Raw genomic sequence first — 56,674 nt, forward strand, 5'->3', positions numbered from 1 at the left:
TGATTTACCAGAACGGGATACATGCGACCGGCATGGATCTGCTGGTGAAGACCTCTGGTGTTGCGCGCAAGAGCATTTACCGGCACTTTGAAAACAAGGACCAGGTTGCCGCAGCCGCGTTGAACGCGCGGGACCTGCGCTGGCTCAACTGGTTCAGGCAGGAATGCGACAAGGCCGGCAGCCCGGAAGCGCGCATCCTGGGTATGTTCACGGTGCTCAAAGGTTGGTTCAACTCCGAGGGCTATCGCGGCTGTGCCTTCATCAACACGGCAGGCGAGGTCGGCGATTCCCGCGACCCGATCCGCAGGATCGCCAAGCACCACAAGCAGAAACTGCTTGATTACACGCTGGAACTCACCGGGCAACTGAACATCGCGCAGCCGGCAGTGCTGGCGCAGCAGCTGCTGGTTCTGATGGAAGGTGCAATCACCGTATCGCGCGTGATGGGTGACTACGACGCCGCAGACACCGCAAGGGATGTTGCGCAGTTGTTGTTGAAGCACGCCACGCGCTAACGCCGCAGTAACCGAAATCCCGCCGCAGTACCCCGTTCATCCATCTCCATTGGAGGCCCCACCGTGTCCGCTGAAGCACCCCGTCCCCCCCTTCCCCCGTTCACTCTCGAATCTGCGATGCAGAAAGTTCGTTTGGCAGAAGATGGCTGGAATTCCCGCGATGCCGACAAGGTGGCGCTTGCCTATTCGCTCGACACCCAGTGGCGAAACCGCGCCGAGTTCACCAACGGCCGCGAGGAAGCCCGGCAGTACCTTGCCCGAAAGTGGAAGAAAGAGCTTGAGTATCGCCTGATCAAGGAGTTGTGGGCATTCACCGGAAACCGCATCGCCGTGCGCTACGCCTATGAATGGCGCGACGACTCTGGAAACTGGTTCCGCTCTTACGGAAACGAGAACTGGGAATTCGGTGCGGATGGTCTGATGGAGCGCCGCTTCTCGTGCATCAACGACATGCCCATCAAGGACAGCGAACGTAAGTTCCACTGGCCGCTGGGGCGCCGCCCGGATGATCACCCGGGGCTGTCCGACCTGGGCATGTAAGTTGCGGAGCCAACGTGAGGAATGCCTGCGGGCGCTGGGCGCCCAGCCGCCAGACAAACAGGTTCCCCGCGCGTTGCTGCGCGTGTTCATCGGATCGGACGACCTGTTCCCCAGGCTGAGCTTGCCCCTGCGTGCGCCGATGACTCGCCAGGAATTTGCGTCCTCTGCTGTGGAGGTGACACTGGACGCCAGCCGTGCCCGCAGCGAACTGGGCTATCGGCCGGTGGTTACGCTGGACGCCGGGATCGCGATGCTCAAGCGCCACGTGGCCGAGCAAGGCTGATGGTCACCGAGCGGTAGGCGGAAGAGCCTCGCGCGGTGCGTGGCCGAACAGCCGGCTGAACTCGCGGCTGAACTGGGAAGGACTCTCGTAGCCCACGGCGAACGCGGTGGCGGAGATGCTGGTGTCGCCCCGCTGCAGCAGGCGGCGTGCCTCGATCAGGCGCAGCTGCTTCTGGTACTGCAGCGGTGACAGACCCGTTGCCGCACGGAAATGCCGATAGAACAGTGCGCTGCCCATGCCTGCACGGCTGGCCAGCGCCGCTGCATCAAGTGGTTGCCTGAAGCTGCGTTGCAGGTGCCCAATGGCGCTGGCCATGCGGCGTGCCAAGGGGGAGGGCTGGGCCATCGCCAGCAGCGCCGGCCCTGCCTCACCCTGCAACAGGCGAAACATCAGCTCGTGCTGCAGGCCGGGCCACAGCAGCCGCTGGGCGTCTGGCGTATCGTGGGCCAGTGCCAGTAGGCGCTGCAGACAGTTCAGTACCGACCAATCCAGTGCAACCACACTGAACGGCGCAGGATGGGGAGCCTCGTCTGCATGTGGGCTGCCCAACTGGCCAAGCAACTGCCGCAGGACGCCCGTATCCAGCTCCACCACCAGCCCAAGGAACGGCATGTGGTGGTCGCCACGGGACACCATTCCGCGAGCGGGTACCGGCTGACGGGTAAGCAGTGCATTGCCGGCCCGGTACTCCAGTACCGCATCGTCCACCCATACCTGCTTGGCCCCCTGCAGTACCGCTGCCACCGCGGGGCGGTACAGCGCCGGGGCCGGCACGCGTGTCGACCCTGTACGCGCCAGCCAGGCACCAGGCAGAAGCTCCAGCAGCGGCAGTGCATCTGCACTGCGTGCGCGCAGCACCGCCTGTGCCTGCAGTGCCAATGCACTCAGCGTGGCCTGGTGATCTTCGATGGCAGGGAAATCGGGCAAGGATCGTACGCGATTGGGCAAGTGCAGGCGGAACCGTGGGCGCAGCATGTCATGCCCCGGTTCGCGAGACAAAGCCACGATGGACAACGTACACACGCCACGCACGATCGCCCTGGTTACCGGCGGCAGCCGTGGCATTGGCCGCAGCATTGCCCTCCACCTAGCCAGGCAGGGCAGCGATGTGATGATCACCTACCAGCATCAGCAGGTGCAGGCCACCGAGACCCTGCGCCAGATTGAAGCCTGTGGCGTGCGCGCCGCGATGTTGCCACTGGATCTGGATGCCATTGGATCGCTGGAAACCTTCGCGGCGGCTGTGCGGGCGCAACTGCAGCGCTGGGATGCCCCCCACTTCCACCAGTTGGTGAACAATGCAGGGCTGCACGCACCATCAGCGTTTGGTGAGATCCGGGGCGATGACATTGATCTGCTATACCGCGTGCACTTCAAGGCGCCGCTGCTGCTGACCCAGTTGCTGGCGCCGCAGCTGGCCGATGGCGGCGCCATCATTAACATCTCCACCAGCCTGACCCGGCATGTGGCTGCGGGCAGCCTGGCGTACGCGGCCATGAAGAGCGCGCTGGAAACCGCGACCCGCTATCTCGCGCTGGAGCTGGGGCCGAGGGGAATCGCGGTTAACTCCGTGGCCCCTGGCGCCACCGAGACCGACTTCTTCGGCGGTGCTGTGCGCGACGATGATGCTGTGAACCAGTACGTGGCACAGCACACGGCGATGGGACGCACCGGTCGCCCCGACGACATCGGCAAGGCCGTGACAATGCTGCTGGCGGGAAGTGGTCGTTGGATCACCGGCCAGCGCATTGAGGCCTCGGGGGGAATGCTTCTGTAGGCGATGAGGTGACCTGGCGATGTCCGCTTCTGGCCGGAAGCGGACACGCGGCAATCGCGGCTGATCAAGGCACATTCAACTGCGGAATCTTGCCGAATGCCTCGGCGATAAAATCCATGAACACGAGCGCACGCTTGGGTACCAGCCGGTTGGCGGCGTAGACGATCTGTACCGGAGCAGGCGGTGGCGCAAACGCATCGAGCACGGTCTGCAGTTCACCAGAGAGCAGGCCTTGTTCGTACAGCCACGCCGGACCCTGGCCGATACCCAGCCCGGCGCTGACCGCGGCACGCGCGGCCTCGGGCGAATTGACCCGGAACCGGCCAGACACCGGTACATCGGTGTCGCAGAAGCGCCAGCTGCTCCCCGTGCTGAGCAAGGTGTACAGGACGCAGTCGTGGTGGCGCAGGTCATCGGGAACGGTTGGCACGCCGCGCTGGTCCAGGTAGGCGCGACTGGCCACGGTCACCCGCCTGAATGCGCCGATGCGACGTGCGCACAGCGCGCTGCTCTCAAGGTGGCCGATGCGGATGGCCAGCTCCGCGCCTTCGTCGAGCAGGTTCACGTAGCGATCGGCGATCTGCAGGTCCAGCTCCAGCGCCGGAAATCGCTGCAGGAACACCGGCACCAGCGGCAGCAGGAACGTGTGCGACAACGCTGTGGGGCAGGCGACGCGCAGCAGCCCGGAGGGCTGCACATCATCACGCAGCGACATTTCAGACTCGGCCACCGCATCCAGGATGCGGCGCACCTCCGCGTAGTAGCGCTCGCCCTCCGCCGTCAACACCAGCTTGCGGGTGGAGCGATTGAGCAGACGGGTCTGCAGATGCTGCTCCAGCGCCGCCACATGACGGCTGACATTGGGCTGTCCCAGTCCCAGGTCGCGGCCGGCTGCGGAAAAGCTGCCCGTCTCCACGGTACGGGCGAAACAGGTCATCAGCAGGAATCGGTCCATGCATCCTCGATCCATGCGCCCAGCGCATGAACGTTATGGTTTCCCAGGATCTTATAGCACCACGCGCATGGGGTCATGATGCCGCATCGAAGGCCGTCAAGCGGCGGCCTGGCACGGAATCTTCAGGAGAAAACCATGTCACGTCTTGCAGGCAAACGAACCCTCATCACCGGCGGCACCACCGGCATCGGTCTGGAGACCGCCAAACAGTTCCTCGCCGAAGGCGCCCGCGTCATTGTCACCGGCGTCAACCCGGAATCCATCGCCAAGGCACAGGCCACGTTGGGGCCTGAGGTGCCCGTGCTTCGCGCTGACTCAGGCAGCGTTGGCGCTCAACAGCAGCTGGCGCAGGCGGTGCAGGCGCATTATGGCCAACTCGATGTCGTTTTCCTCAACGCCGGCGTTTCTGTCTGGGTACCCTTCGAGGAGTGGACCGAGCAGGCCTTCGACGCCTCGTTCGCCGTCAACGTCAAGGGCCCGTACTTCCTGCTGCAGGCGCTGCTACCGGTGTTGGCCAACCCCGCCTCGGTGGTCCTCAACACCTCCGTCAGTGCGCATGCGGGCATGGCCCGCTCGTCGGTTTATGCTGCCACCAAGGCCGCATTCCTGAGCATGACCAGAACACTCTCCAGCGAACTGCTCGGCCGGGGTATACGGCTCAATTCGGTCAGCCCCGGCCCGGTGGGAACCCCGCTGTATGACAAGCTGGGCATTCCCGACGCATACCGTGCCCAGATGAACCAAGAGATCGTCGCCAGCATCCCGATGGGCCGTTTCGGTACTGCGGAAGAGGTGGCCAAGGCGGTGGTGTACCTCGCCTCGGACGAATCGCGCTGGACGGTGGGCTCGGAAATCGTGGTCGACGGCGGACGTCTGCTCAACGGCTGAGCCCGCGGGCGTCGCCCATAGGGGCAGGGCGCACCGCTGCGCTCCGCCTCTAACCCGACTTCACCTCCACCCGGAGCTGCACACCAAGCGCGCGGGTCACCTGCAGCACCGACGCGAAGTGGAGCGGGCGCGTGCCGTTCAATTGCCTTCGCATGAAGTCGGTGCCCACGCCACAAGCCTTGGCGACAGCGTCCAGCCCATCCAGTTCCGCCACCAGCAGCAAGGCGCGCGAAAACGTGGGCTCATCGCAGCCGTCCTTGCGCAGGCGCGCATCCAGGAACTCCGCACGCTGTGCGGCGCGGGCTTCGGGGCTGTTGACCGCCGTTCCGGCGAACGTGTCTTCGGTCATGGCTCGCCCCACATTTCTGCCATCGACGATTTGACCATCTCACGCCCGCAGACGATCAGGCCTTCCACCATCCGCCCGGTAATCTGGGCTTCCGGGTGCACTTGGGGCTTGGCCACGTGTACCGCGTGCAGGATCTCCAGGACCGATCCCAGCGCCTGCAGGGTGCGGATCGGTACGCCGACCTTGCCGTGTCGCTTGACTTCGGCATGGCTGTCCGGGCCGAGCAGCGGGGCATCGCTGCCGACGTCGGGTACCAGCCGCAGGTTGACGGTGTGCTCACTGCGCGCGCGCAGCTGCTCAGTTTCTTCGAGCCGATGCTCAAGCCGTTCGATGAAGTAGGGTGGGAACTCGCTGATCCGGTCGCCGATCAGGGCGTACAGGCGCTTGGCACTGAGGGGGTAGTTGGTTTCCATCGGTCGTCCTTCGCATGGCTTGGGGCCACCTGCGCAGACGCGCAAGGTGGCGGGCGATGCGGGTTGGCATACCGGTGGTTACAAGACGAAAAATCCGGCGGATCAGGATCCCCACACATCGCCCGCCATGAAACCTGAGGGCAATGCTGTGCATTCTCCGCCGTGCCCAAGGGGGCAAAACAGAGTTAATCGTCTATGAACCAAACAGGATGCCAATCCCGGCTGTTGCTCTTCGGCTTCAGCACGTCCAGCTTGCGATGGGGTGGGGGAGGCGTCCATGAGGATAGTTGCGAAGTTGGCGGTTGCGACTTCCACGCTCGCACGCGATTCCACGTGTCCACAGCGCTATCACTCCTGCTCTCGCCTAAGGATGGTCTGAGCATATCCCCATGTTGGATTCATGAGCCGAGCGCTTCCCGCGCCCACCTGCTGCGGTTTAATTCGCTGGAAGTAGGGTTTTGAAGGCCCCGTTGGTCGCCTCCAGACGGATTTCTCCCTGAGCCGGCACGAACTTCCCGCGGGTCATCCACAGGTTGCGCAACGCAAACAGCGTCAGCGCCTGCGCGCTGTTCTTGCCCAGCCCGCGATAACGGACCTTGGTGTAACCAAACCGGCGCTTGATTACCCAGAAGGGATACTCCACCTTCGCGCGCATGCTGGCTTTGCAGCTCTCCCAGCGCTCGTGCTGCCGACGGTCGCGCGCGTACTTGATCGCCTTCACTTTGCCCCGCTTCCCGGCGATAAAGAACGCCGCTTTGGCGTCCTGTAGCTCTGGCCGCGCATCCGCCCCGGTATAGCCACCGTCGCCCAGCACGCAGTCCTCGTTGCCGTGCAGAAGTTCGTAGGTGACCGTGACGTCGCCTACGTTGGCAGCGGTGCATGTCGCATGGTGCACAAGGCCGGAAAACTCATCTACACCGATGTGCGCCTTCATGCCGGAGTACGACTGATTGCCCTTCCTGGTGCATTTGCGGATCACCCGCCTTGTCGGCGTTCTTGGTCGAGCTGGGCGCATGAATGATCGTGGCATCCACGATCGTGCCCGCACGCAGGCTCAAGCCCTGATGCTGCAGGTGTGCATTGACCGCGTCCAGCATATTGGCGGCCGGCCCATGGGTCTCCAACAGCCGACGGAAGTTTAGGATCGTGGTCTCGTCAGGAATGCGCTCCAGACTGTTGATGCCGGCAAATTGGCGCATCACCGCTGTGTCACGCAACGCTTCTTTCATCGACGGCTCGCCCAGGGCGCACCACTGCTGCAGGAAGTGGATGCGCAGCATGGTGGCCAGCGGATACGGCTGACGGCCGCGGTGGCCTGCAATCGGCTAGTGCGGCTCGAACAGCGCCAGCAGTCGCTTCCAAGGAATCACCTGATCCATCTCGTTGAGGAACAGCTCGCGGCGCGTTTTTTTTTTGCGCTGGCCAAGGCCTTCGGCATCACCGAATGTCAGCTGCATGGAGGGTTCAACGTGATGTGATGGACTTCAAGCTTGCCGGACTGCGGCCGGCACGACCATCGGATTTCGTGCAGATTTGTTCAGACCTTCCTTAGGCGCATTGCACCTAACCCTTGCTCTCGGCATTCATCACTGCGTCCTCCAGGAGTCCTCTAAAAGTATGTGCGGCCGTAGTTCACCGATCCGCTCGTGAACGTGAATCCCTTTTTTATGTCAACCTCCATCCGTTTGGGCGTATCGAACTGCATCAAGTGCACAACTCCTTCCATGGCACGGTCCAGTGAAGCGACAGTGCTCGCATGGGCCCGGTAGGCCTCGATGTCGCTGCCTTTGTTGCGCAGCATCCAAACGAATCTCGCTTCATCGGCTAGCGTGGTCGCAACGGCTGATAGATGCTTCTGGATCTTGTCGTAGTCTTCCAGTGCACGCTCTTGCAGGGAATGTTCTTCGCCCCACGGGCCCTCAACCGGGTGCTCGTTCTCTATGCGCGATACGACATCTTGCAGATTCTGGATGAGTCCTACCAGGGACTGCTTTAGCTCATGTCGGGAGCTAGCTGCGGAGACCTCGCCGCTGGCTTTCAGCAGGAGGTCGCTCATCCGTGCACTAAGATCACTCTCCATCTGATCTCTCCGTAAGAACATTTACTTCTGTGAACAAGATCGTGATCGCTCAGAGCCGGTGACGACCAAAGCCCTGGGGCTCCTCGGCATGGTGCGCCTTTGATGCGACGGGCGTCGTGACGCCGGTTCCCTTATCGGCGTGTCTCGGCGTCAGGATATAGCTCAATCCGCCGTCGGAATTTCCCTACCATGCTTTTGACCCAATGATTTATTGTCAGCGTGGTGCCAAGGACGTGGCGAGCAACGCTTAGCCTCGTCGGCCACTGAAGACGCAGCGCTTCGCCGCAGGATGCCGTGTTCGACACTATGGCGGTCCGGTTGAACACTTGAGCGCGTCTGTCTGATTGGCAAGTGAAGGAGTACTTGAATGGCGAAGGGTAGCAGCGGCAACAACGGTGGCGGAAAATCCGGCAGCAATAGCGATGCTAGGGGCCGGAGCGGATCTGGAGGTGCCGGGTCTTCGGACGCTGCAGGGCGTGGTCAAGGTAACGCTGGCGGATGGCCGAGCACTACCGGCAATTCGTCCGGCAGTGGTCGTAGCAATGCACCCGCCCGGGGCAAATAGTCTGCGTAGCCGGTTGCACGAGGGCTGATTTGCACGCCGGGATGCTGTGTGTCCCGGCGTCTCTTGCGCGCTGCGCACCGCAGGGAGCTCACGCGTCAACTTGCTAAACTCTTCTCGTTTTACCCTTTGCGGGCGAATTGCCATGTGCGCCCTGCTGCCATACACGTTATCTCGACGATGCAGGTCCGCCGCACCGGGGTGCAACACCGACACAGCGTTCCACGCCTGGTCATTCATCTCGAGACTCGCTGTAATACCCCCGGGCGTATAGTGGTCGCATCCTCACCGCAAGGATCGACGCTATGCAGAAGGGCTCGGATCTACTGGTCAAGGCGCTGGAAAACGAAGGCGTAGACCGCATTTTCGGCGTGCCGGGCGAAGAGAATCTGGACTTCCTGGAGTCACTCCGGAACTCGAAGATTGAACTGGTCCTCACCCGCCATGAGCAGGCAGCCGCTTTCATGGCCGCGACCCACGGCCGGCTCACCGGAAGGCCCGGCGTATGCCTGGCAACGTTGGGGCCGGGCGCCCTGAACTTCTCCACCGGCGCGGCGTATGCCCACCTGGGCGCGTGGCCGATGATCCTCATCACCGGCCAGAAGGCGGTGATGAGTGCCAAGCAGGCGCGCTTCCAGATCGTGGATATCGTGGCATCGATGAAACCGCTCACGAAAATGACGCGACAGATCGTCAGCCCGGCTTCGATCCCCGCCATGGTGCGTGATGCCTTCCGTGTGGCAATGGAAGAGCGGCCCGGGCCGGTCCATCTGGAGCTGCCGGAAGATATCGCCGGCGAGGAAGTCGAGGATGTCCCGGTCATCCCCATCCACGCACTGGAGCGCCCTATTGCAGCGCCCGCCGCGCTGGATCGGGCAGAGGCGGCCATCCTGGCGGCCAAGCGCCCGCTGGTGATGATCGGCGCGGCCGGAAGCCGGCCATGGCTGACAGAGGCGCTGTCCGCATTCGTGGCGCGCACGCGGCTGCCATTCTTCAATACCCAGATGGGCAAGGGCGCCGTGACCGGTGGCTCCAACCTCTATATGGGCACGGCGGCGCTGTCCGAAGGGGATTATGTCCACGAAGCGGTGGCGCGCGCCGACCTGATCATCGCCATCGGCCATGACACGATCGAAAAGCCGCCGTTCCTGATGAAGAGCAGCGGCGGGCCGAAGGTCATCCATATCAGCTTCCAGTCGGCCACGGTCGAGCAGGTCTACCACCCGGATATTGAAGTGCTGGGCGACATCGGTGCCTCGGTTGATGCACTGGCGGAGCGGCTGGAAGGCCGCTTGCCTACCGACGAGGGCATGACCGAACTGCGGCAGAAGATCCTCGCCCGGCTCAATGATCGTGCCGACGAAGACCGTTTCCCGATCACCCCGCAACGGATCGTGCACGACGTGCGCCAAGCCGTGCCGGACGATGGCATCGTCTGCCTCGACAACGGCATGTACAAGATCTGGTTTGCCCGCAACTACCGCACGCATGTGGCCAACACGCTGCTGCTCGACAATGCGCTGGCCACCATGGGCGCAGGGCTGCCGTCGGCGATGATGGCCGCGATGCTGTACCCGCAGCGCCGCGTCCTGGCGGTGTGCGGCGATGGCGGCTTCATGATGAACTCGCAGGAGCTGGAAACCGCCGTGCGGTTGGGACTGAACCTGGTCGTGGTGATCCTCAACGACAGTGCCTACGGCATGATCCGCTGGAAGCAGGCCGTGGACGGTTTCGAGGATTTCGGCATGCGCTTTGGCAATCCCGATTTCGTCAAGTACGCCGAGGCCTACGGCGCGAAAGGCAGCCGGGTGAGCGCCGTGGAGGAGCTGGTGCCGATGATCGAGGCCGCCTTCGCCGGCGGTGGCGTCCACGTGCTGGACGTACCCATCGACTATTCCGAAAACACCCGCGTGCTGGTCGATGAACTGCGCAACCGCACGCCAGATGTGGGCTGCGCCTGAGCCTGCCCTGACCCCATAAAAGGAGCCCACCATGCTGACCGTCGTACAGGCCTTCGACCGCGCGCCCATCACGGAAATAGGATTCGACACCGCCGCAGCGCTGGAACAGAAGCTCAGCGCCGCCGAGCGGGTGTTCAAGGACCGCGACGGCTGGCTGCCGCCGCACGAGCGCATCGCGATCCTGCGCAGGCTGGCCGCCTTGATGGACGCCAAGCGTGACCACCTTGCGCTGCAGATCGCACGCGAGGGCGGCAAGCCATTGCCGGATGCCATCATCGAGACCACCCGTGCCATCGACGGCGTCCACAACGCCGCCGACGAACTACGCAACTTTGGCGGCCGCGAGATCCCGATGGGCCTTTCAGCGGCGGCGGTGGGGCGCTGGGCGTTCACCACCCGCGAGCCCATCGGCATCGTGGCGGCGATCTCCGCGTTCAACCACCCGCTCAACCTGATCGTGCACCAGGTCGCCCCGGCGATCGCCGTCGGTTGCCCGGTCATCATCAAACCGGCTTCGGCAACGCCGCTGTCGTGCCTGGATTTCGTGGCGATGGTGCATGAAGCCGGGCTGCCCGAGCCGTGGTGCCAGAGCTTCATGCCCGAAGGCAACGACCTGGCCGAGGCGTTGGCCACCGACAAGCGCGTTGCCTTCCTGAGCTTCATCGGATCGGCGAGGGTAGGGTGGTCGCTGCATAGCAAACTGGCACACGGCGCCCGTTCGGCGCTGGAACACGGCGGGGTTGCGCCGGCCATTGTCGACCGCAACGCAGACCTTTCCAGGATGATCGAACCCATCGTCAAGGGCGGCTATTACCACGCCGGCCAGGTGTGCGTTTCCACCCAGCGCATCTTCGTCCATGACGATATTGCCGACGACTTCACCGAGGCGCTGGTCGCCCGTGTGGAACGGCTGCGCACCGGCGATCCGACCCTGAAAGATACCGACGTGGGCCCACTGATCCAGCCTCGCGAGGCGGACCGTGTAGCCGAATGGATCGACGAAGCGGTGAAGGGCGGTGCGAAGCTCGCCACGGGCGGCAAGCGGCTATCGGAGACGACGCTGCAGCCAACCGTGCTGCTGGATCCGGCCAGCGACGCACGGGTGACCACGCAGGAAGTCTTCGGGCCGGTGGTGGCGGTGTATCGCTACGCCGATCTGGACGAAGCCATCGGCCGGGCCAACTCGCTGCCCACCGCCTTCCAGGCCAGTATTTTTACCCAGGACATCGATATCGCCCTGCGTGCGGCGAACCGGCTGGATGCTTCGGCGGTGATGATCAACGATGCTACTGCGTTCCGCACGGACTGGATGCCGTTCGCTGGCAGGCGCGAGTCCGGGTATGGCACCGGCGGCATTCCATACACCATGCGCGACATGTCGCAGGAGAAAATGATTCTGATGCACAGAAGCTGAGCGGGCAGGGCACGCCTTCACGCTGCCTCGACCTCCCCCGGCATCAACTGAACGTCGGTCATGGCTCTGGCGAAAACGCCGCTATAGTCCGAACACCCCAGACGACGGAGACAGTGAAATGTTCCTTACCAAACAGCATCTGACGACCGCACGTACGCTCGGTGTCGCACTCATCGCCGGCGTCAGCCTCAGCGCCTGCGCCACCTACAAAGACGATTTCGCACGCATCGATTCGCGCCTCGACCAGCTCGACGTCAAGGTGCAGGGCGCAGCCCAGAGCGCCGAATCGGCCAACCAGTCCGCGACCCAGGCCAACCAGCGCCTTGACCAGATCGAAGGCCGCGTGCAGCAGCTCGAACAGGCGCCCCGTCGCAAGCCGCGCGGTTGATCGCTTTGCTCACCTCACGGTGAATGGTTGAACCAGGGACCGGTGGCTCTCGCAGGCCACCGGCTTCCTCAGGGCATTGGAAGATGACTCGAAAAAACAGTCCCATCCGCAACAACTCCTCTATCCGACTCCGCCCTCTGTGTGGCGCGCTGGTCATCGCCCTGGCCTTCGCCAGCGTTGGCACGGTGAGCGCGAAGAACTCCGCCGCCAAGTCGGTAACCGCGGTTGATGAGCTGCCGGAAGGGCAGACGGTGTCCGATACCGTGATCGAACTGGCGGGTTGGGTTGTTGCTTCCAAGGACAGTCAGGGCTACCCGTTCGCGGTCATGGACAAGGCTGCTGCACAGGTGTTGGTGTTCGACGGCGAAGGCAAGCTTCGCGGCGCAGCCCCGGCATTGTTCGGCTCTGCGAAAGGTGATCACACCGCCCCCGGCGTTGCAGGCCTGGCGCTTCGCGAGATTCCAGGCCGGGACCGCACTACGCCCGCCGGTCGCTTCATAGGCGGCTACGGTCCGTCGATCGATGCCGGACGCGTGCTGTGGGTGGATTATGATTCCGGCGTTGCGTTGCATCCCATCGCCACGGGCGTGCCAGCGGAAAAGCGCGCTGAGCGGCTTGCTTCGGCTTCGCCGGATGACAACCGGGTCACGCATGGCTGCATCAACATCTCGCCTACGTTCTATGAGCAAATTGTTCGTACTACGTTCGAACGTGGCGGGGTGTTCTACGTGCTCCCGGACAAGGCCTCGATAGCGGAGACGTTCCCTGAGTTCGCGGAAAGTCGTGGTGCCGCGAAAGACGAAGGCGGGAAGAGCGAGCGCTCTGCACGCAAGTAATGGGCAGGGTGGGCGGCAAGCCTTCAGCCTGCTGCTGCCCTCAAACGGTCGCAGGTTTCCTTTGCGCGCTGCATGCCCATGCCTTCGGGCGAGGCCGGATCCGGGTCACCCAGGGTGAACACTTCCATGCGGGCATCGTTTGCAGCACGCACCTTGGGCGCGGCCAGCACTGCGGCCATCAGCTGCGACAGTGCAACCTCGTCGCGCTGGGCAAGGAACGCCTTGAGCTCGGCGGCAGTGTAGGACTGGATGAGCACCTGATCGAATGCCGCTTGACCAGCGGGGTCCTGGATACCGTCGGCAAGGCGCTTTACACCCGCTGACAGAAAACCGGCCATGGCGGTCTGGATTGCCTGCCTGCAGGCGGGCGGATCCTCCGGCGATGAGATACCTTCACCGCTGCCAAAGGCGCGCAGGAAGTCCTGGCCTTCGTTGAGGACCTGCCGTGTCACGATCTGTGTGTTGACCTCATGGGCGAGTTCAAGCGGCGTGGCGGCAAACAAGGGCACGCTGGTCACGGCCAGCATCGCCGCGCCGGTCCAGCGCACCATACGGCCCAAACGCGCTGCGACGAAGGGCCTCGCAGCAGCCATCTGATCTACTTCTTTCATGTGCACCAAGCGTCTCGCGATGAGGCGCGCAAGGATAGCGCATCAACTGCAGGACCATTGAGGCCGAGTCTGGGCTCAGCCGCTGCGCGACAGCTCGCGTGCGAGGAACGGTGCCGTCCTGCTTGCCTTGGCGCGAGCCACCTGCTGCGGCGTTCCCTTCGCCACGATGGTGCCGCCCGCAGCACCTGCGCCAGGCCCCACGTCAATCACCCAATCGGCCTGAGCGACCGCCCGCATGTCATGCTCGATCATCACCACCGTGTTGCCCGCATCAACCAACCGCTGCAGCTGAAGCATCAGCCTGTCCGCATCGGATGCATGCAGGCCGGTAGTGGGCTCATCGAGCACATAGAGCGTGCGACCGCGCTGGCCGCGCTGCAGCTCGGTTGCCAGCTTGATGCGTTGCGCCTCACCGCCTGAAAGCTCCGTCGCCGGCTGGCCCAGCCGCAGATAGCCCAAGCCGATATCGCGAAGCACCTGCAGCGGGCGGGCAATCGCATCCTCCTCGCCGAAAAACGCGTGCGCCTGGTCGACCGTCAACTGCAGGACTTCGGCGATGTTGCGGCCATTCCACAGCACCTTCAGCGTGGCCTCGTTGTAGCGCGCGCCGTGGCATGCAGGGCAGGGCGCATAGACGCTGGGCATGAACAGCAGCTCGACGCTGACGAATCCTTCGCCCTCGCAGGTCGGGCATCTGCCCTTGGCCACGTTGAACGAGAAGCGGCCCGCATCGAAGCGGCGTCGGCGTGCGTCGGGCGTGCTGGCAAACAGCTTGCGCACATGGTCGAACAGCCCGGTGTAGGTGGCGAGGTTGGACCGCGGCGTGCGGCCGATGGGTTTCTGGTCCACCTGGACGACCCGCTGGATGGCATCCACATCGCCTGCCAGCCGGCCGCGCGTTGCTTCGATGACGGTTGGCCCATCGGTGGGCGCGACATCGGCGCCATCGTCCGGCGGCTCGTGGCCCAGATGCAGCAGTACCAGCTCCGGCAGTGCCTGCGCCATCAGGCTGGACTTGCCCGACCCTGAAATGCCGGTTACGGCCGTCAGCAATCCCAGCGGCAGCTGCGCATCCACGCCCTGCAGGTTGTGGCGGTGGATACCCTTCAGTTCCAACCAGCTTTCGGCGTTGCGCTTGCGGCTCGCAGGCGCAGGCACCTGGTCGAAAAGATACTGGGCGGTGCGCGAATCCTGCACCTGGCGCAGGCCATCGGGCTCGCCACTGTAGAGGACGCGCCCGCCATGCTCGCCCGCCTGCGGGCCGACATCCACCAGCCACTGCGCGCGGCGCATCAGCTCCAGATCGTGTTCGACGACGAAAACCGAGTTTCCGCCATCGCGCAGCTGGCCAAGCGCATCGTACAGCGCCTCGCTGTCGGCAGGGTGCAGGCCAGCCGATGGCTCATCCAGTACGTACAACACGCCGAAGAGCAGCGAGCTCAGCTGGGTACCCAGTCGCAGGCGCTGCAGTTCGCCGGCCGAAAGCGTGGGTGTCGCGCGATCCAGGGACAGGTACCCCACGCCGAGCGAACGCAGCTGCGACACACGCGCCATGATGCCGCCAGCGAGCCGCTGCGCCGCCATGCGCTTCTCCTCAGACAGGGCCGAAGTCAGGCGTACGTCAGGGGCGGCGGCGTGGGCGGCGCGCCCGCTTGCCACCCGCTTCGCGCGGTCGCGGCGGGTGGCGCTGCTGCTGCGTGAGCCCCGGCTGTGTGCGCTGAAATCACCTTGCGCCACAGGTTCCAGCAGCTCCGCCAGTTGATCCAATGGCAGCCGCATGAACTCGCCGATGTCCACGCCGGCGAAGGTGACCGACAGCGCCTCTGGCTTCAGGCGCTTGCCCTGGCAGGCAGGGCACAGCTTGCCTTCCATGTAGCGGGAAACCCGCTTGCGCATCAGCGCACTCTGGGTCGTGGCAAAGGTGTGCAGTACATAGCGGCGGGCGCCGGTGAAGGTCCCCATGTAGCTGGGTTCAAGCTTGCGCTTCAGCGCAGCGCGGGTTTCGGCCGGGGTGAAACCTGCATAGACCGGCACGCTCGGCGCCTCCTCGGTGAACAGGATCCACTCCCTGTCCTTCTTCGGCAGCTTCTTCCACGGCACGTCGATGTCGTAGCCCAGCGTGACCAGGATGTCGCGCAGGTTCTGGCCGTGCCATGCCGGCGGCCAGGAGGCGATGGCACGTTCGCGGATGGTCAGCGACGGGTCCGGAACCATCAGCGCTTCGGTTACCTCGTAGACGTGCCCAAGCCCATGGCAGGTGCTGCAGGCGCCCTGCGGGGTATTGGGTGAGAAGTCCTCGGCGTAGAGCATGGGCTGGCCGGGCGGGTAGGCCCCTGCACGCGAGTACATCATCCGCACCAGGCTGGACAGCGTTGTCACACTGCCCACCGATGAACGTGCATTGCTGGCCCCGCGCTGCTGCTGCAGCGCTACCGCCGGCGGCAGCCCGTCGATGGCATCCACATCGGGCACGCCGGCCTGGTCGATCAGGCGCCGTGCGTAGGGCGCTACGGACTCGAAATAGCGCCGCTGTGCCTCAGCGAAGACAGTGCCAAAGGCCAATGATGACTTTCCCGAACCCGATACCCCCGAGAACACGACCAGTGCATTGCGCGGAATGGAGACATCGACATTCTTGAGGTTATGCTCGCGCGCTCCGCGGACTTCGATGCAACCGCCGGCTATGGCAGCGGAGGATGACGGATCGATGGGCGGGTGGGGCATGGCGGCGGTCCTGCGGGCAGTGAGTGGCACGCCTGACGGCGCGCCCGATGGCTCATTCTCGCTCCTGGGGGGTGAACGTGGGTGAGGGCGCCAGAGGCGCGTCTTTTGTCAAGCAAGCCGGCCAATCACGGCTCAGACATCCCGGGCTGGAGCGCTGCACTCGAAAATGCCAGGCATTGGCGCTCAAGATTGCGCAGCACCCTCACTGCAATCTGACCCTCCACGTCGTCCATTCCAACAAGCAATTCGGTCCGTAGGGTGTCCAGTGTCTCAACGAGTTTGAGTGACAGGGCGCGCCCTCGCTTGGTCAGATGCAAGGTCTTGGCGCGGCCATCGGATGGATCCCGCTGGCGCTTCAAAAAACCATCGCGCTCAAGCTGCGTGACCGATCGCGCAATGGCTGCCGGATCCAGCGCCGATTCCTCGGCCACGTCTTTCTGGCGGATCCCATTGCCCAGTCGGGCAATCACCAGCAAGACCGCCGCTATGGACAGCGAAACACCGGACTGCGCAAGCGCGATGCCGGCTGCGCGCTGCCATGCGCGCCCGGCGGGCAACACCGTCCAGGTCAGCGTAGTTCGCCAGTCCTCGCCGTCCTGCATCGACATATCGCGTAAGCCCCAATGGTGACGGTCCGGAGCCAGGCGCTCCGGTTCTGCTTGCTTCCCGCAGCACCGCAGCCTGATAGGCCAAAAAAAGCCAAGGCAGTGTGCTGAGCAGGTCGGCACTACGGGTGACGCGTCATTTGGATCTTATCCTTCCCACCTGCCTGGATCAATTCACAGCGGCCGTACTTATTGGGCAAGCAAGCCGCCGTCAACGACGTGCTCGTGTCCGGTTATGTAGGACGATTCGTCGGATGCCAGGAAGAGCACGAGGTTGCTGACTTCATTGGCCTTGGCGATACGTCCAAGCGGAATCATGGACACTGCTTCGCCGCCGTTTTCGTCAGTGCCCTCTACCATCATCGGGGTCTGGATGAAGCCAGGGTGGACAGAGTTCACGCGAATATTATCGGCGCCATACTCGATTGCAGTAGCCTTGCTCATCCCTCGCACGGCGAACTTGCTGCCTACATACGCCAAACTCGGGAATCCGTAATTTGCGGCCATTCCGGCGATCGACGAGACATTTATGATCGATCCACCCTTGGCCTTGAGCATCGATGGAATCACAGCCTTCATGCCGAGGTAGACGGCATTCTGGTTGATCGCGCAGACCTTCAGGAAATCTTCTTCCGAGATATCCGCAGTCTTGGCGATTGGGCCAAGAATTCCCGCGTTATTGACCAGGATCGTAACGTTGCCGAAGGCCGTCTCCGCCTCGGCCACTACCTTCTGCCATGCGTCCCAGCTCGTAACGTCCTGCTGGACGAAACGTACGTCATCTCCAAGCTCCGACGCTAGAGCGCGACCTCCCTCGGCATTGACGTCGGTGAAAACAACCTTCGCCCCTTCTGCGACGAAATTCCGCACATGTGACGCACCCATGCCCTGTGCGGCACCAGTGACGATAGCTACTTTGCCCTGCAATCTGCTCATCGTTCATCTCCTGTGATTTACACGGCGTCGCTGCCGCCAGTGAAGCCAGTCTGGCTTCCGATAGATGACGCGTCAATGAATTGGATGTAGGCTGGAACGCCTGAAGAGTCCTGTCATTCCCGCAATGGTGCGCAACATCCGCTTGGCGAAGGTGATCAAAAGGCACGGGCGGGGGCGCGGGGCACACTGGTTTGGCGGGAGCCGAGTCTGGCCGGCCTCGGCGCTGCCTCGGTTTTTCAGCGCTGTACGCCCTGTAATGCCTGCACCAAGCGCAGCCGAGTTGACCTGCGCAGCTTTGCATTCTTCACCGTGCTGCTGCGCCTGCCAGGTGTAATGTCCTGAGCGACCACAAGCTTTGCGCCCCCTCCGCCTTTGTTCGAAGTACTACAGAAAAATGATCACTACTCCTGTCAAGAACCACGCGAAAAGCCCTATGAATCTCTTGCGGCGGCGCTCGCTTGCCTTGATGACGACCTTCGTCATGAGCAGCTCGGTGGCCATTGCCAGCCCTTGCGGCAGTCCTGCAAACGGTGCAGCAATGCTGATCGACGCGACATGTGTAGATCCGGAGTTTGCCAAGCCGATCATAGATGCTAAAGAGAACATCTCCACGCCCATCAAGGGGCTGCGAGTCTCAGGACATTTTGAGGGCTCGAATGCGAGGTTCCAGTTCGTGTTCCCTGAAAAGGAACAGTGGGACGGTCGCTTCTACCAGCAGGTTTATCCGAATACACCGACCGTGGCAGATGAGGTGGTGAAGTTCGGCGCCAACGATGGCGCGTACACCGTGCACACTGTTTCCAGCGGCGGATACCGCCTTGATGCGGCGGCGGCCAAATTTGCCAAGACGATCGCGGCAGACTACTACGGAACCTCGGGGAGAATCTTCGGATATGTTTACGGAGGCAGCGGCGGCTCGTACCAGGTGATAGGTGCCGTTGAGAACACCGTAGGTGTCTGGGACGGTGGCGTGCCGTATGTCATGGGCACGCAAACGTCCATTCCCAACAACTTCTTCATCCGCGCATTTGCACGGCTCGTGCTTAGCCGGCACGCCAGCAGGATTTCTGACGCAGTGGCGCCGGGTGGAAGCGGAGACGTCTACAGCGGCCTGAGCACCACCGAACAAGGCGTTCTTTCCGAGGTGTCTGAGCTGGGGGTGCCGCTTCGAGGCTGGGAAGACACGACCTATCTGTTGGGGCTGGAGGAAGGGGGCGGACTGCTGGGGTTCCTCGGTAGTGTCCAAGCCGCCGATCCTACCTACGTAGAAGACTTCTGGAGTAAATCGGGATATCTGGGGGCCGAGGCATCGGAGCTGGGGAACCTGGTTCGCGCTTCGCGAGTCCGCTACGACAGTGTGCTGAAGAGCGTGCAACCCGGCAATGGTGATGGCGTCTTCGAGGTGCAGGTCGAGCAGGCACCTCCTGAGTCGGCATTCTTTCCTGTCGAGCTCACGGTTCTGAAGAAGGACGGCACGCAAGCGGGACGTTTTCTGACGATGTACGACCGCGTCAATCGATCCTTCCGTATCGAAACCGCACAGCAGCCAGGCCTTGCAGAAGCGCTCCTGGTGGGTGCACGGGTCAGGCTGGACAACTCGTGGCCTTTGGCAGCCACCACGTATCATCGCCACCAAGTGCCGGAAAGCAGTGATTTTACGGCCTGGAACATCTTAAGGGACTCACGGGGCCAGCCTCGATATCCCCAGCGAACACCTGTCTTGGCAAGTGGTATTGCTCAGAGCGTGACGGGGGGCTCGACGTATTCCGGTGATTTGCGCTTCAAGGCCATCATTGTTTCCAACCTGCTGGATGTCGACGCATTCCCTTGGCACGGGGCTTGGTACCACGACAGGGTCAAATCCACGCTGGGCGCCCGTGCTGATCAGATGTCCCGGCTCTGGCTGAATGACAACGCCGATCACCTTGATGGGCACGTCATAGCCTCCGGTAGCGCAGATGCCCAGCGATTGCGGCTGATCAACTACACCGGCATCGTCCAGCAGGCGGTGAGGGATGTCAGCGCATGGGCTGAAAAGGGCACGCCGCCGGCGAAATCCACCGCGTACCGGTTCAGTAAGGGGCAAATGTCCGTTCCCGCGAACGCATCGGTCAAAGGCGGTATCCAGCCCGTTGTAACGCTTTCTCTCCGCGGTGCCGGGCAAGCACGCGTCCGTACAGGCGCCCCCGTTGAGTTGAGGATGCAGGCCCGCGTACCCGCTGGTGCGGGTAACGTGATTGCAGTGGAGTGGAGCGACACCGGTGATCATCAGCTGGTACCTGACAGAATTGCTCCTGGCCAGAAACGGATCACTGCTGTTCGAACCGTCACGCTCGCCAAGCCCGGCACCTATTATCCGGCCGTAATGGTTACAAGTACCCGCCTCGGCAACGACTCCAGGTTTGGGCGCGCGTCAAACCTTGCTCGTGTCCGCGTCGTAGTTGAGTAGGCAGGGTGGGTCGCCGACCGTCGCGGTCTGAGGGCGTTGCGGGCTGCAGCTGCCGTTGGTCGGTTTGGGCTCGGAGGGATAGTGTTGCGGCCAATCACTACGCCGCGCCGCGGCAACGCGGGAACTGGCTGCATCCGTGGAACTGCTCGCCGGTTCGGCGATTGGTCCTTTGGACCAGCGCGCTTCCGCACTTTCTGCAAGCAGCTGCCTTGGGGGTGGGGCAACGTGCAGGCTCAAGCTGCGGTTCGACACGATTCGCAGCTGGCTTCTGCACTGCCCGGATCATGCCGAGCAACGCCTCGCCACGAATCAGCTCGATGGGCTTTCCCGCGGCAAAGGCTTCGGCGTCACGGGTGAACGTGCCGATACAAACAATCTTGACCGCATCAGCGCGGTGGTGCGCGAGCAGCCCTGCCATCTCGCGAACCACGCTCACCCCAATCTGCCGTGACCGCCACTGCTTGCATTGGACGAGAACCTTCTGACCTTGCTTGCGCAGGATCAGATCGATACCCCCATCCGGGCCGCCCAATCCGGTTTCTTCCACCGTATAGCCGTGGCGTCGGAATGCTTCACCCACCAACTGCTCGAATTGCGCCCAACTGCCGGAGGCAAGGCTATCCAGCGAATCCCGGGTATCCAGCAGGCGTCGGCGGCGACGGGAGCCAAAGTAGGAGGCGAGGGCAGCCGCCCAGCACAGTCCCAGAAGCAGCCATGCCAACGGCGCCAAGATGTTCGCCAACTGTGCGCCGAGCCCGACTGCCAGCGGACCGTTCTGCCTGGTCAGCCACCAAGGGACGACCTGTTGGATCACAATGAAGCCGACGACGCCTGCGACGATGCCTACTGGCCAAGGCAGCTCGGCCAGTACCTCGAACCCGCTTTTCTTCCCTCTACGCGCCATGCAGGAGCCTCCGTGCCAGGCGTCACGATAGCGGCTGGAAAGACGGTTGTCAGGAGGAGGCGGGCGAGACTTTCGTGCTGGCCTTAGTTGTCTTTGCAGGAGCACGCGGCACTGCCGGCACGATGCCAAGCGCAGGCAGCAGCAGGCAATCAATGGCCTGAGTCAGGAACTTCAGCTCGAACGGCTTGCGCTGAATCAGGGCGCGATACGCCGCCATCGACGGCACCAACTGCGAGGCGACATCGATATTGGCATCGGCACGGACTTCACCGCGGGCAAGCGCACGTTGCATGAGCCGCAGGTTGGCATTCACCCACGGGTCCACGATAGCGGCGTTTCCCGCCGCTGCCAGTTCGGGGTGCTGGGAAAGCACAGAGGCCAATCCGGCCATCACCCGCATCTTCTGTTCACCCTCGCGCGCACTGGCAGGCTTGAACAGGCCCAGCAGATCACCACGCAATGTTCCGGTATCGGGCAGGGCATCCAGATCCACCTGGGTGCGCTTGAGGTGTGCGACCGCATCAATCACCAGGTGCGCTTTGGACTTCCAGCGGCGGTAGGCAGCCGCCTTCCCGGCCTTGGCCCGCAGCGCCACCATGTCCATGGTCATCCGCTCGTAGCCCACCTCGGCAATGACCGCGATCGCGGCTTCCAGGATCGCGGTATCCACTGCCGGGTCACGCCTGCGCCCGCGCAGGGGCGCTTCAACGACCGGCTCAATTTGAACCGGGGTGCCGGCTGATGGCGCGCCTTTCTTGTTCATCACCTTGCCTCCCGAACTCAGGTAAAGATACGCGCACATTACGGAACTTGCACGTTCCGTATGTCTGTGGCCTGATGAGGGCATTCGAGACATCGCCGAGCGTCGGCCTGCGCCCCCGCCAGGAAGGCCGGGCATCCGATCAGGCAAGGGCATAGGACTTCAGAATGTTCCACATCATTTTTTCGCTGCCAGCGCTGTATGTCATCGCCCGGTTACTGTGGCCTTTGCCGCTGGCGTTGCCAATAAAGCTTGCGCTTGCGTTGTTCATCCTCATCGGCTCGCAATACCACCTGGTCTGTCGGCTGTCCTCGGGCAGTGTCTTCTCGCCCGAGATGCCGCGCAGCCTTGTCATTGCGTTCAATTGGGTCTTCATCTCGATCCTGATGCTGTTCTTCCTGCAATTGCTGATCGATCTGGTGCGAATCGGTGTGAAGCTCGCAGCAGGAACCACCTTCGTGGTGCCGGTCGCGGTGTCCTGCAGCCTGGGGCTGGTGATTCTGGCAATCGCGGCGCTGGGCGTGCGGAACGCGATTGCCGTGCCCGCCATCCGGAACGTCGAGATCGTGGTCAAAGACCTGCCGGACGAGTTTTCCGGCTATCGCATCCTGCAGCTCACCGACCTGCATATCAGCCGCCTGTTTGGCCAACACTGGACGCAGGTGGTGGTCAGCGATGCCAATGCGATCGGCGCCGACCTGATCGTGGTAACCGGTGATCTCATCGATGGGTCGCTGACGGATCGCAAGCGCGACGTCAGTCCATTGCAGCAACTGCACGCCCCCGACGGGATCTATTTCATCACCGGCAACCATGAGTTCTTCTTCGAACACGCAAGCTGGCTCAACGAGGTCCAGGCGCTGGGCATGACCGCGCTGGAAAACCGGCATGTCGTGCTGCGGCGAGGGCAGGGCGCGCTTGTCCTGGCCGGCGTCACCGACCTTTCAGCGCAGGAAACCGGGTTCCCCGGGCCCGATGTGGGCAAGGCGTTGGAAGGCGCACCCGCCGGCGTGCCGGTCGTGTTGCTGGATCATCAGCCCAAGCTGGCGCGCGATGCGGCGGGCCTGGGGGTAGCGGTGCAGCTTTCCGGACATACGCATGGGGGCTTGGCGCCTGGCGTTGATCGTCTGTTCGCGCTCGCCAACGGGGGCTATGTTTCCGGGCACTACGACGTCGGCGGTATGCAGCTCTACGTCAACAATGGAACAGCGCTTTGGCCCGGGTTCGCCTTTCGGCTGGGACGGCCGCCGGAGCTCACATGCATCACGCTGAAGAAAGCCCCTCGGACGATCTAGATGGCCTGGGCATAAGCGTGACGCGTCACGCCTCGCGTCGATCCTTTATCATCCTCCTGAGATAACGGGGGCGGATATGGACATTCGGATTGGGGTACTGGCTGTTCTACTGGTCGCTGCGGCGCCATGCGTTGCGCAACAAATTCGCTCGGCAACGGGTCCGGCTCCCAGGCCCACCCCGGCGCCTCCCAAGCCAGCGCACAACTCAATGGCGAACGGCACGACGCCATTCAACTGCGAACGATACAGCTGGCCCAAGCATCCCCATCCACTTATGAAGCGGTACTGCGACCAGCTGGAATCACAGACGCTGGCAGATGAAGCACGGCGAGCAGGACGGCCGGGGCCATCTGCTGACGTGATCCAGCTGCCGTCTCTTGGATCGGAAGCTGCTCGCCGGTCGGGCCTATCCTGTGTCGGAGGCCAAGCGATGCGAAAGCTGCCTAACGGGTGGGAGCAGGTTTCGTCTCCTTCGGGCGGGTGGCAGCGCTGCCGGGAGCAATGAGTGGGGCGTGGGGACGGGCGACCGGCGGGGAATACTTCAGCCTGCAAGGCCGACAGAGCCGTCAGCTTCGCAAGCGCTTACGCAGACGCTACGAGCATGGCACGCAAGCGAGACCTCTGCCTGTCCAGCATCTCGATCTGCTTGTCTAGCATCGCCAGCCTCTTGCGCTGTGTTTCGCTGGTCTCTGGGCACGCCAGGGCCCCTTCGATCAGCAGCATGCATTCCGGGAAGCTACGGATCTCTTCCAAACTGAAGCCTGCCGCAATAAGGCGCTGTATCTGCTTCACCTGGTTGACCGCCACCGTTTGAAACGCGCGGTAGCCATTTCCTGATCGGGAAGATGCCAACATCCCATGCTGATCGTAGTGGCGGATCGAACGCACGCTGACGCCGCTAGCCTCGGCCAGCTCACCAATCTTCATCAGGTCATTGCTGGGTTGCGTGGACATCGCGAAATCCTGGAAACGTCCACTTGACTCTAACACTAGTGTCAGCGTTTAGCCTCTGCATTCCGCTCTATGAGGTTCGTTGACCATGGTCTTTTCCCCAGTCTCAGCCATTCGATACACCTGGCTCTATTGCATCGCTCTGTTGCTGGCACCACTGCTTGCGCACGGCACAAACCGGGCTTACACGGTTGAGTCACTTGATGGAGTCAACATCGCCGTTCAAGAAGCGGGGAATCCCCAGGGGCAGGCCATCATCTTCGTCCACGGGTTGCTGGGTAGTCACCTCAGCTGGGAAAAACAGCTCAATAGTCCTGAATTGCAGCGCTATCGGTTGATTACCTTTGATCTGCGCGGACACGGCCTGTCCGACAAGCCAGTGGAGCTGGACGCTTACCGCGAGGGCCGTCACTGGGCAGATGACCTCGCGGCTGTCATCAAGGAGTCCGGAGCACACGAGCCGGTGCTGGTGGGGTGGTCTCTCGGGGCTGCTGTCACCACCAACTATCTGGCAGCGTTTGGCGACGAACAGATTGCAGGCGCGGTGTATGTAGGCGGGGTCGTCGAGCTCAAGCCGGAACAACTCGTCGCTCAACCCGCCGCTTACAGCGGCATGGCGTCATCGGACCTGCGATTGCATCTTGAAGGCGAGAAGGAATTCGTCGCGCTGTGTTTCAACACGCCGCCTGACGACGCAACGTTCCAGCGCACGATCGCCACTGCGGCCATGGCATCAAGGGAGATGCAGAGCGCCGTCCACGGCATGTCGATCGATGCTGCCAAAGGACTTGGTTCGATGCATAAGCCACTCCTGCTCATCTACGGTGAGCAGGATGCGCTTGTTCAGCCAAGCGCCTCTGCAGCGCGGGCGAAGGCACTTTATCCCCGAACCAAAGTTGAACTGTATGAAACGTCAGGCCATTCGCCCTTCTTGGAGGAGTCCACACGCTTCAACCGGGATCTCTCTGCATTTGTGGATGCAGCGACCGGGCACTGAGCGAGGTCGCTACCGACCCGGATGCGTTCAGACCCAACACGGCAATGGGAACAGCAGGCTTACGCAGCATCAATGCTTGCCTTGGTCGTATCGTGCGCACGCGGCTTCAAGCTCACCGCCGTTCTTCAACGCCCAGCTGCACAGCGCTTCAAAGGGCTGCTTCAGGGAGTGACCAAGAGGGGTGATCGCATACTCGACGCCAATTGGGGCGGTCGGCAGTACGGTCCGCGTTACCAGGCCATTCCGCTCGAGGCGCTTGAGCGCGTCTGCGAGAGACTTGTGGGTGATTCCGTCCAATCGGCGCTTGATCTCGTTGAAGCGGGACGGTTTTGGGCAGATCACGGTGAGAATCATGATCGTCCATTTGTCCGCGATCTTCTCCAGCATCGGTCGAACCTGCGCCATGTCGGAGAGGACTTTCTCAGAGCTTTCAGCCGAACAGGTATCAGCACGTATATCTAGGCTAGTCATGGTGCGTTCTTGATACTTGATTTACAGCGTATATCTTAGCAGCACTCTTGGTTTTTACAGGTGCTCACGAATGAAGAAGATGGAAGGGAAAGTTGCCCTGGTCGTTGGCGGTGCAAGGGGCATTGGCTTGGCAGTAGCTGCTCGGATCGCCGCGGAGGGCGCAACGGTGTTCATCACCGGGCGAGACCGCAAACAGGTGGAGGAGGGCGTCGCAGCAATAGGCCCAGGTGGCCGTGGCATCGTCGCCGATGCAAGCGTCCGTGAAGACATCGATCGGGTAATGAGTGAGATTGGCAGCCAGTTCACGCGCCTCGACGCCCTCGTACTGAATGCAGGCCTGAGTGAGCCGGCATCGCTTGCCGAAGTGACCGAAGAACACTTTGACCGACACTTTTCGGTGAACGTGCGCGCCCAGATCTTTGGCCTGCAGAAAGCCCTCGGCCTGCTTCAAGAGGGCGCAGCGGTGGTGCTGATGGGGTCGGTAGCGAGCTCACTCGGCATCCCGAACTACGGTACTTACGCCGCAACGAAGGCGGCCCTTCGCTCGTATGCCCGCACATGGGCGGCAGAACTGGCCCCCCGCGGCATCCGCATCAACGTGGTGGCGCCAGGGCCTACAGATACGGAGATGATGGCGCGAGTCCCTGATGAGGTGCGCAGATCAATCGTCGCCCCCATTCTTCTCGGCCGAATGGCCAGGCCCGACGAAGTCGCCGCTGCGACGTTGTTCCTTCTCAGCGACGAGTCGAGCTTCATAACAGGTGTGGAGTTGTGCGTGGATGGAGGCATGGGCCAGATATAGGCGCCAAACGGTTAGCCAGCACCGTGCGAAGCCACCCTATGTGGCTTCGCAGATCCACGTCTCTGGCCGGTTACGCGCCTTGGGGCGGGGTGCCCGGTCCCAAGCCGCTCGGTTGACATGGTGAGCGCCATTTCGTCGACGATCCGGGTGATTCATCGCCGGCTCCTGTGGCTTGGTCGCAAACGCGTTGCCACGCCCCCGCGCGGATGGCAACTTGCAGCGGCGATCACCTAGACCTGGCCCCCCGCATGACCCCCGTTACCCTGTATTCGCCCGATCCGGCCCGCGGCTGGCTGCCCTGGGCCTGGCTGACGCCGATCCTGATGATCCTGTTCAACGCGGTACCGGTGATCGCGCTGGACGGGTGGATGCAGTCGCAGCATTGGTCGACGCCGAGCGGCGATCCGATCGGACTCGCTGGCTTGCATGCGCTGCTGTGGATCGGCTTCGCGCCGACGCTGGTGGCCGTGCTCGCCTGGGTACGCTTCGTCGAACGGCGCTCGCTGGCGAGTATCGGCCTGACCGGTCCGGCGCCGCTGAAAACCTTCCTGCACGGACTGGCCGTTGGATTCGGCACGATCGCGCTGGTCGTAGTCGCGATCTGGATGGCTGGCGGGATGCAGGCGGCGGACGTGGGGCAGGCCTGGCGGTCGCCCGTCAGTCTGCTGCACATCGGTCTGCTGCTATTGAGTTTCATGTTCCAGGCGAGCGTGGAGGAAGTCATCTTCCGCGGCTGGATGCTGTCGGTGGTGGCGCGCAAGACCAATGTCGCGGTGGCAGTGCTGCTGGTGTCGCTCGTTTTCTGCTTCCTGCATTTCAGTCCGCACCAGCCACCCCGGGTCATGATCAGCACGTTCCTGTTCTCGCTGTTCGCCTGCGCCTGGGCGCTGCGGACCGGCAATATCTGGGGCGTGATGGGCTGGCACACGGGGTGGAACTGGTTGCTCGCGACCGGCTTCGAACTGCCCGTCACCGGCATGGATGCGCACTTGCCGGCGCTGCTGGTGGCGCTGCGCCCGCAAGGCCTCGACACCCTGACCGGTGGCGCGCAAGGGCCGGAAGGCAGTTATCTGTGCAGCGTTTTCCTCGTCATCGCGATCGCGTGGATCCAGTGGCGAAAGACGCGCGGAGCTGAGAGTCCAGCAGGCACTACAAAAGCCTCTTGAATTCAGTGAGGAACATGATCCTGCAAAAAAGGGCACGAACTAAAAAGCTGGCACGCCTCCTGGATGCGCCTGCGACATACCGGAAGGCGATGGACGCATGGCAAGAGATCACCCAGGAACTACGCGCTGGGCGCGGGGCAAGGCTGAGGGCCTGCAGGGGTAGGCTAGGGGGCTAGGGCAGGGCTGCGGCGGCGATTTCCAGGCCATGGCTCGCCGCTGGAGCGGGGCTGCCCGCCCAAGGCGTGAGGCCCAGCTGCAATCTATTTATAGCGCTGGCATCAAATCCGCTTGATCCTGGTATAGACGTGAGCCGAAACCAACTCATGGGCTTCTAGCAACGCGTCCATGCAGACTCCTTCCCGTCCCGATCCAGGCAATCGGGTACCGTCAGGGAGCTTTGCCTCAACAAGACACCATCGGCCCTCGCCACAGTTCCAGATTTTCGCCTTGTACGGCTGGCCGTTGACTGATAGGTCAACAAGCACCACAGGTTCGGGCTTCAGTCCTTGTGCCATGACACATCAACTACCTTGGCGACCGAGCGTGTACGCAGCCGACGCACGATCAATGCGTAAGTGTCGCGTCATGACTGGCTCACACGTACCAATAGCGATTGCAATCCGGGGATGCATGACGGTCCGTAGGGAAATCTACGTAATTCTAGCGACCCAGGAGCGATGCCTGCATCTGCTGCGGCTTAACTGTTTAACGTCTTATCGGCCGAGGCGGGCGTCACTTTGCGCTGGATTTGGGCCTGGCAGCTGAGGCGTGCGCCGGCGGATTGGGCCGCTCACGTTTTGAACGCCGTCGCCGCTTTTGGCAAGCTTGTTGGCCATCTTCGCCAGGGTCTTTGTGGATGCGACTCCGATGCAGTTGGGTATTCCCGACCAGCAGTGCACCTGGGTAGGAAATTGCCGTGCGAAGTCGACCACTTCAGGGATTCCAGACACATCAATGAAGCTGTCATTGATGCGGTGAACCTCCACCCGAGAAGATGCGCTTGATTGTGTTGGCTGAGCCCAAGCTGCTCCAAGTGCCGCTTAATCTGGTTCCCAAGGGCGATCAGTTCTTGGGTCAGTCGTGCGCCATTGGCTTCATTCCCTCGCTCACTTGGCTTAAAGCCAGTAGAGCTAAGCCAAGGCTGAAGGGCGCGAAGAGGCTTGCCTGGATTTCAGATCCGGGCGATCAGGTGGGTAACAGCGCCCTTTCGGCAGTGTTGGTGCGCACCAGTAACGCCTTCGAAGACCACGGCTTTGAAGTCAACACCGATGGCTCGGTGCCGGAGACGCTGACCGAAGCCAGCATTGCCGTGATAGCGGCACACGGCAGTGTGGGCGCAGATGGGCGCTTTTTGCACCGGGTCAGTGACGAAGGGACTTTGACGCTGACACCCCGTAACCTCAGCCGCGCTCTGGCGGGAACTGAACTGGTGATCTTGTTTGTGTGTAGTGGTGGGCGAGTGGACCGCCATCCGCACGCCAACACGGCAGCGGGGCTTCCAAAGCAACTTCTGGTCGCCGGTTCACGCGTGGTCATCGCCTCTCCTTGGCCGATCTCGCCCATTTTTACCGGACGATGGCTTGAAGCGTTCATGGCAGGGTGGGAAGACGGCTTGACGGCAATGGATGCAACGCATCTGGCCAACAAACGGTTGGAAGCACAGTTCGGGATCGTGCCGCAATATGCCTTGGCCATGACGGCCTACGAAGATGTCTTGATGACCAAGTGAAGCGAGTGCTTCCCACTGGGCGCTAGGGTGGGTAATAATCTCGGCGGGGCATATTGGAGCCAAGTATAAGCCTGATGGGGGCTGCTCGATCGATGGCACTGGACAATCGTGAATGGGCATTGGTGATATGGCTCGCCATTGTCCTCATTGGGGTGCTTCGAAGTGCCCATTTAAGGCAAGCATCTTGGGCCTTTCTGAAAGCCATGAGCCAGCGCAGCATTGTTTCAGTTCTGGCGCTCCTGCTTGCCTACATCGCACTGATCATCTTGGGGCTTTGGCATCTCGGTTGGTGGGAGATTGCCAACCTGAAAACGACGCTGATCTGGGCTTTCGGTTCTGCTTGCGTTGCGGTGTTCAATGTCCAGAAGGTGGAGGACGAGGCGAACTTTCTCCGACGCGCAATGGGGGAGGTGATCGGTATTGCCGTCGTTGCCGACTTCCTCACGGCAATCGACACATTTCCGCTTTGGGTGGAATTTCTCATCGCCGGTGGCGGGTTTGTGCTGGCCTCACTAAGCGCGGTGAGCGCCAGAGAGCCTTCCCAGCGCCTCGTGCATCGCGGGGCCAATGCCTTGCTGATTGCACTTGGACTTCTGATGCTGGGAAAGTCGATCTATCACATTTGTGTCGATTTCAACGATTTCGCCAAGATGCAGACCCTTCAGGAGTTCGTTCTGCCGATCGTCTTGGGTCTACTACTACTGCCGTTCTTGTTTCTTCTCAATGCTTACTTGGTTGCCGAGAGTGTGTTAGTCGCTTTCAAACATGAAAGCAAGGCCCCCAAGCTTGCGCGATACGCAAGCACCAAGCTTCTGCGCCACCTAGGGTTGGATATGCCAGCGTGGCGCCAATGGCAGCGTCACGCGGGGCGCTTTGCGCCTTTAAGCTTTTCCGAAGTTGAGGCGTCGGTGTTGGAGGTCAAGAAAACGCGTCACCGTCAGAAAAACCCTCACCGCGTCCGCCCTGTCATGGGCTGGCTGCCCGAAGACGCGATGGGCTTTCTGAGTGGTCAAGGATTGAAGACGCGGCCTTATTACCGCGCGGATGATCGGGAGTGGCTGGCTGCGTCTGGCATGATGGACTTGGGCACCGGGATCTTGCCCAACAATGTGGCCTACTACATCTCCGGGGACGCGTTCATCGTCAAAGAGCTTCGCTTGAAGCTCAATGTCAATCGACCGGAGGAGCAAGAGGATGCCACTGGGCACTTTGGCTTGCTTTGCCATGAGCTTCTCAAAAAGGCGCTTCCCTTTGCTTGCGCGCAGCATCAGCCTTTTGAGCTTGAAGTGGGGCAGGTCACCATCTTTGGACACCATTCGGTAAGGATGAACCTCTTTGAGTGGTTCGGTGGGATCAAGGGTGGTTATGACCTGACCTTTGTAATCTGTTTGCCCAGAGACGACTGCGCAACCGATTGATCGACCTGCAACCTTGATGTTGCACTTGTCAGTGGACAAGCTTAGCCATGGCTAAATTTGCTTCTCCTGCTTGAAGCGGAACTTTTCAGCGATATAGCGGGCAGAAGTCTCGATGTGCGGGAACACTGTGGGCGCTGTGATGTTGAGCTGATCCAATTCCTGCAAGATCCCTCGCTTGTTGCGTATCTCGATGCGCTCAATGCCAATCTTCTCGCTGCCTTCCTCATCCAAGATCGCATCTTGTCCGAACAGCAAGAAGGCACCTGATTGGAACGAGATCCGGTCATTGCTGCGTTTGCTTTTCACGCATACCACGCTGCGCAGATCCTCTGGATTGATCTGTGGCATGAAGTAAGGCTTTTCTTGTCGAATGAGGTGCAATAGCTTCCGGATCGGCTCTTGTGCATTGAACGCTTCTGTCTTCAAGCTGTAGTCAATCTCATCCTTTTCTGCTTGCGGCAACCTCGCCAGGTTGGCCAAGCAGCTCGCGGTATCAGAGTCAAAATACTTAATTGAGGACTGTTCCAGTGCGAGCAAGATCACTTCGCCAGCAACCTCTTGGACTTGCTCATTTTTTGACGCGCTCTCACACGCAAAGAACAAGGAGATGAGCGGGTTGGACGTGATGTCCAGAAGCCGGGTGGGGAGAGAGTAGTGCTGCATGCGCACAAGGCGATCTAAGGTGTATTGATCGCCCTGAAACTCTCCGGAGTGAGAAAGGATCAGCTCGTTGTAGAGCTGATGCTCTTGGCGCAGGTGAAGAGGATTGCCCGCACCGTCCTTGCGAAAGACGGAAGGTTCCAGTCGATAGCTGTCGCGATTGGAGTGCCCTCGATAGAAAATTTCTTTGTCGTGCTTGGGCATTGCAAGCACGATATCGACAAATTCAGCCACTGACGATGCGATGTGCTTTGGATGCACAGGGGGAGGAAGGTCGACGCGGCTAGGTTCGGGGTTGCGTAGAGCGTTGCACAAGCCGGCACCAGCAAGTTCTTCAAAGAGATCTGCATCCTTGATCGCCCAGTGCGTCCGGTTCATTTCCCAGTCGCGGATATCCAAGCGATGCTGGATTGGGTCGATATGTTCAAACGGGATTGGGGCGGTGTTTTGGTCGATTTGGAAGCCAATCACCACATCTCGGCCGCGCAACGTGATGCTGGTCAGTCGACCAGGCTGCATATCCTCTCGACCTTCGTAAGCAAACAAACAGGGCAGCGCCAGCAGATGCTCAATTTGCTCAGAATTGAGTTCCTTGAACCGTGCGGCGACCAATTCGTTGGTGTATTCCAAGAAGCGACTGCGTGGGTAGGTGTAGGTGGAGCTGCTGCCGTCCCAAGCCGTGTCATCGGCAGTGACCAGAAGGCTATACATCGGCTTGGTTCCTTTGGGCTTGGTGCATGCTCAGCCCCTTTCTGCCGAACTTGTTTGGTCGAGCATCCAGTTGCGCGCCAGCGACAAGGCGAGTGATTTCCCCTCAGCGAGTGTCATCGGCACGACAGGTGCCAAGGTTTTATTCGCACTGTGCCGAGCGGTTGGCCCCGACGAAGGATGATTGGCGGTGTGGTCGAACCTTTTGAGTTCTCTTTGGGAAGCCCAACCACGCGCTTCGAGCGCCTGAGCCCCCCCAACTGCATGCTTGATCAGCTCGATGATGCGCGCCAGATTGGTCCAATCATTCAGCGGTTGAGCGAGATAGCCTTGAAGCTGCTCGCCCAAGCGTCCGCTTTGGAATGCGATTTCGAACCGATCAAACGAGGGGCCAGACGACTGCTTGGCATACGCGATCGGCCCGTCGCCCAGCTGGATGCTGACCAGCGACATCGAGACAACCAAGCTTTCAACGATGGCCACATGGTGGGTGATGGGCTGCCCCTGCACGATCTCGCGGATTTGGCCCAGGCCGATTTGACCAGGCGCAAGCGCATACAAGATTTGGTAGATGCGCAGGCTCGCCAAGAGCTTTTCACTCAGGCGCCTGACTTCAGAAGGCCCTCGCAAGCCTTCAAAGCGTGCTGGATCCAGGTGATAGATGCCATCGACCTCTTGGAGAGGTGACCCCTCAATCCGGTTTGAGTCGAGCGCTTGAAGGGTAGGATGCTCACCGCTAACTTCAACAACCCACATCGTTCATGCCTGTCATTGAGACTCCGAGCATCATGCAGAAATTCTCGGGCGGATCCTAGTCTTTGGGGCAATTAAACTCTGCCTCTGATGAGTGGCTCTGTTTCTGGAACTTTCAAGGCGACCGTCGCGCAGACAAGTTTTCCTTAGAAGCGACAACGCAATGCGTCCAAAGGGACGAATTTCGGCCATGCTGGCATTGTCCGCCCGGCAGACTGCCGGGCTTAGAATGTGTCCCTGACAAAGCCTTCCGCTGAGGGATCTGGACGACGCCATGCATGCCCTGATCGAGTTGATCAATCAGTAAGGTCTGCTGCTTGTCTTCGCTTGGGTGTTGATTGAGCAGGCGGGCGCGCCGCTGCCGGCGTTCCCGCTCATTGTGGTATCCGGATCGCTGGCCGCTTCGGGGCAGCTTCCCCTGGTGCTCATCGCCTTGGTCGTGCTTGCCGCCTGTGTTCTGGCGGACCTGCTTTGGTATACGGCTGGCAAGCGCTACGGGGGCAGGGTGCTCCGGCTCATATGTTGGCTCTCGCTCACGCCAGGCGGCTGCGTGGCTCAAACCCAGTCGGCCTTTGATCGCTGGGGCGCGCGTTCGCTGATTGTCGCCAAGTTCGTGCCTGGACTCTCGACGGTTGCTACGGCCATGGCCGGTGCCACCCAGGTCCCGCTTCGGGTCTTTATGTTCTATGACGCCATGGGCTCGTTGCTTTGGGCCAGTGCAGGGCTTGCCATTGGCTGGGTCTTTGCTGTCGCAGTTGAGCAGGTTCTGACACCCTCATTGGACTGGGGCACTGGGGCGTGGTGCTGCTTGGTGCAGCTTTGTTGTTATACATCGGGCGCAGGGCTTGCGACCGCTATTCCCACCGCAATGACCGACTCATTCCGCGCCTGTCAGTTCAAGAGTTAAGCGGCTTGATGGGTGAAGGCACAGCACGTTTGATTGTCGACGCTTGGGGCAAGAAGCTTCGGGAGATGGAGCGCATCGCCGATGCCGTCTAGAATTTGCAGGAAATCTAACTGTAGAAGCCCCAGATCTAATGCAGGCTGAGGGCTGGATGGCTGCACTCTGCGGGCGAGATGGCTGCATCTGAACCCGGCGCATGAACCCGGCGCACCTAGGCGATCCAAGGGCGGAACTTTGTTCAACCAGACAACTAGCACCCAGAAATTTCTGCGACGGCTTGCGGCGGCCCAAGAATGTCTGCCTTGCGAACCAGAATCTCTGCCTCAACGGGGCAGAATTGTCTGCTGACGAACACTCGTCCTTGTCAGTAGACCCGGAAGGGAAGGAAGAGACGATCCAAAGCTTGATCCAGTGCCAGCCAGAGCCGACGAATGCTTGCTGCGACGCATTAATGATTGCGCATAATGTATATTATGTTCTGCATAGCATGCACCAAGCGAGCTGGCTCACAACTGTCGGCTTCCCTGATTGGTGTAGATTTTACCCTTGGACCTGCCGCCTGCCCCCTGTTTGAAATCAGACAACCGTGAGGCCGGGATCAACTCCTGCCATCGCCACCGAGACTTCCCACAACCGGCTCGACGCTCATCCCGCGAACGTGGAGCCATACGCCCGCGCGAAAAGCGCAATGGTTGCATCACTACGGGAAACAGGCACTGTGCCTTGCGGCAAGCCCTGCTCAGCCAGGATCAGCCGCAGGAACTTCTCCCCGTCATCGCCATTGCTTGAGCTGGGTGACGCATTTGCGAATGCTCGAACTGCTGCCTTGCGATACGGTTGCAGCATCTCAGTCCAACACCCCATGTAGACACCCCTGTCCAGCTCAGAGCGTGTCAACGCTTGGCAGAACGCCTGACAAGATGGATTCAATGCCAGCGTCCGGATGCCATGCCAGATACCCACGAGTGCATCACCCAGCTCAACGTCCCGACCTGTATGGACCGTCGGCTTGGGAATCGACGCCAGCTGCCTTTCCATGACCTCGTGGTAGAGGCGTGCTTTATCGCGGAAGTGTGCATACACCGTGACCTTCGTGATGCCGCACACCTCTGCAATGCGCTTCATCGTCGCAGTCTCAAAACCTTCCTTCGCGAACACCTCACCCGCACCCTCCAGAATCCCCTGCCGACTTCTTGACCTTGCGTTTTCCCAACGCCCTGCGGTCTTGCTGGCCAACGGCGGTTGGCTGCCTGTTCTCACAGGCGCCGGAATACTGCGCTTGCATTCACGCCACCAAAGCCGAACCCATTGGTCAGCGCAAACTCCATGCCGCCCTTCCGTGGTTCGCCGGCGACAATCGACAGCCCTTCGGCCAACGCATCTGGACGAATGAGATTGAGCGTCGCTGGTGCGATCTGATCACGCAGCGCAAGTACGGTGAAGATGGCTTCGATGCCGCCTGCTGCGCCCAGCAGGTGTCCGGTGCTGGACTTGGTGGCAGAGATCAGGAGATCGGGGCGGGACCCGAACAGCGCCCGCATCGCCGCGAGCTCTGCCCGATCACCCACCTCGGTGGACGTCGCATGCGCATTGATGTGATCAACCTGATCCGGGGTGATACCCGCCTGCGCCAGCGCGATCTCCATCGCCCGGCGCGCGCCACTGCCGTCGTCGGGACCGGCCGTCAGATGGTAGGCATCGGAGGTTGTGCCGTAGCCAACCAGTTCGGCAAGCGGCTTGGCGCCACGCGCCAAAGCGTGGTCCAAGCGCTCGATCACCATCACCCCTGCCCCTTCGGACATGACAAACCCATCCCGCTGCAGATCAAAGGGGCGAGATGCAGCATGGGGCCTGTCGTTGAACGACGTGCTCAGTGCCTTGGCAGCGGCGAAGCCGCCCAGGCTGACCCGATGCATCGCCGCCTCGGCGCCACCGCACAGTGCGATGTCCGCCTCACCGGACCGAATGAGGCGTGCTGCGTCGCCGATCGCCTGGACGCCCGCTGCGCATGCCGTGACGGGTGCGCCCTGCGGGCCCTTGAACCCGTAACGGATCGACGCCTGCCCCGCCGCCATGTTGGCCAGGAAGGTGGGCGCAGTGAACGGCGACAACCGACCGGGTCCACGACTTTCGGTGGTGTGGACCGCATTGACGATGGATCCGAAGCCGCCGATGCCCGTGGCAATCACGGTCGCCGTGCGTAGCAGCCCCTGCTCGTCGGCATCACGCCAACCCGCCTGCTCCAGCGCTTCGTGGGCCGCGACCAGCGCGAACTCAACGAACCGATCCATCTTCTTGAGATCTTTCGGCGCGATGATGCCGATGGAATCAAAGCCCGCCTCCGGGTCTTGAACGCGGTCAGGCACGCGGCCCCCTACTTCGCAACCGGTTCCCGCCGCGAGACCGGCATCCAGTGACCCGATGCCGGAGCGCCCGGCCAGGAGGCGCGACCAGACGGCCTCGACCCCGCCGCCGAGTGGGCTGACCACGCCCATTCCGGTCACCACGATGCGGTCTTTGTCAGCAATGCTCATGAGTCACTTCCCATATAAAAGTGGTCCGGGCCAATGTCAGGCAACGGAGGTCTTCTCCGTTCGGACCTTGAACCAGATGGCATACATCGCCGGAAGGAAGACCAGCGTCATCACCGTGCCGGCGATGGTGCCGCCGATCAACGTGTAGGCAAGCGTTCCCCAGAACACCGAATGGGTCAGCGGAATGAAGGCAAGCACCGCAGCCAATGAGGTCAGGATCACCGGGCGCGCTCGGTGCACCGTCGCCTCGATGATGGCGTGGAAGGTCTCCATTCCTGCCTCTTCGTTCTCGTGGATCTGTCCGATGAGGATGAGCGTGTTGCGCATCAGGATGCCTGACAACGCAATCAACCCCACCAGCGCGTTGATGCCGAACGGCTGCTGGAACAGCAGCAGCGTCGGGACCACGCCGATCAACCCCAACGGACTGGTCAAGAACACCATGATCATTGCGGAGATGGAGCGCACCTGCAGGATGATGATCAGCAGGGTCACCGCCAGCATGATCGGGAACAGCGGCAGCATGGCGCTCATTGCCTTGCCCGATTCCTCGATGGAACCGGCTTGGGCAATGGCGTAGCCCTCGGGAAGCGAGGCAATGAGTGGCTCAAGCTGCTTGCTGATCGCGGCGGATACATCCGGTGGCTGCAACGCATCGTCAATGTCACCGCGCACGGTGATCGTGGGCACCCGATCACGGCGGCGCAGCACCGGCTCTTCCATTCGAATCTCTACCCTGCCGATCTGGGACAAGGGAACGCGCTGGCCAGCCGCACCGACCAGGGTGAAGTCCGCAATCCGGGCAGGATCCAGGCGGGTGTCTCCGCCTGACCGAGCAACGACCTCGACGGTGCGGATGTCCTCACGCACGGCGGTGACCGGTACCCCGCTCAGGAAGAACTGCAACTGCTGCGATACCGTGGCCGAGGTCATACCCATCGCTTGCAGACGGTCCTGATCCAGCGTGAAGTGCAGCGTCGGCGTGCGCACGCCCCAGTCGCTGTTGACGGTCCGCATCATCGGGCTGGCGTGCATGGCCTGCTCGACCTTGGCCGCAATGCCCCGAATGACGTCCGGATCCGGACCGCTGACACGGTAGGCGACCGGGTATGGCGAGTAAGGCCCAAACACCAGCTGGGTCACGCGAACGCGTGCCTCAGGCGCCAAGCCATCAGCCACCGCCTGCCGGAGCTTTGCCTTCAGGGCATCGCGCTGTTCCTGACTGTCAGTGCGCACCACGATCTTGGCGAACGCAGGGTCCGGCAGTTCCGGGGAAATGGCGAGATAAAACCGGGGAGCGCCCTGGCCGATGTAAGCCGTGACGATCTTCGATTCGCCTTGCTTCGAAAGCCAGTCCTCGACCTTTCTGGTTGCCAGGCTTGTCTGTTCGATGGCCGTGCCGTAGGGCATCTGCACTTCGACCAACACTTCCGGGCGATCAGAGATGGGGAAGAACTGCTTTTTCACCAGCCCCATGCCCACCACCGAAAGCACGAACAATGCAATTACCCAGCCTGCGGCAAGCCACTTGCGCGCAATCACACGCGCCAGGATCGAACGGAAACGGTGGTAGCGCGGCGTGTCGTAAAGACCGCTGTGCCCGCCTTCCACGGACCTGAGTTCAGGCAGAAGCTTCACCCCCAGGTACGGCGTAAAGAACACCGCCACTACCCACGACACGATCAGCGCAATGCCCACGATCCAGAACATGTTGCTGGTGTATTCGCCAGCGGTGGACCGTGCAAAGCCATTGGGCATGAAGCCCACCGCAGTCACCAGGGTGCCAGCCAGCATCGGCGCTGCCGTATGGCTCCACGCGTAGGCCGATGCCTTGACCCGGCTGTAACCCTCTTCCATCTTCACGACCATCATTTCGATGGCAATGATCGCGTCGTCCACCAGCAAACCGAGCGCCAGGATCAGCGAGCCAAGCGTGATGCGGTCAAAGTTCTTGCCGGTTGCAGCCATGACCATGAACACCGCAGCGAGGGTAAGCGGCACGGCCGCAGCCACCACCACACCCACCCGCCAGCCCATGCTGACAAAGCACACCAGCATCACCACCAGCAGCGCTGCGAAGAACTTCATCATGAACTCGTCGACCGACGAGCTGATGTTCACGGCCTGATCGGTGACCTTGTCCAGTGCCATCCCGAAAGGAAGCCCGTCATTGATCTTCTTGACCTCCGCGTCCAGGGATTCGCCAAGATCCAGGCCATTCCAGCCGTCGCGCATGACGACACCCAGCAGCATGGCCGGGTCACCGCCGTTGCGGATCATGAAGGTCGATGGATCCTCATAGCCCCGCTTGACGGAGGCGATGTCCCGCAATTTGAGGATCTTTCCCTGTGCAACGATGGGCGTGTCGCGGATCTTGTCCAGCTGATCCAGCGCGCCATCGAGGCGAATGAAGATCTGTGGACCCTTGGCCTCGACAGAGCCTGCGGGCGTCAGCGCATTCTGTCCGTTAAGTGCCCCGAAGACCTCCTGTGGCGTGATACCGAGGTTGGACAGGCGTTCGTGGGACAGCTCCACATAGATGCGCTCGGATTGCTCCCCAATGATGTTGACCTTTTTCACGCCAGGGACGTGCAGCAGACGCTGACGAAGGGTCTCGGCGTCGCGCGCGAGCACACGGAATGGTTCGCCCTTCGCTTTCAGTGCGAACAGCGCGAAGGTGACGTCCGCATATTCGTCGTTGACCATCGGACCGATGACGCCTGCGGGCAGGTTCGCCGCTTCGTCATCCATCTTCTTGCGCGCCTGGTAGAACTCCTCCTGGACTTCCGAGGGCGGCGTGCCGTCCTGCAACGTCAGCGTGGTGAAGGAAAGTCCAGGCCGGGTGTAGGTCTCGCTGCGGTCATACCAGCGAAGCTCCTGCAAGCGCTTTTCCAGCTTCTCGGCGACCTGGTCCTGCATTTCCGTGGGCGTAGCGCCTGGCCAGGCCGTCACGATGGTCATGACCTTGACCGTAAACGCGGGGTCTTCCGCGCGGCCAAGCTGGAAGAAAGAAACAATGCCGGCAACGGAAATCAGGAAGATCAAGAAGACCGTGATGGCACGCTCGCGCACCGCAAGCGCCGACAGATTGAACCCACTCACTGACGGGCTCCGTTCGCAGCGGTGCTCGTGGCCGTATCAGCCAGACGAACCACCTGCCCTTCGCGGAGCAAGTGTGCCCCAAGCGCCGCCACGCGATCCGAAGTCTTCAACGCGCCTTTGACCAAGGCGTGGTCATCGCCCAGCCGCTTGACGGCGACTGGCGTCCAGCGGGCTTTGAGCGGCTCACCACCAATCACCCAGACGCCCGTTCCGGTGCCTGGATCGAACAACGCACCCAGCGGAACCTCAACTCCCGCCGCGACGCCGGCAGGTGCGGCGTCTGCAAGTTCTACCGCGACCGTTGAACCCAGCGGCAGCGGCGTATTGCCGTCTTCCAGGGTGTAGCGGGCTTCAAAAGTCCGGGTTGCGGGGTCTGCCGATTGAGAGAGTACGCGCAACCGCGCGGGGATCTTGCCGCTGCCCCCGAACGAGGACGCCGAGGCCACGGAGCCGATGGCGGGACGCACCGTCTCGGGCAATTGGACCACGGCCTCCCTGCTGCCTGCACGGGCAAGCCGGGCGACGATCTGCCCTGACGCCACAACCTGACCGGGCTCAGCGGAGATGGTCATGACCACCCCATCAGCATCGGCAACGAGCACGGTGTATTGACTGGCATTGCGCGCTACCCGGGCTTGCGCTTCGGCCGCTTTGAGCTGCGCTGATGCTGCGTCCGCCGCCGCCTTGATCTGATCATAGGCCGACCGCGACACGACACCCTTGGCGGCCAGATCGCGATACCGCGCTTCGTCGGCAATGGCCTGGGTGCTTTGCGCCCGAGCCGCAATTACCGCTTGCTGCTGAGATGCCGCTACCAGATTCAGATCGATGGGATCAATCCGGTAAAGCACATCACCACGCTTGACCGTCTGCCCGGTCTCGACGAGGCGCTCGGTGACCTTGCCTCCCACTCGAAACGCCAGATCGCTCTGCACGCGCGCGGCGACGGTGCCCGTAAACGTGCGTGCGTTCCCCTCGCCCGCTTGAACCTGTGCAACCCGGACGATGGGGGGCGCGGTGCGGGGGTCGATGTCGTCCGACGTGCCGCAGGCCACAAGGAACAACGCAGCAACGCAGGAGATGGCTAGGAATACAAAACGGCGACGCATACGGCCTTCCGGGAGGGGTATCCGCAAGCATTCTGTTCCTAGTGACTGTTTCAGTCAACCGTCACTATGGCTGCGGCGCCAGGCTCCGAAGCACTAGTTCCTGCAAGGCCAGCGGCGCTTCCGCGTACAGGCCCGATAAGTGTGGAAGCGTCACTGGGTTCAGATAAGGCGCCAACACCTGGAACACCGCGCGACTGGTTCCGTCGAGCGGCGTGCTGGTCTCAAATACCCCGGAGGCGCGCCCCTGCTTCAGGATCAGTTCGACCAGATCCCGGATGCGCCCTTGGTAGGCCTGGGTCGACGGCCATCGATCCGTCGCGGCGGCAACGGCGATTTCATAGAGCCGGCGATCCTGGACGAACAGGCGAAGACTGGCGTCCACGATCGCAGTGAAGAGCGCCCGAAGCCGGTCCGGCGCTGCTTCAACCCTTTCCAAGGCGGCATGTACGTCGCTTTCGATCTGGGCGAGGCAATTGGCACAGATCACCTCCCCGATCGCCTGCTTGGAGGCGAAAAACTTGTAGATGTAGGCCTTGGAGAAGCCGATGGCTTTAGCCAGATCGGACACCGTGGTCTTTTCATAGCCGAAGTGGCTGAAATGGGCTGTGGCAGCCTCGATGATCTGGGTGCGCACGTCATGCTCAGCGGGGCCGCGTCCGGCATCCAGTGCTGCGGTGATTGAAGTAGACATCAGGCAAGCGTAGCGCTCCCCTTAGAAGCGAGCAAATGGTGACCATTCGGGTATCGGTTCACAACGGATCATTCATGGTGACTCTTGACTTCCGTGGTCACTCGAAGAAGAATCCGGCAAACCCTGCTGGCTGATGCAAACCTGACATCAGGCAATGCCAGGCACCACGCCGGGCCAATCGCGCCGGCAGGAATAACGTCTGGGCTCCAGATATCTCCTCACGCGCGACCCGTCAGACCGACATGTGACTGTGGAGGGCAAGCAATGGTCACAAAAAAGACGCTGGCACTCGCGGCACCTTGGTGTCGGCGACGGGCAGCAGGCTGCAAGGCAAATACGACGTCGGCACGGAAGTCGTGGCCGTCTCCGCTGCCTGCTAAGTCTGAAGAACCGGGCCGATCCCCGCCCGCGTCCGTAGGTTGGCGGCGCAAGCCGCCGGCCGGGCTGCAGTACGCCCCGCGTGCACCATCGCCACTATGAGCCAGAGCACCTGCTGCCTGTCCACTGCCAACATGGAGCTACCCACATGAACGACGTCATTATTATCGGCGGCAGCTTTGCCGGCCTGGCGGCCGCACTTCAGCTCGGCCGCGCCCGCCGGCGAGTCACCGTCCTCGATACGGAGCTGCCACGCAATCGATTCGCCGGCCACTCGCATGGACTGCTGGGCCATGATCACAAGCCACCACTGGCCATTCTGTCAGAGTCAAGGGCGCAACTTGCCCGTTATCCGGCGATCAGCCTGGTCACGGCGCGTGCGGAAGGCATCTCCGGCTCGATCGATGACTTCTCCGTCCTGACGGCGGATGGCGAGCGTTTTCGCGCGCGCCGCTTGATCTTAAGTTACGGTGTGGTCGACCAGGTCCCCGATGTTCCTGGTTTTGCAGAATGCTGGGGAAAATCCATAGTTCCTTGCCCTTATTGTGACGGCTTTGAGGCTGCGGAACAGCATTGGGGGCTCGTCTGGTCCGGCCTGCAGTCGCACAATCAGGCCAGGCTGTTCCTCGACTGGACCGACAAATTGACGGTTTTCGCTGATGGTCACGACATTCCGACCGACATCAGGGCAGCCCTGGAGCATCGCAACGTACCTGTTGTCGATGGTCGGATCACCGAGATCGCGCATCACCGAGGTCATCTCACTACCGTCAATCTTGATTCGGGCAGCAACGTGGCCGTCGACATCCTGTTTGCGCATCCGCGTAACAGACCCTCGGCAAGCCTGCATGAGTCGTTAGGCCTCGCCACGGTAGAGACGCCCGCCGGTATCACCCTCAAGGTTGACGAGCGCCGCCAGACCAGCGTGTCCGGCATCTACGCCGCGGGCGATCTCACCACGCCCTTCCTGCCCTCGGTAACCCAGGCAACGTCGCAGGGCGCAATGGCGGGAATCTTCGCCCAGCAGTCGATGCTGGCCTGAGAGCATTGATTGGAGATAAGCATCGCCGTTGAGTCGGGCAGCGCCGGGGCGCGTATGCCGCCAGAATTCGACTGTCTGGTACAACCGTTCCACCCTCGATAAGAATTCTGATCCCGTACTCCGTCTGAAGTCTGCTTACGGCCAGAAGAGGTCATCCGGCCTACCCTTGATAAACATCGCTAATCCCATGGGTTCGCTCGGCCACCGATGACTGAAATTGCACTCCCGCCTTTCAGCAGTCCTTGCAGTGCTGATTCTTGACCCTCATCGCGTCCCCCACACCGGGTCACGAAGCGCCGCAACCAAGAAGTCCACCAACCGGCGGACCTTCAGCGGAAGCTGTTTGCGTGCGGGATAAACCGCAAAGATGCCGAGCTCCGCAGCGCGAAACTCAGGCATCAGCCAAACCAATGCGCCCGCCTTCAGGTCACGATAGATCACGAAGTCCGGCTGCAGGATGATGCCTTGATCGGGCAGCGCTGCAGCGCTGCAGGTGTCCCCTGTCATTGGCGTGGATGCGCGAGCGGGTTCGGCGCCTTCCTGGTCCTTGCCACCCATGGCGCCGGCGCGTACACCATTGAAAGTTGGCGCCAGCGTACTGCCCGGTAAACGCGCCTCGCTGATCCGTTCCACATCCTGAAAGCGGACGTGCAAGCGCCCGCTGCTCCTGGAGTATGCCCATGGCCCGCGCGCCGTCCCTCTTCGTCTCCCATGGTTCGCCGATGTTCGCGATCGAGCCGGGACGGCTCGGCCTCAACCTGCAGAAGCTCGGCGCATCGCTGCAGCGCCTCACCGATTGTCGTGGTGTCGTCGCATTGGAAGACGCTGACACTGCGGGTCACGGCCACCGCTCGCCCTGCCACCATCCATGACTTCGGTGGCTTCCCTGCCCCGCTTTATGAGATCCAGTTCCCGGCAGCCGGCGCACCGTGCTGTCAGGCGGCCACGGGATCCCGCCGGCGATGCGGGCCGACTTCGTCCAGTACTTCGAACAAACTGCCGGTCACCGCTGAGGCTCAGAAGCTGTACTTCACGTGCGTGTGCAGCCGGTTCAGATCGCCGGCCTCTCCATTCTCCAGGCGGCGCTGGGCGTGGCTCAGCTCTGCGCCGAGGTCCAGCTTCGGGAACGGCGAGTAGATCAGGTTGACGCGCCAGGACTGCGCGCGCTCGGTGACCAGCGCGCCGGTCCATTGCGCATCGTTGTCCAGCCAGGCGCCGGAGTAGACCAGGTTGCCGCGCAGCTTGGGTGAGAAGGCGTGACGCCACGCCACGAAGCCGCCGTAGCCATCCTGGGAATGCAGCTCTCCTTCGGCGTCCAGCACGCTGTCGGCACCAAGTGCGAAGCCCAAGTAGCGTCCAATGCCCTGCCCGCCGCTGACCATGTAGCGCAGGTCGTCATTGCTGCCGACGTTGACGCGCCCTGACAGACTTGCCGCAATCCCGGTGTCGGTGCGGCCGTCGTAACGCAGCTTGCGCGCCATGGCCGCCACTGTGAAGTGGCCCCAGGCGCCGCGCTGCGCCCAGCGGGCGGTGATGTCGGGCACGGTGTCATCGCCACTATTGAGGCGGGTGCCGTTGCCCCGGTAGGTCGCCACGGTCGTCTGCGGATTTTCCAACGAGAAGGACCACGGGCCACGCGTGTAGCGAAGCTGCGCCTGACGGTTGAAGATGGTGCCCTCGGACGGGCCGGTGAAGTCCACCGTGTCCGGCAGTGCCGCTACATCCTGGAAGTTGGACCAGGTCTGGCCAGCCAGCCAGTGGTTCCAACTGACATAGGCGTGGCGCAGGGTCAGCGCGTAGGTATTGGTGATTACTTCGTTGCCGGCGAAGGCGTTGTTGCCGCCGCCATACATGTCTGCCTCGATATAGGCCTTGAGCGTGTCGCCACGTTCGGTAAGGGTGTCGGCGCCCAGCCAGAACCTGGAGAACTGGGCATGCACGTCGGTGTAGCTGGCGCTCTTGCCGCTTCCATCCGTGGCGACCGGGGTAGCGGCCGGGAAGTAGAACAGACGGCCGGCCGAGCCATCGGCGATGGCCCCGTCGCTGGTCCGCGTGGTCATGGCATCGAATTTGATGAAGCCGCCTGCCGTGAAGCGGGTGCCGGGCATCGCCCCGGGCAGGATCGGCGTTGACGCCTGCGCGGGCGGCGTTGCAACCACCACCGTCGGGGTGTTTCCTGCCGCCTTGGCATCGCGCTGCTGATACTGCTGCAGCAGCCCTCGCATCTGCTGCATCTCCGCTTCCAGCTCGGCCATGCGCGCCTCCAGCGTGGCGGTATCCACGGCCTGCGACAGCGCCGTGTGCGGTAGTGCGGACAGGGCCAGCCACAACGGCACCGAGGCTGCTGCTCTCCTCTTCATTCCAACCATGATTCCCCTCCCAGGGCATAGCGATGCCAGCACGGCCCGATTGAACGGAACGTGTGGCGTTGACGAACGGATGGAGCGCTCTAGATGAAGCGCATGCCGACCGTGCCGATGCCGTCACCGCGTACCAGAACGTTGTCGCCCGGCTGCACGGCGATCGCCGCGGTGATGGCGCCGGACAGCACGACCGCGCCCGCTTCCAGCGGCTGGCCATGCTCGGACAACATGTTGACCAGCATGGCCACCGCGGCGGCAGGGTCGCCGAGCACGGCCGCACCGGCCCCCACCTCGGCGACCTGGCCGTTCTTCTCCATCACCACCCCCAGCGTCTGCAGATCGAGCGTGGCCGGGTCCGACGGGCGCGAACCCAGGACATAGCGCGACGCCGAGGTGTTATCGGCGATGACGCTGGGCAGGTCGAACCGGAAATTCTCGTAGCGCGAATCGATCAGCTCGATGGCCGGCACCACGTAGCCGGTGGCAGCGAGCACGTCACTGGCGGTGCAGCCTGGGCCACGCAGTGCATCGCGCATCACGAAAGCGATCTCGGCCTCTACCTTGGGATGGATCAGCACGCGGGTGTCCACCGCCGCGCCATCATCGACGGCGTTATCGCTACCGAGGAAGCCGTAAATGGGCGTATCCACGCCCATCTGCTGCATCTTCGCGTGGGATGTCAGGCCCATTTTCATGCCCACGATGCGCACCCCTTCGGCCTGCTTCAGCGCACACAGGCGTTGCTGGATCCGATAGGCGTCAGCCACATCGAGCTCGGGATAGGTGTCGGTCAGTTTGCTGACCTCACGCACGTCGCGTTCGGCGTCGCGCAGCAGGCGGGCGCAACGATCAAGGGTTTCGTTATCAAGGCTCATGCGGGTTCCTTCACTGCGGCCGCATCACGGCGGCGCAGCATGTCCAGGGCGACGTCGACAATCATGTCTTCCTGGCCGCCGACCATGCGGCGCTTGCCCAGTTCAACCAGGATGTCGACGGTATTGATGCCAAAACGCTGCGAAGCGGCCTCGGCGTGGCGCAGGAAGCTGGAATAGACGCCGGCGTAGCCAAGCGCCAAGGTCTCACGGTCCACGCGCACGGGGCGGTCCTGCAGCGGTCGTACGATGTCGTCGGCCGCGTCCATTAGGGCGTACAGGTCGCAGCCATGCGCCCAGCCCAGGCGCTCGGCCGCTGCAATGAACACTTCAAGCGGTGCATTGCCGGCACCGGCACCCATGCCGGCCAGGCTCGCATCGATGCGGATCGCGCCGGATTCTGCCGCGACGATGGAGTTCGCCACGCCCAGCGATAGGTTGTGGTGGGCGTGGATGCCGATCTCGGTGTCCGGCTTCAACGCCTGGCGTAGCGCCTGCACCCGGTCACGCACGTCATTCATGCCCAGCGCGCCACCGGAATCGACCACGTACACGCAGGACGCGCCGTAGCTTTCCATCAGCAGCGCCTGCTCGGCGAGGGCGGCAGGGGCGATCATATGGCTCATCATGAGGAAGCCGACCGCCTCCATCCCCAGGGCGTTGGCCGCTTCAAGGTGCTGGCGCGAGATGTCCGCTTCGGTGCAGTGGGTGGCCACACGCACGATCCGCGCGCCCGCGGCATAGGCGTCCTTCAGGTCGTGCACGGTGCCGATGCCGGGCAGCAGCAGCGTGGCGATGCGCGCATGGCTGACCGACCCGGCCGCTGTTTCGATCCATTCCAGGTCGCTGTGCGCGCCGAAGCCGTAGTTGAACGAGGCGCCCTGCAGGCCGTCACCGTGGGCCACTTCGATGGAGTCCACACGCGCCTTGTCCAGTGCGCCTGCGATGGCGCGCACCTGCGGGAGGCTGTACTGGTGGCGCACCGCATGCGAACCATCGCGCAGAGTGACGTCGGAAATGTAGAGTTTGCGTTGGGTCATGGGAGTCTCCTCAGGCGCCTGCCGGCTGGGCCAGCAGCGATTCGGCCATGCGCTCGGCAGTGGCCAGGGCCGCCGAGGTCATGATGTCGAGGTTGCCGGCGTACGCTGGCAGGTAGTGGGCAGCGCCCTCCACTTCCAGGAAGATGGAGGTCTTCAACCCCGCGGTGGGGCCGATGCCGGGGAGGTTGAGCGGTTCCTCGATCACGTCGAACTGGACCTGCTGCTTGAGTCGATACCCGGGCACATACGCAGCCACCCTCGCCACCATCTCGCTCACCGCGGCTTCGACCTTCGCCGAATCGACGGCCTCGGACAACACATACACGGTGTCGCGCATCAGCAGCGGCGGATCGGCCGGGTTCAGCACGATGATCGCCTTGCCGGCGCGGGCGCCACCGACGCTCTCGATGGCACGCGAGGTGGTTTCGGTGAACTCATCGATGTTGGCGCGGGTTCCCGGGCCTGCCGAACGGCTGGCAATGGACGCCACGATCTCAGCGTAGTGCACCTTGGCGACCGAGGCGACGGCGGCCACCATCGGGATGGTGGCCTGCCCACCGCAGGTGACCATGTTGACGTTCAGCGCGGCCAGGTTGGCCTCCAGGTTGACCGTGGGTACGCAGTACGGCCCGATGGCTGCAGGGGTCAGGTCGATGACCCGGATCGACGGCCGCGCCTGGCGCAGCAACGCATCATTGCGGACATGCGCCGACGCGGACGTGGCATCGAAAACGATGTCGATGTCAGCAAACACCTCCGATGCGATCAGCCCTTCCACGCCGGTGGCGATGGTCGGAACGCCGAGCCGGGCCGCGCGGGCCAGGCCGTCGGAAGCGGGGTCGATGCCCACCAGCGCGCCCATTTCAAGATGCCGGCCGTTGCGCATTACTTTGATCATCAGATCGGTGCCGATGTTGCCGGGACCGATGATGGCGACTTTCAGGGTCATACCGCACTCCTGTGGGGATACGTGGGGGGATGAAGCGGGATCAGGCAAAGTGCACGTCGGCGCTGCCCAGGGCGCCCATGCGTACGCGCATGTGGTCACCGCGCTGCACCGGGATCAGGGGCACCAAGGCACCGGAAAGGATCACCTCGCCCGCCTTCAGCGAGGTGCCGAGGCGGCCGAGCGTATTGGCCAGCCACACCACGCAGTTGATCGGCGACCCCAGCGCAGCCGCACCGGCGCCGGTCGCGACAAGCTCGCCGTTCTTTTCCACCACCATGCCGAGCGTGCCCAGGTCCAGGCCCTTGGGTGACACGCGCTGGTCACCCAGGACGAAGGCGGCAGCGGAGGCGTTGTCGGCCACGGTGTCGGTGATGCCGATCTTCCAGTCCCGAATCCGCGAATCGACGATCTCAAAACACACCGAAATCGCTTCGGTAGCCGCGATCACTTCGTGATGGGTAATGCCAGGCCCGCACAGATCACGCTTGAGGTGGAAGGCGATCTCGCCTTCCGCCCGGGGTGCGATCAGCCCATCAAGCGACAGCATGGCGCCGTTGCGCACTTCCATGCGATCAGTGAGGAAGCCGAAATCCGGCTGGTCCACCTTGAGCATGCGCTGTACTGCCGCGCTGGTTGCGCCGATCTTCTTGCCCACCACGCGCTCACCGTCGGCCACGCGTCGCGCCAGCAGGTCGCTGGAGATCGCGTAGGCGTCCTCGATACGCAACCCGGCGATGCGCTCGCTGAGCGGGTCCAGGGGCGCGCCTTCGCGCAGCGCACGGTACAGCTGCGTGGCCTGTTCGGCGATGTCGGCCGGGGTCAGGGTGGCGCTCATGCGGATGCCCCGGCCGGCGGATCGCTCTTGAGTACATCGCCCACCGCGAAACGCTGCGGCGGAACTTCGTTGACCATCACACGGATGGCCTGCATCGGCGCGTCCAGCTGCTCGTGTGCAGCGCGGGCCACCGCGCGGATGAAGGCCTGCACCTTCTGTTGGTCGCGGCCCTGCACCAAGGTTACTTGGATGATTGGCATGTCAGTCTCCAGGGTGAATCAAGTCAGTTCCGCGCCCTTGGTTTCAGGCAGGAACAGCAGCACGATCAGACCGGCCAGCGCGAAGAAGCCGGCGGTGGCGAGCAAGCCGCTGCCCACGCCATGCTGGTTGGCCAGGTAGCCGATCAGCGCCGGTGCGATCGCGGCGATCGCGCGGCCGCCGTTGTAGACGAAGCCCTGCGCGGTGGCGCGGATGGACGTCGGGAACATTTCCGCGAAGGTGGGGGCGAAGCCGCTGTAGAAGCCGGTGCCGAAATAGGCGACCACGATGCCGAACGCCATCAACAGCCCCGGCGTGTGGATCATCACGAACAACGGCACCGACAGCGCCGAGCCGGCGAAGAAGATCAGGAAGGCCTTCTTGCGCCCCAGCCGATCGGCGATGTAACCGAAGGTGACGTAGCCCAGCGCCGCACCCACCTGCATGATCACGATCCACACCGTGGACTTGACCAGGTCCAGTCCCGGACCGCCCTCGGCGACCGGCGTGGCCAGGTAGGTCGGGATCCACGTAAACAGCCCCCAGTAGCCGCACATGGCTGCCGTGGTGAAGGCCAGGCCGATCAGCGTGTTGCGCCGATGGGCACTGAACAGCGCACCCAACGTCTCAGGGAAGCTCAATCGCCTGGCCTGGTTGACCCAGATCTCCGGCTCCTTGACATGACGGCGCACGTAAAAGGCCAGCAGTGCCGGCAGCAGGCCGACCGCAAACACCCAGCGCCAGCCGTACATCGGCACCACCACGGCTGCGACGATGGCCGCCGCCGCATAGCCTGCCGCGAACGCGCTCTGGATCCATGCCATCACCTTGCCGCGGTGCTGGGCCGGCCAGGTCTCGCTGACCAGCGCAGAACCGGCCGACCATTCCCCGCCAACGCCCAAGCCAACGATGATCCGGAACAGCATCAGCTGGCCAAGCGTGTCGGAGAGCCCGCACAGCGCAGTGCCTACCGAGTAGCAGACGATGCTGAGGATCATCGACTTGGCACGTCCCATGCGGTCGGCCAGGAACCCGAACAGCAACCCGCCGGCGGCGGTCGCCAGCAGGGTGGCGGACATCACCATGCCCGCGTCGGACTTGTCGAATCCCAGGTCGGCACTGACGTGCTTGATGACCATGGCGAACAACATGAGATCCATGATGTCCAGCGCCCAGCCCAGATAGGCCGACCGGAAGGTGCCCCACTGCTGCTGGGTGGCGCCTTGCCACCAGCGCTTGTTGCCGGTGTCGCCTGATGGCGACGTGGACGTACTGCTTGCCATTTGTTCCCCCTCCGGAATCTTTGGCGGTTGTGATGTATCGGCAATCGATACCGATGGGCGACTATAGACCACATTTTTGAGAAACGGAACATATACGATACGTTGGTATCGCTGTACGATACGGCCACACTTCCGAAGGATTACGCCCATGTCCGATCTCATCCTGCGCCTCCACGAAGACCGCCTGCCTGCGGGCTGCCCGCCGATCCACCTGCCGGCACTGCCGCGCGCGATGTATGTGCGCTCGGGTGGGTTGGCCGTCGACGGGCACGATCAAGGACAGTGGCTCGGCGACGGCCATGCGTCCGTTGCGCAGGGCGAGACCACCCTCATCAACGGCGGCGAAGAGACGATCTTGTGGCGCTGGGAGCTGAGCGATGCCGCGGTATCCGGTCCGGGCGCCCTGCCCTCCGCACCCGCGGCCACCAGCAAGTTGAAGCTGGAAGCGCCGGTAGCGTTGGACCCGCGCTTCAGCTGGCTGATGCGCTGCGACCGGGTCGAGTTCCCGCCGGCCGGGGTAGCGCTCACCCACGTGCATCAAGGCCCGGGAATCCGCATCTGCCTCAGCGGCGAAATCCGCATCGAAACGCTCGGCGAAGCGCATGCCTATCCTGCCGGGAAAGCCTGGTTTGAACTGGGCCACGCCCCGGTACTGGCGCCTACCACAGAGCGCGAACCGACCACCTTCATCCGCTGTTTCCTGCTTCCCCGTCAGGTGAAAGGCCGCAGCTCCATTCGCTACGTGCATGCCGCGGACGCCGCGGCCAAAAAGGTTCAGCAGTACCGGGTTTTCGCAGAGCGATACATCGACCTGCCGTGAGATGGTTGACCGTGAGGTAATCTAGCGCCTGCAGCACGCCCCTCGAGTTCGCCACAAGGTTCCCATGCCCCGTCAGACGCCCAGTGCCATCAAGGAAATCAATGCCAGCGACGGCGCGGATGTCATCGAATCGGGGGCGGCTGACCTGGGCGCCGAACAGGGGTTGCCCACCGCCATCGTCTCGCTGAAAGTCATCGAGGCGCTCGCCGCCGCCCCTGCCGGGCTGGGCGTCACCCGTCTCGCCGAAATGCTCGGCATGCCCAAGGCCCGCATCCACCGCCATCTGAGCATGCTGCGCGAGCACGGCTATGTCGGCCAGGACCCGCGCACGAACCAGTATCGGGTCGGCTGGCAGATGTTCCTGCTGGGGCGTGCCTGCACCAGCCGTTTCGACGTGATGTCGCTGGCCAAGCCGGTGCTGGAGCGCCTCCGCGACCAGGTCGGGCAGACGGTCGTCATTGCCACCTACTCGGACAATGAAGTGGTGGTGATCGACTTCCTGCGCGGCACCGCGCCGGTGGAGATCAGCCTTCGCCCCGGGACGCGGTTCCATCTGAACACCGTCGCCCAAGGCAAGGTGGTACTGGCCTTCGCGCCGGAGAGCGTTCGACAGCAGTTCCTGGTTCAGCCGCTGCAGTCCTGCACGCCTCGAACCATCACCGATCCTGATCGACTGCGCGCCGAGATCGAGCTGGTGCGTCGCCGCGGCTGGGCCGACGCACCGGAAGAGCTCTACATCGGCGTCAACGCGCTGGCCGCGCCTCTCCTGCAGGCCAACGGTGAACTGTTCGGCACGGTGGCGATCATCGGTTCGATCCACTACCTGCCCGGGACGCCGGAACCGGCGCATGTGCAGGCGTTGCTCGAGACCTCACGAAGGATCTCCGAACTCATGGGATACGAGGCATCGTCCGGAAAGTGACGGATGTCCAGGCCAACGGTGGTGTGCCAATCGCCGCGGTGCCAGTCCAGCACGATGGGATCGATGACTTGCTTTCCGCGCTGCAGGAGGCACTGCCGGTCCCCAGCCCGCACATGCAGGATCCCGCCCTACTGACCCGCTTCGCCGCGTTGCGCCAAGCGCTGGATTCCCTGCCCACTAGACTGCGTCGCGTGACTTGGCCAGCAGCTTTGCCAAACTGGCACTTCCAGGCCGAACAGCTTCCGCGTCAGGGCGCTTCAGCTGACCAGGACCGTGCCGCTGGCTGTATCGTCGCCCCTCATTGTCGGATCCACCGACTGCATCGGAGCGGCGGGGGCCGATCGTCGGGCGGACTGATCCGACCGGGAATGTCACCGGGCCATTGGGGCATTGCTGGATGCTGCAGCTGAAATGTCTTTACAGCTGCCTCAGGCTGGCGGTGCTTCAGCCCACGCCGGTCGGGCCTTCCATGACCAAGCGCACCTTTCGGAGTAGCTGCTGCCTGGTGAATGGCTTGTTGAGAACTTCGAACTCCGAGCCGCCTGCATCGGTTCGCTCCAAGCTGCTCTCGGCATAGCCGGTGGTGAGCAGAATTTTGACCTTTGGCAAGCGGCGCTTGAACTCTCTTGCGAGCACCACTCCGTTCATGCCACCTGGCATGATCAAATCCGTGAAGAGCAGATCGAAGGTCTCACCGCCATCCAAAAGCTTAAGTGCACTGCGGCCATCTGTCGCCACGCTGGTGCTGTAGCCCCCATCCCGGAGCAACATCTCGGCAAGCTCTGCGACGTCCTCTCGATCCTCGACAATGAGGACGCGCTCGGAGCCGCCCCGATCCATCGCCATGTTCGAGCGGCTCGCTTCCTTCGTCTGTTGCTCATCGGTCGCGGGGAAGAACAGCGAGACAGTCGTACCGACGTCCAGCTCGGAAGAAATGCGGACCGTACCGCCGGACTGCTTCACGAACCCATACACCATGGATAGCCCAAGGCCAGTGCCTTGACCTTCTTCCTTGGTGGTGAAGAACGGATCCATCACCCGTCTTACAATCTCTGGCGCCATGCCGGTGCCGCTATCGGCCACCGAGACCGAGACAAAACGACCCGGGGGAAGTTGATCATAGGGAGAAACCCCATCGCTCTCGACCTCAATGTTCTCAGTCTTCAGCACAACGACTTTTTCCTCGCGACCAGCAAGCGCGTCGCGGGCGTTGATCAAGAGATTGAGGATTGCAACCTCAGCTTGGGTTGGATCAATCTTGCAGTTCCACAGCGTCGAAGCGAGATGCGTTTCGAGCTCTACGTCTCCGCCTAGCCGCTGGGTAGCAAGCTCGACCATCGAACTCACCAGGCCATTCAAATTGACGGTCCGACCCTCAAGTTTCTGACGGCGAGAGAATGCGAGGAGCTGCTGCGTAAGGACGCCTGCCTTCGTTGCGGCAGACTGGGCCTGGCGTGCTGCCTTGCGCACGAAACTATCGGGCCGCAGCTCTGCCTCGGAGGTGTTGGCTATCAGTTCCAGGTAGCCTGACATCACTTGCAGAAGGTTGTTGAAATCGTGGGCAATGCCGCCGGTGAGCTGCCCCAGGGCTTCCATCTTCTGCGCCTGCCGCAGGGAGTCCTCGGCATCCCTTCGCCGGGAAACATCAAGCTGGGAGCCAAAAAAGTAGACGAGTTTCCCCTCGTCATCGAACACCGGGGAGACGAACAGAGCATTCCAGAAGGTTGACCCATCCTTACGGTAGTTCAAGATTTCCGTAGCCACTTCTCGTGACTCGCGGATGCCTTCCCGAACCTCGTCGATTGAGGATCGGTCCGTATCAGGTCCTTGGAGAAAGCGGCAGTTGCGGCCCTCAAGCTCCTCTCGCTCGTAACCCGTCATTTCCAGAAATGCACGGTTTGCGAAAATTATCGGATTGTCCGGCTGATGCGGATCCGTGATGATCATTGGCATGCGCGTCGTCTCGACGGCGCTGAAAAAGATATCCGAACGCTTGTCGCCGAATGCCTTGGCTTCAGCCGCCCGTACCGCAGGAGACGGAAAGCCCTTGAACTGATCGTTTGACACGCATTTCCTTTTGGCCGCGAGGGCTCGAACGCGATGACCGCAATGGTGAACCAGCAGCGCCGTGGCGCGCTCCGGTGGCGACGTTACCACGCTCAGGCGTGCGGCACCGCCCACGTTGCCGGCGGGTCTCCATCACGCAGTCGAGTTGCCCTGATCAAGGAACCAGGCGCTTTCCAAGCGTGACTTCTTCAAGGCGCTTGCGGCTTATGGCTTGGTGCTCGCCGCATGTGGGGCACGTCAGTACGCCTGCACCCTCAAGGTCAACAAGTCCTCTGTCCTGACCAACGGTCGCCAGGTTCAGACACTTGAGGCACTGGATGTCCAGTTCGTGAAGCTTGGAGACGCCACCCGATTCCGATAAGTCCGCACGTATCCCTTTGATCACAAAGCGCAATCCCATGATTCGCCGAGCCCTGCAGTTGCACATTGGTATTTCCATGCTGGGTGAACGCATACCTGCGTGAGGTGAACGCTCGTAGACGCTACGTCGACTAACCGAAACATAAATTGTTCATAAAAACGGCCTGCGTCTGAGACATAGGCTGTTAGTCTTATCACTAACAAATTGTGCAGGCGCGTTGGGTGGCTATAAGAGCAGTTGTGTACATCAGCCAAGCAGCAGGCGGCCTGACAGAGGGCAGGTTGCATGCGCTTGCGGCGAGCGCCGCGACGTTTAATCGGCTCGCGGGTGTCACTGGAGTGCTACTCACCGATGGGGCTCGCTTTTTCCAGTATTTCGAAGGTCCGCACGATGGGGTGGACGCTGTATACGGGCGAGTAAGGTCTTCAAGCAGTCACAGAGGCCTGACAGAGATCAGCAGCGCAGTTGTGAAGTCGCGACAACTCCCTCATTGGGAAATGCATGCGATCGCCGTCGAGGGAGAGGCTATCGATCGGCTTGTCGCTGCTTGTTGGGAAGAGGAAAGCGTAGACGCAAAGGCTGAGAAAGAGTCCGGCATGAAGGTGATTTCAGATCTTCTAGATCTACCCAGATCCTCTACTCGGGGCTGACCTCCATGGGCGGAGACGGCGATGCGCCAGCGCCTGCTTGGCGCGTGTGAGTTGATCACTAGTAAAGGCATATCGGCCCATCGACGTCCCCTGGAGATTCATTTCAGGCCGGTGGAGATTGGACCTGCGGCCATCCAGCGTCACGTCTCCGCGCGGGAAGCGATCACGCTGCCCTACCCGGCCAGCGTAAACACCGAGCCCGAGTCGACCCGGATGTTGGCGCCGTTGATGAAGCTGGCGCGCTCAGAGCACAGCAGCAGCACCGCAGCGGCAACCTCTTCGGGCCGCCCGCGGCGCTTGAGCACAATGCCGGGGCGCTCTTCGTCCAGGAAGCTGCGCACCGCCTCGTCGAACGACACGCCCTTTTCCTTGGCGCGCTTGTGCATCATCGCGTCGGTCATCGGCGTATGGATGAAGGCCGGTGACACGGTATTGATCATGACGTTGTCCTTGCCGTACTGCTTGGACAGTCCCTTGGCCAGGCTCAGCACGCCCGCCTTGGAGGCGCAGTACGGTAGCTCGTCGGTATAGGGCTGGACGGCATCCTCCGAAGCGAACAGCACGATCCGCCCCCAGCCCTTTGCGCGCATCGCGGGAATGGCCTGGCGGCACATGCGCACGGCGCCCATCAGGTTGATGTCCAGCGTGCGCAGCCAGCCCGCATCGTCCACATCAAGAAAGTCGCCGGTGGCACCGGTGACGCCGGCCGCGTTGACGTAGATGTCCGGATCGCCCAGCCTGCTGCGCACCGTGGCCCAGATCCGCTCGACATCGTTGGCATCGGTGACATCACCGGCAACGGCCATCACCTCACCCAGCGGTGTCAGCTCCTGCAGGGCCTCATCAAGCGTGCCGTCAGCCACGTCGGTGATCGCAACGCGCACACCCGCCTGCAGCAGCTCGCGTGCGCTCTGTTTGCCCATGCCCGAATCAGCGCCGCTGACCAGCGCAATGCGTCCTTCTATTCCGAGATCCATGATGTGTCCTTGTTGGGGGAGGAAGTGGTGCCCCGGGGCGGCCGCGCCTGCAGGAAGCGCTCGGCCGTACGCAGGCCCAGCGCCATCTGGGTCAGGGCCGGATTGGCGGCCAGCGCGCTGGGGAAGATGGAGTTGTCGCAGATGTAGAGATTGGGGATGTCGAAGCTGCGCCCGTCGGCGTCCACCACCGCCGTGCCCGCCGAATCGCCCATCCGGCAGGTGCCCAAGGTGTGTGCCGAGCGCGCGGCGGCGAAGATGCCGGTCGCACCTGCGGCTTCCCAGATGCGGCTCAACTGGGCCTGCGCGTGCGCGTCCAGCGCCTTCTCGTTGGGTCCATAACTGAAGTCGATCCGCGCACGGCGCATGCCGAATGCATCCTGTTCATCGCTGAGGGTCAACCGGTTCCCGTCCTGCGGCAGGCACTCGCCGTTAATGCCGATACCGGCCAGGTGCCGGTAGGAGGACAGGGCATCCACCAGCGGCTGGCCCCACAGTCCTGCGCCGCGGGCAAAGGTGTTGGCCAGTGTCGCCGGCTGCACGCCCAAGCTCTGCACCAGGTAGCCGCCAACGAAAGAGGCGTCCTGCGGGCGAACGAAATCCTCCGAGATGAGCGAGGACGGGTAGCCGCGGTTCATGCACATGTCCGCGTCGAACGACCCCCACACCTGGGTGGCCAC

The 56,674-nt window shown here is 62.3% G+C and carries 53 protein-coding genes and 2 pseudogenes (2 of these 55 only partly in view); 22 read left to right on the forward strand and 33 right to left on the reverse strand.

From position 1 onward, the window contains the following. From RTX79_RS03150 to RTX79_RS03160, 3 genes are all read left to right on the forward strand, one after another. Nucleotides 1–515 carry the 3' portion of a TetR/AcrR family transcriptional regulator gene (locus RTX79_RS03150; protein ID WP_312681762.1) on the forward strand. Its footprint begins 55 nt before the window's first position, so the window shows 515 of its 570 coding nt (coding positions 56–570); its start codon lies off the left edge, out of view; its stop codon occupies nt 513–515. A 117-nt stretch (nt 516–632) separates the two neighbouring features. After that, entirely contained in the window at nt 633–1,055 is a 423-nt protein-coding gene (locus tag RTX79_RS03155) for a DUF1348 family protein (protein WP_428695935.1), read from the forward strand. A gap of 73 nt (nt 1,056–1,128) precedes the next feature. Beyond that, on the forward strand, nt 1,129–1,338 hold the full coding sequence (locus tag RTX79_RS03160; protein ID WP_312681765.1) for a hypothetical protein: 210 nt from the start codon (nt 1,129–1,131) through the stop codon (nt 1,336–1,338). 3 nt (nt 1,339–1,341) lie between these two features. Here RTX79_RS03160 and RTX79_RS03165 read toward each other — a convergent pair whose 3' ends face one another. Then, nucleotides 1,342–2,265: an AraC family transcriptional regulator gene (locus tag RTX79_RS03165; protein ID WP_312681766.1), complete on the reverse strand. Its 924-nt coding sequence runs from the start codon at nt 2,263–2,265 to the stop codon at nt 1,342–1,344. A gap of 79 nt (nt 2,266–2,344) precedes the next feature. On the opposite strand from RTX79_RS03165, the gene RTX79_RS03170 reads away from it, so the two are divergent. Then, nucleotides 2,345–3,115, forward strand: a complete 771-nt coding sequence (locus RTX79_RS03170) for an SDR family NAD(P)-dependent oxidoreductase (RefSeq protein ID WP_312681767.1) — start codon at nt 2,345–2,347, stop codon at nt 3,113–3,115. 64 nt (nt 3,116–3,179) lie between these two features. On the opposite strand, the gene RTX79_RS03175 is transcribed toward RTX79_RS03170, so the two are convergent. After that, nucleotides 3,180–4,070 carry a LysR family transcriptional regulator gene (locus tag RTX79_RS03175; protein WP_312681769.1) on the reverse strand — a complete coding sequence of 297 codons (891 nt, stop codon included), beginning with the start codon at nt 4,068–4,070 and terminating at the stop codon, nt 3,180–3,182. A gap of 135 nt (nt 4,071–4,205) precedes the next feature. Here RTX79_RS03175 and RTX79_RS03180 point away from each other — a divergent pair, with 135 nt between their 5' ends. Then, a complete protein-coding gene (locus RTX79_RS03180; protein WP_312681771.1) occupies nt 4,206–4,958 on the forward strand; it encodes an SDR family oxidoreductase in 753 nt (250 codons plus the stop codon). Between the two features lie 49 nt (nt 4,959–5,007). Here the strand turns inward: RTX79_RS03180 and RTX79_RS03185 are convergent, their stop codons facing one another. The 4 genes and pseudogenes from RTX79_RS03185 to RTX79_RS03200 all read right to left on the reverse strand — a co-directional run bounded on the left by RTX79_RS03185 (nt 5,008) and on the right by RTX79_RS03200 (nt 7,776). After that, nucleotides 5,008–5,307, reverse strand: a complete 300-nt coding sequence (locus RTX79_RS03185; protein ID WP_312681773.1) for a hypothetical protein — start codon at nt 5,305–5,307, stop codon at nt 5,008–5,010. After that, the gene (locus RTX79_RS03190) at nt 5,304–5,720 is read right to left on the reverse strand and encodes a hypothetical protein (protein WP_312681775.1); all 417 of its coding nucleotides are present in this window, start codon (nt 5,718–5,720) and stop codon (nt 5,304–5,306) included. Before RTX79_RS03190 ends, RTX79_RS03185 begins: the two co-directional genes overlap by 4 nt. A gap of 436 nt (nt 5,721–6,156) precedes the next feature. Further along, nucleotides 6,157–7,177 (reverse strand): annotated as a pseudogene (locus tag RTX79_RS03195) (IS5 family transposase). A gap of 152 nt (nt 7,178–7,329) precedes the next feature. Further along, nucleotides 7,330–7,776, reverse strand: a complete 447-nt coding sequence (locus RTX79_RS03200) for a hypothetical protein (protein ID WP_312681776.1) — start codon at nt 7,774–7,776, stop codon at nt 7,330–7,332. A gap of 891 nt (nt 7,777–8,667) precedes the next feature. On the opposite strand from RTX79_RS03200, the gene RTX79_RS03205 reads away from it, so the two are divergent. The 4 genes from RTX79_RS03205 (at nt 8,668) to RTX79_RS03220 (ending at nt 12,961) form a co-directional block, all read left to right on the forward strand. Further along, entirely contained in the window at nt 8,668–10,323 is a 1,656-nt protein-coding gene (locus RTX79_RS03205; protein WP_312681777.1) for an acetolactate synthase large subunit, read from the forward strand. A gap of 31 nt (nt 10,324–10,354) precedes the next feature. Beyond that, nucleotides 10,355–11,737, forward strand: a complete 1,383-nt coding sequence (locus RTX79_RS03210; RefSeq protein ID WP_312681779.1) for an aldehyde dehydrogenase family protein — start codon at nt 10,355–10,357, stop codon at nt 11,735–11,737. A gap of 118 nt (nt 11,738–11,855) precedes the next feature. Then, nucleotides 11,856–12,125, forward strand: coding sequence for a hypothetical protein (locus RTX79_RS03215; protein WP_057507193.1), 270 nt, complete (start codon nt 11,856–11,858; stop codon nt 12,123–12,125). 155 nt (nt 12,126–12,280) lie between these two features. Next, nucleotides 12,281–12,961: a L,D-transpeptidase gene (locus RTX79_RS03220; protein ID WP_312682200.1), complete on the forward strand. Its 681-nt coding sequence runs from the start codon at nt 12,281–12,283 to the stop codon at nt 12,959–12,961. A 23-nt stretch (nt 12,962–12,984) separates the two neighbouring features. On the opposite strand, the gene RTX79_RS03225 is transcribed toward RTX79_RS03220, so the two are convergent. The 4 genes from RTX79_RS03225 to RTX79_RS03240 all read right to left on the reverse strand — a co-directional run bounded on the left by RTX79_RS03225 (nt 12,985) and on the right by RTX79_RS03240 (nt 17,837). Then, nucleotides 12,985–13,572 (reverse strand): hypothetical protein, encoded by a 588-nt coding sequence (locus tag RTX79_RS03225; RefSeq protein WP_312681783.1) that lies wholly within the window; start codon nt 13,570–13,572, stop codon nt 12,985–12,987. A gap of 75 nt (nt 13,573–13,647) precedes the next feature. Then, a complete protein-coding gene (locus RTX79_RS03230) occupies nt 13,648–16,296 on the reverse strand; it encodes an excinuclease ABC subunit UvrA (RefSeq protein ID WP_312681785.1) in 2,649 nt (882 codons plus the stop codon). A gap of 125 nt (nt 16,297–16,421) precedes the next feature. Beyond that, on the reverse strand, nt 16,422–16,904 hold the full coding sequence (locus tag RTX79_RS03235) for a MarR family winged helix-turn-helix transcriptional regulator (RefSeq protein WP_312681787.1): 483 nt from the start codon (nt 16,902–16,904) through the stop codon (nt 16,422–16,424). Nucleotides 16,905–17,090: 186 nt separating this feature from the next. Continuing rightward, on the reverse strand, nt 17,091–17,837 hold the full coding sequence (locus RTX79_RS03240; RefSeq protein WP_312681789.1) for a glucose 1-dehydrogenase: 747 nt from the start codon (nt 17,835–17,837) through the stop codon (nt 17,091–17,093). A gap of 394 nt (nt 17,838–18,231) precedes the next feature. On the opposite strand from RTX79_RS03240, the gene RTX79_RS03245 reads away from it, so the two are divergent. Further along, entirely contained in the window at nt 18,232–20,286 is a 2,055-nt protein-coding gene (locus tag RTX79_RS03245; RefSeq protein WP_312681791.1) for a hypothetical protein, read from the forward strand. A gap of 97 nt (nt 20,287–20,383) precedes the next feature. Here RTX79_RS03245 and RTX79_RS03250 read toward each other — a convergent pair whose 3' ends face one another. Beyond that, a complete protein-coding gene (locus RTX79_RS03250) occupies nt 20,384–21,190 on the reverse strand; it encodes a restriction endonuclease (RefSeq protein WP_312681793.1) in 807 nt (268 codons plus the stop codon). 49 nt (nt 21,191–21,239) lie between these two features. Beyond that, nucleotides 21,240–21,953 carry a TetR/AcrR family transcriptional regulator gene (locus tag RTX79_RS03255; protein ID WP_312681794.1) on the reverse strand — a complete coding sequence of 238 codons (714 nt, stop codon included), beginning with the start codon at nt 21,951–21,953 and terminating at the stop codon, nt 21,240–21,242. Nucleotides 21,954–22,117: 164 nt separating this feature from the next. On the opposite strand from RTX79_RS03255, the gene RTX79_RS03260 reads away from it, so the two are divergent. Continuing rightward, entirely contained in the window at nt 22,118–23,245 is a 1,128-nt protein-coding gene (locus RTX79_RS03260; protein WP_312681795.1) for a metallophosphoesterase, read from the forward strand. Nucleotides 23,246–23,827: 582 nt separating this feature from the next. Here the strand turns inward: RTX79_RS03260 and RTX79_RS03265 are convergent. Then, nucleotides 23,828–24,199, reverse strand: a complete 372-nt coding sequence (locus RTX79_RS03265) for a MerR family transcriptional regulator (protein ID WP_312681796.1) — start codon at nt 24,197–24,199, stop codon at nt 23,828–23,830. Between the two features lie 85 nt (nt 24,200–24,284). Between RTX79_RS03265 and RTX79_RS03270 the strand changes: the two genes are divergently transcribed. Next, on the forward strand, nt 24,285–25,193 hold the full coding sequence (locus RTX79_RS03270; RefSeq protein WP_312681797.1) for an alpha/beta fold hydrolase: 909 nt from the start codon (nt 24,285–24,287) through the stop codon (nt 25,191–25,193). Between the two features lie 69 nt (nt 25,194–25,262). Here RTX79_RS03270 and RTX79_RS03275 read toward each other — a convergent pair whose 3' ends face one another. Next, nucleotides 25,263–25,580 (reverse strand): winged helix-turn-helix transcriptional regulator, encoded by a 318-nt coding sequence (locus tag RTX79_RS03275; protein WP_312681798.1) that lies wholly within the window; start codon nt 25,578–25,580, stop codon nt 25,263–25,265. Nucleotides 25,581–25,734: 154 nt separating this feature from the next. Here RTX79_RS03275 and RTX79_RS03280 point away from each other — a divergent pair, with 154 nt between their 5' ends. Both RTX79_RS03280 and RTX79_RS03285 read left to right on the forward strand, forming a co-directional pair. Next, entirely contained in the window at nt 25,735–26,466 is a 732-nt protein-coding gene (locus RTX79_RS03280; RefSeq protein WP_312681800.1) for an SDR family NAD(P)-dependent oxidoreductase, read from the forward strand. Between the two features lie 248 nt (nt 26,467–26,714). Then, nucleotides 26,715–27,632 carry a CPBP family intramembrane glutamic endopeptidase gene (locus tag RTX79_RS03285; RefSeq protein WP_312681802.1) on the forward strand — a complete coding sequence of 306 codons (918 nt, stop codon included), beginning with the start codon at nt 26,715–26,717 and terminating at the stop codon, nt 27,630–27,632. 713 nt (nt 27,633–28,345) lie between these two features. On the opposite strand, the gene RTX79_RS18270 is transcribed toward RTX79_RS03285, so the two are convergent. Further along, entirely contained in the window at nt 28,346–28,618 is a 273-nt protein-coding gene (locus tag RTX79_RS18270; protein WP_428695936.1) for a hypothetical protein, read from the reverse strand. A 20-nt stretch (nt 28,619–28,638) separates the two neighbouring features. Here RTX79_RS18270 and RTX79_RS03290 point away from each other — a divergent pair, with 20 nt between their 5' ends. Then, complete coding sequence (locus tag RTX79_RS03290) at nt 28,639–29,361, forward strand: CHAT domain-containing protein (RefSeq protein ID WP_312682201.1); 723 nt, start codon at nt 28,639–28,641, stop codon at nt 29,359–29,361. Nucleotides 29,362–29,453: 92 nt separating this feature from the next. Further along, nucleotides 29,454–30,779 (forward strand): hypothetical protein, encoded by a 1,326-nt coding sequence (locus RTX79_RS03295; RefSeq protein ID WP_312681804.1) that lies wholly within the window; start codon nt 29,454–29,456, stop codon nt 30,777–30,779. Nucleotides 30,780–30,830: 51 nt separating this feature from the next. Here the strand turns inward: RTX79_RS03295 and RTX79_RS03300 are convergent, their stop codons facing one another. Beyond that, nucleotides 30,831–32,150 (reverse strand): FRG domain-containing protein, encoded by a 1,320-nt coding sequence (locus RTX79_RS03300; protein WP_312681806.1) that lies wholly within the window; start codon nt 32,148–32,150, stop codon nt 30,831–30,833. Between the two features lie 30 nt (nt 32,151–32,180). Next, complete coding sequence (locus tag RTX79_RS03305) at nt 32,181–32,903, reverse strand: hypothetical protein (protein ID WP_312681808.1); 723 nt, start codon at nt 32,901–32,903, stop codon at nt 32,181–32,183. 328 nt (nt 32,904–33,231) lie between these two features. Here RTX79_RS03305 and RTX79_RS03310 point away from each other — a divergent pair, with 328 nt between their 5' ends. Then, nucleotides 33,232–33,807: a DedA family protein gene (locus RTX79_RS03310; RefSeq protein WP_312681810.1), complete on the forward strand. Its 576-nt coding sequence runs from the start codon at nt 33,232–33,234 to the stop codon at nt 33,805–33,807. A gap of 642 nt (nt 33,808–34,449) precedes the next feature. On the opposite strand, the gene RTX79_RS03315 is transcribed toward RTX79_RS03310, so the two are convergent. The 5 genes from RTX79_RS03315 to RTX79_RS03335 form a co-directional block, all read right to left on the reverse strand. After that, the gene (locus RTX79_RS03315) at nt 34,450–35,040 is read right to left on the reverse strand and encodes a TetR/AcrR family transcriptional regulator (RefSeq protein WP_312681812.1); all 591 of its coding nucleotides are present in this window, start codon (nt 35,038–35,040) and stop codon (nt 34,450–34,452) included. A 20-nt stretch (nt 35,041–35,060) separates the two neighbouring features. Then, complete coding sequence (fabF, locus tag RTX79_RS03320; protein ID WP_312681814.1) at nt 35,061–36,338, reverse strand: beta-ketoacyl-ACP synthase II; 1,278 nt, start codon at nt 36,336–36,338, stop codon at nt 35,061–35,063. Nucleotides 36,339–36,374: 36 nt separating this feature from the next. Next, nucleotides 36,375–39,440: an efflux RND transporter permease subunit gene (locus RTX79_RS03325; RefSeq protein WP_312681815.1), complete on the reverse strand. Its 3,066-nt coding sequence runs from the start codon at nt 39,438–39,440 to the stop codon at nt 36,375–36,377. Further along, nucleotides 39,437–40,549: an efflux RND transporter periplasmic adaptor subunit gene (locus RTX79_RS03330; protein ID WP_312681817.1), complete on the reverse strand. Its 1,113-nt coding sequence runs from the start codon at nt 40,547–40,549 to the stop codon at nt 39,437–39,439. The genes RTX79_RS03325 and RTX79_RS03330 overlap by 4 nt, the downstream gene beginning before the upstream one ends. Nucleotides 40,550–40,613: 64 nt before the next feature. Continuing rightward, nucleotides 40,614–41,240, reverse strand: coding sequence for a TetR/AcrR family transcriptional regulator (locus RTX79_RS03335; RefSeq protein WP_312681819.1), 627 nt, complete (start codon nt 41,238–41,240; stop codon nt 40,614–40,616). Between the two features lie 526 nt (nt 41,241–41,766). Here RTX79_RS03335 and RTX79_RS03340 point away from each other — a divergent pair. Then, nucleotides 41,767–42,660 carry an NAD(P)/FAD-dependent oxidoreductase gene (locus RTX79_RS03340; protein WP_312681821.1) on the forward strand — a complete coding sequence of 298 codons (894 nt, stop codon included), beginning with the start codon at nt 41,767–41,769 and terminating at the stop codon, nt 42,658–42,660. A 264-nt stretch (nt 42,661–42,924) separates the two neighbouring features. Here RTX79_RS03340 and RTX79_RS03345 read toward each other — a convergent pair whose 3' ends face one another. After that, nucleotides 42,925–43,314, reverse strand: coding sequence for a LysR substrate-binding domain-containing protein (locus RTX79_RS03345; protein ID WP_312681823.1), 390 nt, complete (start codon nt 43,312–43,314; stop codon nt 42,925–42,927). A gap of 26 nt (nt 43,315–43,340) precedes the next feature. Here RTX79_RS03345 and RTX79_RS03350 point away from each other — a divergent pair, with 26 nt between their 5' ends. Further along, nucleotides 43,341–43,532, forward strand: coding sequence for a hypothetical protein (locus RTX79_RS03350; protein ID WP_312681825.1), 192 nt, complete (start codon nt 43,341–43,343; stop codon nt 43,530–43,532). Between the two features lie 144 nt (nt 43,533–43,676). On the opposite strand, the gene RTX79_RS03355 is transcribed toward RTX79_RS03350, so the two are convergent. From RTX79_RS03355 to RTX79_RS03385, 7 genes are all read right to left on the reverse strand, one after another. Then, nucleotides 43,677–45,020 (reverse strand): DcaP family trimeric outer membrane transporter, encoded by a 1,344-nt coding sequence (locus RTX79_RS03355; RefSeq protein ID WP_312681827.1) that lies wholly within the window; start codon nt 45,018–45,020, stop codon nt 43,677–43,679. Between the two features lie 89 nt (nt 45,021–45,109). Continuing rightward, nucleotides 45,110–45,898 (reverse strand): 2-oxo-3-hexenedioate decarboxylase, encoded by a 789-nt coding sequence (gene dmpH, locus RTX79_RS03360; RefSeq protein ID WP_312681829.1) that lies wholly within the window; start codon nt 45,896–45,898, stop codon nt 45,110–45,112. Then, the gene (gene dmpG, locus RTX79_RS03365) at nt 45,895–46,935 is read right to left on the reverse strand and encodes a 4-hydroxy-2-oxovalerate aldolase (RefSeq protein ID WP_312681831.1); all 1,041 of its coding nucleotides are present in this window, start codon (nt 46,933–46,935) and stop codon (nt 45,895–45,897) included. Before dmpG ends, dmpH begins: the two co-directional genes overlap by 4 nt. A 10-nt stretch (nt 46,936–46,945) precedes the next feature. Then, complete coding sequence (locus tag RTX79_RS03370) at nt 46,946–47,884, reverse strand: acetaldehyde dehydrogenase (acetylating) (protein ID WP_312681833.1); 939 nt, start codon at nt 47,882–47,884, stop codon at nt 46,946–46,948. Between the two features lie 40 nt (nt 47,885–47,924). Further along, nucleotides 47,925–48,719: a fumarylacetoacetate hydrolase family protein gene (locus tag RTX79_RS03375; RefSeq protein ID WP_312681835.1), complete on the reverse strand. Its 795-nt coding sequence runs from the start codon at nt 48,717–48,719 to the stop codon at nt 47,925–47,927. Continuing rightward, nucleotides 48,716–48,919 (reverse strand): tautomerase family protein, encoded by a 204-nt coding sequence (locus RTX79_RS03380; RefSeq protein ID WP_312681837.1) that lies wholly within the window; start codon nt 48,917–48,919, stop codon nt 48,716–48,718. Before RTX79_RS03380 ends, RTX79_RS03375 begins: the two co-directional genes overlap by 4 nt. An 18-nt stretch (nt 48,920–48,937) precedes the next feature. Next, entirely contained in the window at nt 48,938–50,200 is a 1,263-nt protein-coding gene (locus tag RTX79_RS03385; protein ID WP_312681839.1) for an MFS transporter, read from the reverse strand. 148 nt (nt 50,201–50,348) lie between these two features. On the opposite strand from RTX79_RS03385, the gene RTX79_RS03390 reads away from it, so the two are divergent. Both RTX79_RS03390 and RTX79_RS03395 read left to right on the forward strand, forming a co-directional pair. Then, on the forward strand, nt 50,349–51,020 hold the full coding sequence (locus RTX79_RS03390; protein ID WP_312681841.1) for a hypothetical protein: 672 nt from the start codon (nt 50,349–50,351) through the stop codon (nt 51,018–51,020). 64 nt (nt 51,021–51,084) lie between these two features. Continuing rightward, nucleotides 51,085–51,942, forward strand: a complete 858-nt coding sequence (locus RTX79_RS03395; RefSeq protein ID WP_312681843.1) for an IclR family transcriptional regulator — start codon at nt 51,085–51,087, stop codon at nt 51,940–51,942. 444 nt (nt 51,943–52,386) lie between these two features. On the opposite strand, the gene RTX79_RS03400 is transcribed toward RTX79_RS03395, so the two are convergent. Then, a complete protein-coding gene (locus RTX79_RS03400; RefSeq protein ID WP_428695937.1) occupies nt 52,387–54,009 on the reverse strand; it encodes a histidine kinase famiy protein in 1,623 nt (540 codons plus the stop codon). A gap of 600 nt (nt 54,010–54,609) precedes the next feature. Between RTX79_RS03400 and RTX79_RS18275 the strand changes: the two genes are divergently transcribed. After that, on the forward strand, nt 54,610–55,020 hold the full coding sequence (locus RTX79_RS18275; protein ID WP_428695938.1) for a BLUF domain-containing protein: 411 nt from the start codon (nt 54,610–54,612) through the stop codon (nt 55,018–55,020). Nucleotides 55,021–55,193: 173 nt separating this feature from the next. Here the strand turns inward: RTX79_RS18275 and RTX79_RS03405 are convergent, their stop codons facing one another. Together RTX79_RS03405 and RTX79_RS03410 are read right to left on the reverse strand one after the other, a co-directional pair. Then, nucleotides 55,194–55,997 carry an SDR family NAD(P)-dependent oxidoreductase gene (locus RTX79_RS03405; RefSeq protein ID WP_312681845.1) on the reverse strand — a complete coding sequence of 268 codons (804 nt, stop codon included), beginning with the start codon at nt 55,995–55,997 and terminating at the stop codon, nt 55,194–55,196. 50 nt (nt 55,998–56,047) lie between these two features. Next, nucleotides 56,048–56,674 (reverse strand): annotated as a pseudogene (locus RTX79_RS03410) (GMC family oxidoreductase); its annotated part runs 906 nt beyond the window's last position; the annotation flags it as partial.

It is taken from the genome of Stenotrophomonas chelatiphaga, from assembly GCF_032054965.1.
GTDB lineage: Bacteria > Pseudomonadota > Gammaproteobacteria > Xanthomonadales > Xanthomonadaceae > Stenotrophomonas > Stenotrophomonas chelatiphaga.

What these genes read in the sequence shown, in the direction of transcription:
- RTX79_RS03285 (WP_312681802.1), top strand. Translation starts at nt 26,715, where the DNA reads ATGACCCCCGTTACCCTGTATTCGCCCGATCCGGCCCGCGGCTGGCTG.
- RTX79_RS03305 (WP_312681808.1), bottom strand. Translation starts at nt 32,903, where the DNA reads ATGTGGGTTGTTGAAGTTAGCGGTGAGCATCCTACCCTTCAAGCGCTC.
- RTX79_RS03370 (WP_312681833.1), bottom strand. Translation starts at nt 47,884, where the DNA reads ATGACCCTGAAAGTCGCCATCATCGGTCCCGGCAACATCGGCACCGAT.
- RTX79_RS03395 (WP_312681843.1), top strand. Translation starts at nt 51,085, where the DNA reads ATGCCCCGTCAGACGCCCAGTGCCATCAAGGAAATCAATGCCAGCGAC.
- RTX79_RS03245 (WP_312681791.1), top strand. Translation starts at nt 18,232, where the DNA reads ATGATCACTACTCCTGTCAAGAACCACGCGAAAAGCCCTATGAATCTC.
- RTX79_RS03250 (WP_312681793.1), bottom strand. Translation starts at nt 21,190, where the DNA reads ATGGCGCGTAGAGGGAAGAAAAGCGGGTTCGAGGTACTGGCCGAGCTG.
- RTX79_RS03335 (WP_312681819.1), bottom strand. Translation starts at nt 41,240, where the DNA reads ATGTCTACTTCAATCACCGCAGCACTGGATGCCGGACGCGGCCCCGCT.
- RTX79_RS03260 (WP_312681795.1), top strand. Translation starts at nt 22,118, where the DNA reads ATGTTCCACATCATTTTTTCGCTGCCAGCGCTGTATGTCATCGCCCGG.
- RTX79_RS03390 (WP_312681841.1), top strand. Translation starts at nt 50,349, where the DNA reads ATGTCCGATCTCATCCTGCGCCTCCACGAAGACCGCCTGCCTGCGGGC.
- RTX79_RS03180 (WP_312681771.1), top strand. Translation starts at nt 4,206, where the DNA reads ATGTCACGTCTTGCAGGCAAACGAACCCTCATCACCGGCGGCACCACC.
- RTX79_RS03215 (WP_057507193.1), top strand. Translation starts at nt 11,856, where the DNA reads ATGTTCCTTACCAAACAGCATCTGACGACCGCACGTACGCTCGGTGTC.
- RTX79_RS03280 (WP_312681800.1), top strand. Translation starts at nt 25,735, where the DNA reads ATGAAGAAGATGGAAGGGAAAGTTGCCCTGGTCGTTGGCGGTGCAAGG.
- RTX79_RS03340 (WP_312681821.1), top strand. Translation starts at nt 41,767, where the DNA reads ATGAACGACGTCATTATTATCGGCGGCAGCTTTGCCGGCCTGGCGGCC.
- RTX79_RS03200 (WP_312681776.1), bottom strand. Translation starts at nt 7,776, where the DNA reads ATGAGCGACCTCCTGCTGAAAGCCAGCGGCGAGGTCTCCGCAGCTAGC.
- RTX79_RS03295 (WP_312681804.1), top strand. Translation starts at nt 29,454, where the DNA reads ATGGCACTGGACAATCGTGAATGGGCATTGGTGATATGGCTCGCCATT.
- RTX79_RS03185 (WP_312681773.1), bottom strand. Translation starts at nt 5,307, where the DNA reads ATGACCGAAGACACGTTCGCCGGAACGGCGGTCAACAGCCCCGAAGCC.
- dmpH (WP_312681829.1), bottom strand. Translation starts at nt 45,898, where the DNA reads ATGAGCCTTGATAACGAAACCCTTGATCGTTGCGCCCGCCTGCTGCGC.
- fabF (WP_312681814.1), bottom strand. Translation starts at nt 36,338, where the DNA reads ATGAGCATTGCTGACAAAGACCGCATCGTGGTGACCGGAATGGGCGTG.
- RTX79_RS03155 (WP_428695935.1), top strand. Translation starts at nt 633, where the DNA reads ATGCAGAAAGTTCGTTTGGCAGAAGATGGCTGGAATTCCCGCGATGCC.
- RTX79_RS03235 (WP_312681787.1), bottom strand. Translation starts at nt 16,904, where the DNA reads ATGTCGATGCAGGACGGCGAGGACTGGCGAACTACGCTGACCTGGACG.
- RTX79_RS03405 (WP_312681845.1), bottom strand. Translation starts at nt 55,997, where the DNA reads ATGGATCTCGGAATAGAAGGACGCATTGCGCTGGTCAGCGGCGCTGAT.
- RTX79_RS03170 (WP_312681767.1), top strand. Translation starts at nt 2,345, where the DNA reads ATGGACAACGTACACACGCCACGCACGATCGCCCTGGTTACCGGCGGC.
- RTX79_RS03330 (WP_312681817.1), bottom strand. Translation starts at nt 40,549, where the DNA reads ATGCGTCGCCGTTTTGTATTCCTAGCCATCTCCTGCGTTGCTGCGTTG.
- RTX79_RS03230 (WP_312681785.1), bottom strand. Translation starts at nt 16,296, where the DNA reads ATGCCCCACCCGCCCATCGATCCGTCATCCTCCGCTGCCATAGCCGGC.
- RTX79_RS03355 (WP_312681827.1), bottom strand. Translation starts at nt 45,020, where the DNA reads ATGAAGAGGAGAGCAGCAGCCTCGGTGCCGTTGTGGCTGGCCCTGTCC.
- RTX79_RS03190 (WP_312681775.1), bottom strand. Translation starts at nt 5,720, where the DNA reads ATGGAAACCAACTACCCCCTCAGTGCCAAGCGCCTGTACGCCCTGATC.
- RTX79_RS03300 (WP_312681806.1), bottom strand. Translation starts at nt 32,150, where the DNA reads ATGTATAGCCTTCTGGTCACTGCCGATGACACGGCTTGGGACGGCAGC.
- RTX79_RS03275 (WP_312681798.1), bottom strand. Translation starts at nt 25,580, where the DNA reads ATGCTGGAGAAGATCGCGGACAAATGGACGATCATGATTCTCACCGTG.
- RTX79_RS03225 (WP_312681783.1), bottom strand. Translation starts at nt 13,572, where the DNA reads ATGAAAGAAGTAGATCAGATGGCTGCTGCGAGGCCCTTCGTCGCAGCG.
- RTX79_RS03270 (WP_312681797.1), top strand. Translation starts at nt 24,285, where the DNA reads ATGGTCTTTTCCCCAGTCTCAGCCATTCGATACACCTGGCTCTATTGC.
- RTX79_RS03265 (WP_312681796.1), bottom strand. Translation starts at nt 24,199, where the DNA reads ATGTCCACGCAACCCAGCAATGACCTGATGAAGATTGGTGAGCTGGCC.
- RTX79_RS03380 (WP_312681837.1), bottom strand. Translation starts at nt 48,919, where the DNA reads ATGCCAATCATCCAAGTAACCTTGGTGCAGGGCCGCGACCAACAGAAG.
- RTX79_RS03175 (WP_312681769.1), bottom strand. Translation starts at nt 4,070, where the DNA reads ATGGACCGATTCCTGCTGATGACCTGTTTCGCCCGTACCGTGGAGACG.
- RTX79_RS03350 (WP_312681825.1), top strand. Translation starts at nt 43,341, where the DNA reads ATGGCCCGCGCGCCGTCCCTCTTCGTCTCCCATGGTTCGCCGATGTTC.
- RTX79_RS03385 (WP_312681839.1), bottom strand. Translation starts at nt 50,200, where the DNA reads ATGGCAAGCAGTACGTCCACGTCGCCATCAGGCGACACCGGCAACAAG.
- RTX79_RS03375 (WP_312681835.1), bottom strand. Translation starts at nt 48,719, where the DNA reads ATGAGCGCCACCCTGACCCCGGCCGACATCGCCGAACAGGCCACGCAG.
- RTX79_RS03240 (WP_312681789.1), bottom strand. Translation starts at nt 17,837, where the DNA reads ATGAGCAGATTGCAGGGCAAAGTAGCTATCGTCACTGGTGCCGCACAG.
- RTX79_RS03255 (WP_312681794.1), bottom strand. Translation starts at nt 21,953, where the DNA reads ATGAACAAGAAAGGCGCGCCATCAGCCGGCACCCCGGTTCAAATTGAG.
- dmpG (WP_312681831.1), bottom strand. Translation starts at nt 46,935, where the DNA reads ATGACCCAACGCAAACTCTACATTTCCGACGTCACTCTGCGCGATGGT.
- RTX79_RS03205 (WP_312681777.1), top strand. Translation starts at nt 8,668, where the DNA reads ATGCAGAAGGGCTCGGATCTACTGGTCAAGGCGCTGGAAAACGAAGGC.
- RTX79_RS03210 (WP_312681779.1), top strand. Translation starts at nt 10,355, where the DNA reads ATGCTGACCGTCGTACAGGCCTTCGACCGCGCGCCCATCACGGAAATA.